Raw genomic sequence first — 56,389 nt, forward strand, 5'->3', positions numbered from 1 at the left:
TCCGAACTCCAACAGCACCGCTTCCCTTCCTCCCGCGCCGCGTTTCCGTTAGCGCGAAAGAGGCGTGATTCTATGCAGCCCACCCCGCAAGAGCAAGGGGTTTGAAGCAACTTTTTTACAGACGCCGCAATTCGGCCGTCCGGCCGTGCCCGGGCACGATGCCGCTTATGGTGCAAAGAACGGACTAGAATGTGAGGTTCTTCGCCTCTTTCTATATACGTCTTTAATATGCGCCAGCGAATCGCCAAACGCCTCCCCCCCGATGCCGACAAACTGGTCGGTCTGTCACTTGCGCTCTTCGCGTCGGGCAGCCGCATCGAGGATCGCTTCTGGGAAGCGAAGCTCGATGCGCTGCTCGCCAAGATTGTCCGCAACGGCAATCAGACCACGCTCGACGCCGCGCTCGACCATCTTCAGCAAAATCATCCCGACGCCTACGGCGCGCTCGCCGACATGGCCGAGACGCACAGCGAGTCGATGATGATCGAACACGACGGCCAACCCTACGATGCGCTGCTGGTCGCCGTCCCGGTTCTCGCCTGGACGCGCTACATGATTCCGTCAGGCCCGCTCAAAGGCGACGTTGCCGACGCGCTGCGAACGCACCTGCAGGCGCATGTGCTCGCGAACGGCACCCTCGTCGGGCTCGCACCGTTTCTCTACAGCATCGACCAGTTGCCGCGGCACCACGTGGAAACCTATCGGCTGGCCCAGCAACTCGCCCATGCGGCAATCGGCCAGCACAACCCGAAGCTGAGTTTCGGCGACCTGCCGGAAACCTCGCCGATCCTGGCCGATCCGCGCTTCCTGCTGGCCGTCGTCGCCGCGCCGGCCGGCTCGCCGCTGTTCCGCTGGCAGGAAGAAGAAAACGGCAGCCGGATCGAGCGCGGCCAGTGCCTCGAACAATGGACGGCCCAAGGCGGCCCGAACCTGTCGATCGCGCTGCCCGGCTGCGAGTTCGAATGCCTGCTTCCGGACGCGTACTACTCGGCCTGTCGCGATGCGGACGAACGCGTGCGTCCGCACACCGTCCGAACGGCCATTCGTTATCTATTCGACACACTTGGTGCGGCGCCGCAGGAATTGCGCGCGGTGGTCGCCGGCTTCGGCGAACGTCGTGTCGACGAGTATCGCGTCGGCTTCACGCGGCGTGCCAGCAACGACGTGATCTACGGCGTCGTGTGGCCGCTCTACGGCCGTGAAAACGGCGACGTATCGATCGACAACGCGACGCTCGAAGGCGAAGCGCCGATCGAAGGGCCGCTCGAGGAAATCGTGAGCCTGCTGAAAGAATGCGGCGTAACCGACGTCCGCCGGCACGCGGGCCGCTTCGAGCCCGAATACTGCGACGACTGCGGCGTGCCACTTTACGCCGATCCGCTCGGCGAAATCGTCCATGCGGAAATGCCGGAAGACGCGTCGCCCGCCCAGCCGCACTTCCACTGACCCGCCCCGCAGGCCTCGATGGCCTGCCCTGCCCGAAGCCGCTTCCGGTGCCCACCGAAGCGGCTTTTTTCTTATCCGATGCCCGTCGTCCAAATTTTCGAACTTTTCCTAAGCCTTTCAGCCAAGCAGACATCGTGTAAGGTCTTTGTCATTATCGGGGCCAGCTAATACCCGACAGCAGTCAATGACCCACTTCACGGAGGTTGAATATGCGGTTCTTGGTACTTAACTCAGACGCCGAGCGGCGTGACGGACTGAAGACCCTGTTGCGGCAGATCGACCGGCACGCCAGCATCAACGATGCGCCTGACGGTTTCCAGGCGCGCCGGCTGCTGCGCACCCAGCGTTTCGACCTCGTCGTGATCGACTGGCTGGACGTGGGCCGGGTGAGCGAGCTTCAGGCACTCGGCAACGCGTGCTCGCCGACACCGGTCGCCGTTCTGGTCGACGACATCTCCCCCGACGCCATCCAGCGCTTCTTCAATTACGGCGTCGCGGGCGTGATCCCGCACTCCACGCGGCCGCACCTGATCGTGCGCGCGCTCGAGATCGTCCTGCTGGGCGGATACTACATTCCGCCGATCGCCCTCAGCCTCCTGCCGTCCACGGCGACGGCGACGGCGCGCCACGATGCCCATTTCCAGACGCTCGCCGGCTCGTTGCCCCGGCGCCCGCCGAGCGGCCTCCTGTCGCCGCGCCAAGCGCAGATCATGCGGTTCGTCCACATGGGCAGCACGAACAAGATGATCGCGCGTACGCTCGGCATCAGCGAAGGCACCGTGAAAATCCACCTCGCGAGCATCTTCCAGCAACTCGGTGCCGCAAACCGCGCCGCCGCGGTCGCGATCTACAACGGCTGGCTGTCGCCCCATCTCGAGGTGCTGCTGGCGAACCGCAACCGCGCCCGCAAGCCGGCCATCGGCGAACACGGCCCGGCTCCGCTGCGTACGCAACGGCACGACCGTCCGTACCCGTTGCCCATCGCGAATGCCGGCACGCAAGACCTGCCGCTCGCCGCCGAGCCGCCGGCACGGTTCCGGCGCGGACGCTAGGCCAACAGTCTCGATATTGCGACGGTCGGACATGTGCAGGCTCCCACCTTTGATGCTCAACGAGTAATATGGACGCATGGGTTTTCTTTTCACACCGCTTCCGCTCTGGGTTGGCATCGGTGGCTGGATCGCCGCCGTGGCCCTGCTCGCGCTCGCGATCTGGAATCGCCCCTTCGTCCGTCTGCAAGACGCCACGCTTCAGCACGTGTGGCTTGCGCTCGTCACTGCGATCACGGTCCTGTGGGCCTCGAACGCATGGCTCGAAGATGGCATCGTCATGCATCTGCTTGGCGCAACGCTGCTCGTCACGCTGTTCGACTGGACACTCGCACTGGTCGCCATGGGCGCCGTCACGGCGGTTGCCGCGCTCATCTTCGACGCACCGTGGCAAGGCATCGGCCTGACCTATCTGATCTACGGTGCGCTGCCTGTCGGCGTGTCGGCGTTGCTGCAACGCGCCGCGCTCGCGTGGTTGCCGCACAACCTCGCGTCGTTCATCACCGGGCAGGGTTTCCTGTCGCCGGCCATCGCGATCGTCGCGGTCGCCGCCGCGGCGGCCGGCGTCCAGCTCGCGCTCGCGGACGGCGTGCCCGTCGTGATTCCGGCCGGCTATCTGCTGAACACCGCGCTGCTCGCGCTCGGCGAAGCATGGTTCACCGGCATGGCAACGGCACTCATCGCCGTCTATCGCCCTGCGTGGGTCACGACCTTCGACGTCCGGCGCTACCGCCTCGGCGGCCCGCGCGCCTGAATTCCTCCGGATCGGCTCGGCGCACACGCAGACCGACGGATTCCACGGCGTGCGCCGAATACGTCACCTACTGCCGCACGACTTTTTTACGCTAAGATTGAACTCCTGTTCTTCATCGGGCATCTATACGTGCCCGATGTCTCCTTCGCTCCTCACCAATAACCAGATGGACAGCTCACCTGCCTCGCTCCGGATTTTCCGGGCGCTCGGCAAGCTGGCAGCCTGTATCGCGGGCCTGTCGCTTGCGCTTCCCGCTCCGGTATTCGCCGACCTGCTCGACCAGCGCTCCGAACTGATCAACAAATTCGTCAACGAAATGCATGCCGATCCGCTCGCCGCCGATTGTGCGGCGCACGGCAGCTTCATCGCCAGCACCTCGACGGCCTTCGACCGAGTCGACTTCGCGCCGAATGCATTCGACAGCGGCAACGCAACGATCACGCCGTGGAACGACTCGTTCGACCAAGGCAAACAGCGTGTGAAAGTCGACAATATCGTCACCGTCGACGGGCTCGGCATCCACAGCGACGGCAGCGATCCGACGCCGCTGAAATTCCGTTGCGGCTATGTCGGCCAGCAAATGCTCGCGTTCAGCTGGAACGATCCGGTTCCGCCGCTGAAGCCGCGCGTCGAGCGCTCGTCGTCTTCGACGAAGAAGTTCAAGGGCAAGTCGCACCGCGGCAAAGCCAAGGCGAAGGCATCGAGCCGCACCGGCAGCAAGAAGGCCGTCGCAACGAAGAAATCGAGCGGCCCGCACAAAGCCGTGAAGAAAAAAACTGCGAAGAAGTCCTGATACGGCGGAGCGGCAACGGCAGCAGCAAAAAAGCCGGCGCATCTCGCGATGCGCCGGCTTTTTCATGCGACGACGGCTGCGCTTACGCGAACGTGTCGACGTGCACCAGGATCGCGGCCAGCATCGCCGCACCGAGCGCCGCGCTGCGCTCGCCGTTCCAGCCGACGCGCTCGTCGGGGAGGTTCGCGTTGTCCTTGAACGGCATTTCGAGCGTCAGCGACAGACAGCCGAACTGGTGACCAATGTACTTCGACGCGAGCTTCAACGCATCTTCCTTGTACTTGCTCGCCGCGTAGCCATGCTCGGTCTGGAAGTCGGGGCTTGCGACCTTGAACGCGTCGATGAACGCAGCCTGCTCCTTGCCCTGCTGCTCGGTAAAGCTCGGCAGCATCTCCGAGCCGGCGACGAACACGTACGGCAGATCCTCGTCGCCGTGAATATCGAAGAACATGTCGCAGCCGATTGCATGGATCGCGTCGCGCACGGCCAGCACCTCGGGGCTGCGCTCGGCATCGGGCGCCATCCACTCGCGGTTCAGGTTCGCGCCGGCCGCATTGGTGCGCAGGTTACCGTGCACGCTGCCGTCCGGGTTCATGTTCGGGACGATGTAGAAGGTCACGCGATCGTAGAGCTTGCGCGCCACCGGGTCGCCGGCCCAGTCGCCCCAGCCGGCCAGCCGCTTGACCAGGCCTTCGACGAACCACTCGGCCATCGACTCGCCCGGATGCTGGCGCGCGATGATCCACACCTTCTTCTTCGGCGCACCATCGGTTTCCGGCGTGCCGAGCGTCAGCAGCGACATCGGACGGCCTTCGACCGTGCGGCCGAGCTCGACGACGCTGGCCTGCGGCAACTGCTGGACCGCGCCGAGAAACGCCGCGTGACGCTCTTCCGAGTACGGTTCGAAATACGCGTAGTAGATGCTGTCGAACTCCGGCGTATGGTCGATGGTCATCGTCTTGCCGTCGAACGTCGTCGGCACGCGGAACCAGTCGACCCGGTCGTAGCTCGCGACCGCTTGGTAGTTGCGCCAGCCGGACGGATACGCGCATTCGGCTGCGTTCTCGAACGTCATCACGCACCGCTCGCCGCGCGCCCCCGTCAAGCGGTAGTAAAACCATTGCGCGAACTCCGAACGATTGTCGCCACGCACGCGCAGCCGGATTGCATCGGGGCTGTCGCACGACACGACGTCGATTGCGCCTGCGTCGAAATTACTGGTAATCGAAAGGGCCATCTATCTCTCCTTTGTCGACCGGTGTTAGCGCTTCAGCGCTTACTCCGGTCCCATGCAAAGCTGTCGACCGAAGCAGGCGGTGTACCGCCCGGCCGGCCTCGTGCATGCGCCTGCCGCCTCGCGAACGGCCGGCAGGGTCACTCGCCGACGCGCCGGCGATATACGTAAGTCGAATCGTTCGATGCGGCCGCATCGAACGCATAGCCCTCGGTCGAGAATGCCTTCAGCGCCTTCGGGTCGGCGATACGATTCTCGACGACAAAACGCGCCATCAGGCCGCGCGCGCGTTTCGCATGGAAGCTGATGATCTTGTAGCGGCCGCCCTTCCAGTCCTCGAATACCGGCGTGATGACCGGCGCGGCCAGCAGCTTCGGCTTGACCGACTTGAAGTATTCGGTCGACGCGCAGTTGATCAACACGCGCGCGGCGCCGCTGCGCGTCTCGAGCTGCTCGTTCAGCGCCCGCGTGATGCGGTCGCCCCAGAACGCATACAGATCCTTGCCGCGCGCATTCGCGAACCGCGTGCCCATCTCGAGCCGGTACGGCTGCAGCAGATCGAGCGGACGCAGCAGCCCGTACAGGCCCGACAACACGCGCACGTGCTGCTGCGCATAGTCGAGATCGGAGGACGACAGCGATTTCGCGTCGAAACCCTCGTAGACGTCGCCATTGAACGCCAGCACGGCCTGCTTCGCGTTGGCCGGCGTGAACGTCGGCGACCAGTCGGCATAGCGCTGGAAGTTCAGGCGCGCGAGCGGATCGGAGATATCCATCAGCGTCGCGATGTCCTGCGGCGACAGCTTGCGCAGGCCATCGATCAGCTCCGACGCGTCGTCGACGAATGCAGGCTTCGTGTAAGACTGGACGTGCGGGGGCGTATCGTAGTCGAGGGATTTGGCGGGAGAGAGAACGATTATCATAGAGGCTCGCTGGCACGCCGTGCCTTGCGGTCAGACGAAAACCTCCGATTGTAACGAATGGCCCGCTCTCTCGCCCCGCATGCCGCACACCGCGTCGTGCTCGACTCGAACGTCTGGATCGACATCCTCGTATTCGACGACCCCGCTACGCGCCCGATCCGTGCCGCGCTGGAGCACGGCATGCTTGCCGCCGTGATCGACGGCCGCTGCCTGACGGAACTCGAATACGTGCTCGACTATCCGCAGTTCCAGTCGCGGGCGATCGACAAGGCCGACGCGCTCGCCACGGTCGCCCGGCTCGCGAGCCTCGTCGAACCGCCGCCCGTCGACGCCGACGCGCCGCCGCTGCCGAAGTGCAAGGACCGCGACGATCAGAAATTTCTCGAACTCGCCCGCGCCGCGCGGGCCGAGTGGCTCGTGTCGAAAGACCGCGCGCTGCTGAAGCTCGCGAAGCGCACCGCACGCGACTTCGGTTTCCGGATCGCGCAACCCGCGCCGTTCGTGGAAGCCTGCGCGCTCGACGCCGCGCCGCCCGCCACGACGACGCCCGCCTGACGCAATCCATCCGAATCCGACCGTATCGATGAACGCTCCTTCAGATATGCCAACGACGCCCGTTTTCCCCTCGCGCCTGCCGAACGTCGGCACGACGATCTTCACGGTCATGAGCGCGCTTGCCGCCGAAAAAGGTGCGGTGAACCTCGGCCAGGGTTTTCCCGATTTCGATTGCGATCCGCGCATCGTCGATGCGGTCGCAACCGCGATGCGCAACGGGCACAACCAGTATCCGCCGATGGCCGGCGTCGCGCCGCTGCGCGACGCGATCGCCGACAAGATCGCGCAGGTGTACGGCCGGCGCTACGATCCGGCCACCGAAATCACCGTGACGGCCGGCGCGACGCAGGCGCTGCTGACGGCGATCCTGTGCGCTGTGCATCCGGGCGACGAAGTGATCGTCGTCGAGCCGACCTACGACAGCTACCTGCCTTCGATCGAGCTCGCCGGCGGCAAGCCCGTGTTCGTCACGCTGGAAGCGCCCGACTACGCGATCCCGTTCGACCGCCTCGCGGCAGCGATCACGCCGAAAACGCGGATGATCCTGATCAATACGCCGCACAACCCGACGGGCACCGTGTGGCGCGAGGCGGACATGCGCAAGCTCGAGGACATCGTGCGCGGCACCAACGTGCTGATCCTGTCCGACGAGGTCTACGAACACATGGTCTACGACGGTGCGCGCCACGAGAGCGTCGCGCGCTACCCGGAACTCGCCGCGCGCAGCTTCATCGTGTCGAGCTTCGGCAAGACCTACCACGTGACGGGCTGGAAGGTCGGTTACGTCGCGGCGCCAGCCGCGCTGACCGCGGAATTCCGCAAGGTCCACCAGTTCAACGTGTTCACGGTGAACACGCCGATGCAGATCGGGCTCGCCGACTACCTGCGCGACCCGGCGCCGTACCTGTCGCTCGCGGGCTTCTATCAACGGAAGCGCGACTTCTTCCGGGCCGGCCTCGAGCGCACGCGCTTCAAGCTGCTGCCGTGCACGGGCACGTACTTCCAGTGCGTCGATTACTCGGCGATCAGCGACCTGCCCGAAGCGGAATTCTCGAAGTGGCTCACGTCGGAGATCGGCGTGGCCGCCATTCCGGTATCGGCGTTCTATCACGAGCCGCACGAATCGGGCGTCGTCCGCTTCTGCTTCGCAAAGCAGGAAAGCACGCTCGCGTCCGCGCTCGATCGGCTGGCCCGCCTGTAAGCGCCGCACGGGCGGCCGCGCGCCGCCCTTCGGGAACCGCGCTTACGAACGTGCGACGTTCGCCGCTTCGACATACGCCTTGCGCTCGGCTGCCACGCGTTGCGCGGCCGGGCGTTCACCCACCGTCTTCGCGTGCGCCTTCCAGTCGATGCCTGCCTCGAGCAGGAAGTCGCGGTCGAATATGGCCTTCGTCGCCATCCCGATGACCGGCAGATGAACCCAGGCGGCAATGTCCGCGAGGCCGAACGACTCGCCGAGCACATACGGCGAAAACCGCGTCATCTGCCTGAATGCATCGATCGCGCGCGGCAGGCGCTTCTCGACGTGCGCCTTCATCCCGTCGCTCACCTTGCCGCCGAAAAACGCTTCCGTATACACCTCGCGCGCCATCCATTCGAGATACAGCTCGAGCGTCTCGACCAGTTCACGCACCTTCGCCGCCGCGAACGGGCTCGCGGGGAGAATGCCTTTCTCGGGATAGCGCGCCGCCAGGTATTCGACGATCACCTGCGACTCGAACAGCGCGCCCTCTTCGGTCTTCAGGAACGGAATCTTGCCGAGCGGCGAATCGGCAAGCCGAGCCGGGTCGCTGATCGGCAAACCACACACCACCTCCTCGAACGGAATGTCGTGCTCGAGCAGGACGAACTTCACCTTGTTGTAGTAGTTGGACAACGGAATACCGCACAGCTGTAGCATTGGCATCTCCTTCCTTGCTGAAGCGCGGCCGCATCGACGCGGGCCGCATCGGGATTCATCGCGCTGAAAAGCACGTTCGTGCTAGTCTAAAGCAAGTCGTGCGTCCGTCACGACGACATTACCTCCGCTGCGGCGTCGGCTCCGCCCGTCCGCGCGACACACGCGGCGCCGCCGCCGCGCCACCCGATGGAGACACGCTCGCATGAGTGCTGAACTGCTGGCCTCGCGTCCGCCCGAGAGCGAATCGACGCTCGTCCTCACGCTGTCCAATCCCGGCGCGCGCAACGCGCTGCATCCCGACATGTATGCGGCCGGCATCGAAGCGCTCGCCACCGCCGAACGCGATCCGGCGATTCGCGCCGTCGTGCTGACGGGCGCCGATCGCTTCTTCTGCGCAGGCGGCAACCTGAACCGGCTGCTCGAGAATCGCTCGAAGGATCCGTCCTTCCAGGCCGACAGCATCGACCAGCTCGCGGCATGGGTCACCGCGATCCGCGCGTCGACGAAGCCGGTGATCGCAGCCGTCGAAGGCGCGGCAGCCGGCGCGGGCTTCTCGTTGGCGCTCGCGTGCGACCTGATCGTCTCGGCACACGACGCGAAATTCGTGATGTCGTATGCGCGCGTCGGTCTGACGCCCGACGGCGGCGGCTCGTGGTTTCTCGCCCGCGCGCTGCCGCGTGCGATCGCGGCCGAACTCCTGTTCGAAGGCAAGCCGGTGGCCGCCGAACGCCTGCATGCGCTCGGCGTCGTCAACCGGCTCGCCGCGCCCGGCTCGGCACTGGGCGACGCACTGGCATGGGCCGACGCGCTCGCTGCCATTTCGCCGAATGCGCTCACGCGCATCAAGTCGTTGCTCGACGACGCGACCGCGCAACCGCTGGATGCGCAGCTCGGCACCGAGCGCAATCATTTCGTCGCGTCGCTGCATCATGCGGACGGCCTCGAAGGCATCACTGCCTTTCTCGAGAAGCGCCAGCCACGCTACAAGCGCTGATACGCCGCCACGCCGCCGCGCCCATCCGATGCGGCCCGTCGCCGCCGCGCGCGACGTCGCGGCGCTCTCCGGGCCGGCCGCGCATGCGCGTCGGCACGCGCGTTTGCATCGCCAGCAGCCCGTGTCGATCCATGCTCTAATGACCGCCTGTCGCGGCGCCGCCGGCGCCGTTTTCGCGCATGCCACACAGGAGTTGACGATGATCGACGTCTATAGCTGGGCGACCCCGAACGGCCACAAGGTGCACATCATGCTCGAGGAAACGGGCCTCGCGTATCGCGCGCATCCGGTCGATATCGGCGCGGGCGACCAGTTCGAGCCCGAGTTCCTGAAGATCAGCCCGAACAACAAGATCCCCGCGATCGTCGATCCGGACGGCCCCGGCGGCCAGCCGATCTCGCTGTTCGAATCGGGCGCGATCCTGATCTACCTCGCGGAGAAGACCGGCAAGTTCCTGCCGACCGATCCGGTCGCGCGCTATGCGACGCTCCAGTGGCTGATGTTCCAGATGGGCGGTGTCGGCCCGATGCTCGGGCAGGCGCACCACTTCCGCCTGTATGCGCCGGAGAAGATCGAGTATGCGGTCAACCGCTACACGAACGAAGCGAAGCGCCTGTACAACGTGATGGAAAAGCGCCTCGGCGAATCCGAATACCTCGCGGGCGACGCGTACACGATCGCGGACATTGCGACGTTCCCGTGGACGCGCTCGTGGCAGAACCAGGGCATCGTGCTCGACGCGTTGCCGAACGTGAAGCGCTGGTACGAGGCGATCGCCGCGCGACCGGCCGTGCAGCGCGGCGTCGAGGTGCTCGCGTCGATGCGCAAGGCGCTGCAGGACGACAAGGCGCGCGAAGTGCTGTTCGGCGCAACGCAATACGCGAAACACTGACGAGCGTATGACGAGCGGAGCGGCATCCGTGCATGCCGCTCCGTGTGTCAGAAGTAATGCAGCGTGATGAACTCCGCCGCGCATACCGGCAGCGGCGCGTCGGGGCGCTCGACCTGCATCGATACCGACCACGTCACCTGGATGCCGCCGCGCGCGGCGTCGGCGGTTTCCTTCACCGCGAACAGCGCACGCACGCGCGCCCCGACCGGCACCGGCTTCAAGAACCGCACGCGGTTCAGCCCGTAGTTCACGCCCATCTTTTGCTCGAAACGCATTGCGTCGGTCATCAACGCGGGAATCAGCGACAGCGTCAGGAACCCGTGCGCGATCGGCCCGCCGAACGGCGACTCGCGCCGCGCCCGCTCGGGGTCGACGTGAATCCATTGATGATCGCCGGTCGCGTCGGCGAAACCGTCGACGCGCGCCTGATCGATCTCGCTCCAGCCGCTCGCGAGCGGCTCCGCGCCGACCCGCTCCCGCAACGCCTGCGCCGATGCGATCAGCGGCAAGGTCACGTCGGTCATGGGTTCGCGCCCCCCGGATGGCGCAGCCCGAAAATCACTTTGGTCTGCACGGTGATCACCGTCTCGCCGGCTTCGTTCACGCCGACCCATTCGGTCGACACGATGCCGCGATCGGGCTTGCTCTCCGACACGCGCTTGTCGTGCACCTTCTGGTACATCGTGATCGTATCGCCGGCGCGGACCGGCTTCAGCCAGCGGATCGAATCGATGCCCGGCGAGCCCATGCTGGTCGAATCCGATCCGAGCTTGCGGACCAGCAGGCTCATGAACACCGAGCACGTATGCCAGCCGCTCGCGACGAGGCCGCCGAAATGCGATGCCTTCCCCGCTTCCTCGTCGACATGGAACGGCTGCGGATCGTAGCGCTTCGCGAACGCCTTGATGTCGTCGGGCTCGAACGTGTAGCGGCCCACTTCGGTCGTGCTGCCGACCACCAGGTCTTCGTAACTGATGCCCACGGATAAGTCTCCTTGTCTGGCGCGCTCGCGCGTCGCCGTCATGCTACGTCGGTTTGCGCGAAATCGGGCAGCGCCGCGATGCGGGCGAGATGATGATCGGTATCGCCGAGCGTCGTCTCGATGATCGACAGCCGCTTGAACAGGTGCGCGGCGGCCACCTCGTTGGTCACGCCCATGCCGCCGTGCAACTGGACGGCCTGCTGGCCGACGAAGCGCGCGGCCGCGCCGACCCGCGCCTTCGCGGCCGACACGGCCTTGCGCCGCGCATCGGCATCGCCGCTCGCGTAGCGCACCGCCGCGAGATAGGTCAGCGAACGCGCCTGCTCGGCATGAATCAGCATGTCGACCATCCGGTGCTGCAGCGCCTGAAAACGCGCGATCGGCACGCCGAACTGCTCGCGCGTCTTCGTGTATTCGACCGTCGCGTGATTCAGCTCGTCGAGCGCGCCGACCGCTTCCGCGCACAGCAGGAAGGTCGCGTAATCGGCGATCTGCTCGAGTGCCGCCGCGTCGCGCGCACCGCCCGTCAGCAGTCGGGCAGGCGTGTCGTCGAACGCGATCGTCGCGGCACGCTGGCCGTCGATGGTCCGGTAGTCGACCACCTTCGCGTTGGCCGCATCGCGTTCGACGACGAAGAGGCCGATACCGCCACTGTCGACCCGCGCCGGCACGATCCACGCATGCGCCTGGGCGCCGTGCTGAACCACCGACTTGGTGCCGGTCAGCCGATACGTGCCGCCCTGCTCGCGCGCGTGCGTGTCGAGTTCGTACAGGTCGTAGCGCGCCTGCGGTTCGTGGAACGCGACCGCCACGCGCTTTTGCCCCTGCGCGACCGCCTCCAGCAGCGCGGCGTCGGCGCCTGCGCCGGAGCCGGCGATCCGCAGTGCTTCGACGCCGACCGCCGTGGCCCAGTACGGTTCGATCACGAGCGCGCGGCCGAGCTCCTGCATCACGACCAGCATGTCGACCGGGCCGCCGCCGAAGCCGCCCTGTGCATCCGGCACGGGCAACGCGGTCAATCCCAGCTCGGTGAATGCGCTCCACTGCGCATCCGACACACCGGCATCGCTGCGCACGATCGCCTGGCGCGCTTCGAAGCCGTATTGCTCGCCGAGATACCGGCGCAGCGCGTCGGCGAACTGCTGCTGTTCATCGGTAAAGCTGAAATCCATGGTTGTCTCCGTTCCCTGATCACAGCCCCAGAATCATCTGCGCGATGATGTTCTTCTGGATCTCGTTCGAACCGCCGTAGATCGACGTCTTCCGGTAATTGAAGTAGTACGCGGCGAGCGGCGCCGCATCGTCGTCGCCCGCGATGCTGTGTTCGCGCTCGCCGTCGAGGAACGGCACGTCGAACGGGGCGGCCAGCGGGCCGATCGCTTCGACCATCAGCTCGGTGAGCGCCTGTTGCACCTCGGTGCCCTTGATCTTCAGCATCGATGCCTCGGGGCCGGGCCCCTTGCCGCTCGTCTCGCGGCTGACGACGCGCAGCACCGTCACTTCCAGCGCCATCAACTCGACTTCGAGCGCCGCGACCTTCGCGGCGAACACGGGATCGGCGAGCAACGGCTTGCCGTTCTTGCGCTGGTTCGATGCGACGCGCTTCAGGAACGCGAGCTCCCGCTTCGACGCGCCGACGCGCGCGATGCCGGTGCGCTCGTGGCCGAGCAGGTATTTCGCGTAGGTCCAGCCGCGGTTCTCGTCGCCGACGAGGTTCTCGACCGGCACCTTCACGTCCTCGAAGAACACCTCGTTGACCTCGTGATCCTCGTCGAGCATCACGATCGGGCGTACCGTGATGCCGGGCGTCTTCATGTCGATCAGCAGGAACGAGATGCCCTCCTGCTTCTTCGCGGCCGGATCGGTGCGCACGAGGCAGAACATCATGTCGGCGTACTGGCCGAGCGTGGTCCAGGTCTTCTGGCCGTTGACGACGTAGTGATCGCCGTGGCGCTCGGCGCGCGTGCGCAGCGATGCGAGATCGGACCCGGAACCCGGCTCCGAATAACCCTGGCACCACCAGTCCGAGCCGTCGAGAATACGCGGCAGGTAGTGGCGCTTCTGCGCTTCGCTGCCGTATTTCATCAGGACCGGCGCGACCATCGACACCCCGAACGGCAACACGGTCGGCGCACCAATCCGCGCGCACTCCTCGTCCCAGATGTGTCGCTGCGTCGCGTCCCAGCCCGGGCCGCCATATTCGACCGGCCAGGCGGGCGCGGACCAGCCGCGCTGGCCGAGGATCCGGTGCCAGCTCGCGAAGTCCTCGCGGTCGAGTCGTTTGTGATCGAGTACCTTGGTGCGCAGTGCGTGAGGCAAGTTGGCCTCGAGCCAGGCGCGGACGTCGGCGCGGAACGCGTCGTCGGCGGGGGAATAGTCCAGATCCATGCGCAGTGTCTCCTGTCGACCGGAGTTGGTGCTTCAGCACTTACTCCGGTCCCATGCTTCGCGGTCGATCAGCATCAGCGCTTCCGCGCTTGCTCTGATCCCATGCAAGGCTCGCCGCGACCGTCCGGCCCGGCAAGGACACACTGCGTACGTTATTGCAGCGGTTCTTTCAGCGCGGCTGGAATCGGCAGCGGCATCACGTCGATGCCTTCTTCGACCAAGGACTGCGCATCCTCCGGCGTCGTGACGCCGCGAATGCTGCGTGCCGGCGCCTCGTTGTAATGGATGCGCCGCGCTTCCTCGGCGAAGCGCTCGCCCACGTTCTCGGTCTTCTCCAGCACCTCGCGCAGCGCGCGCATCACCTGCGCCTGCAGCGCACGCGGATCGGCCGGCTGCGCCTGCGTCGCGCCCGACAGGTTCAGGCGCGGCGCCGACGGCATCCGGTTGATCTCCGTCGTTCCGCACACCGGGCATTCGACCAGCTTGCGGGACAACTGCGCTTCGAATTCATCGGCGGAAGCGAACCAGCCTTCGAACCGATGACCGTGCGGACACTGTAAATCGAGGACCTTCATGCTGAATCAGGGCGTGTGACGAGTGTAGCGCAAAAAGCGGTTTTGTGAACGGTCGTGCTAAATCCGGATCGCGCGGCACGAACGCGCCGCGTCACGGAATTGTAACGCGGCGCCCCGGCCGCCGCCGACGCCGTGCTCAGGGCGCGACGACCGGCCCGAGCGGCCACGTGCCGGACAGCACCTTGTCGAGCCACATCGCGCCGATGATCGTCTTCACGTCGGTGATCTGGCCCGTGCGCACCCATTCCTGCAGGTCGGCCGGCGTCGCCGTGAAGGTTTCGAGGAATTCGCCGTCGTCGAGCTTGCGTTCGCCGGCCGTCAGCCCGCGCGCGAGATACAGGTCGATGAACTCGGTCGAATAGGAAATGATCGGATGAATGCGGGCCAGGAACACGTATTCGCGCGCCGTGTAGCCCGTTTCCTCGCGCAGCTCGCGCACCGCGCACGCGAGCGCGCCTTCGTTCGGGTCGAGCTTGCCGGCCGGGAATTCGGCCATCACCTTGCCGATCGGGTAGCGATACTGGCTCTCCATCAGCACGCGACCGTCGTCGAACAGCGGGATCACCATCACCGCACCCGGGTGCTGCACGTATTCGCGCGTGGCCTTCTTGCCGTCCGGCAGACGGACGGTGTCGCGCTTGAGCTTGAGGAACGCGCCGTCGAAGATCGCCTCGCTCTCGAGGCAGGTTTCGGTCAGTGCGGCGTCGTGATTGGGTAGTTCGGCCATCGGCGGCTCCTGAATGAGCACGACGGACGGCCGAAGCCGTCAGCGTCGTTTGACGAGATACTGGAACGTGAAGCCGGGAAACGCGAACACGACGAAGAGACTGAACGTGATCGCGTAAAACTGCCAGCCCTGTTCGAAGCGGTTGCCGGCGCGCGACTCGAGCCAGAAGCCGAGCGCGCCGACGACGAAGTACAGCACGATCAGCTCGCCGATCCGCACCCACGCATTCTTCTTCGTCGCGCCGAACGGCACGACGGCGAAGAGGCGTTGGTTCAGGAACGGCAGGTTGGCGCAGACGAGCGCCAACAGCACGATGAACCAGCCGGCTGCCGACATTACAGCGGCAGCGTGTGACGGATTGCCTGCAGGCAGGCGGTCAGCAGCGGGCTCGGGATCAGGCCGAGCACGACGACCGCCACGCCGTTCAGCACGAGGATCGTGCGCTTGCAGAAATCGCCCGTGATCGGCGTCGAATCCTGCGGCGCATCGAAGTAAATCACCTTGACGATGCGCAGGTAGTAGAACGCGCCGAACAGCGACGTGATCACGGCCAGCACGGCCAGCCACGTGAGGCCCGCGTTGACGGTCGCCTCGAGCACGGCCAGCTTCGCGTAGAAGCCGACGGTCGGCGGAATGCCGGCCAGCGAGAACATCATGACCATCATCACGAACGCGAACACCGGGCTGCGCTTGTTGAGGCCCTTGAAGTCGTCGATCGTTTCGGCTTCGAAATCGCGGCGCGCGAGCAGCATCACCACGCCGAACGAGCCGAGCGTCGTGATCAGGTAGACGATCGCGTAGAACATCGCCGAGCTGTACGCGTTCGCCGGCGCCGCCGCGTCGCCCTTCACGATGCCCGCGAGCAGGCCGAGCAGCACGAAACCCATGTTCGAGATCGCCGAGTACGCGAGCATCCGCTTGATGTTTCGCTGGACGATACCGGTGATGTTGCCGACGATCAGCGACAGCGCGGCGAGGATCACGAGCGCGGTCTGCCAGTTCTGCGCGAGCGGCAGCAGGCCCATCACCAGGAAGCGCAGGCCCCACGCGAACGCGGCAACCTTCGGGCCGCCGCCGACGAACAGCGTCATCGCGGTCGGTGCGCCCTGGTAGACGTCCGGCACCCACATGTGGAACGGCACGGCGCCGAGCTTGAACGCGATACCGGCGACGATGAAGATCACGCCGAACATCAGCACGGCCGCGTCGGTATTGCCGCCGACCGCCTTGTACACTTCGCCGAGCTCGAGCGAGCCGGTCGCGCCGTAGAGCATCGAGATGCCGTACAGCACGAAGCCCGACGCGAGCGCGCCCAGCACGTAGTACTTCATCGCGGCTTCGCTCGACTGCGCCGCGTCGCGACGCAGCGCGATGACCGCGTACAGCGACAGCGACATCAGTTCGAGGCCGAGATACAGCGTCAGGAAGTTGTTGCCCGACACCATGACCAGCTGACCGAGCAGCGAGAACATGCCGAGCAGGAACACGTCGCCGCGGAACATGTCGCGGTCTTCGAGGTACTTGCGCGAATAGACGAGCGAGACCGCGAACCCGAACGACACGACAGCCTTCATCATGCTCGCGAACGAGTCGACGACGACCATCTTCGAGAAGAAGTAGTACTGCTGCGGGTCGAGCGCCTGGACCGCGAACCACACGCCGGCGACGACCGACGAGACGACCGCGATCAGATAGGTCAGGCGGCGGCCGGAAGCACCGGTGAAGGTGTCGTTCAGCCATGCGACGACGATGGCGGCCAGCACCAGCGCGTCAGGCAACAGGACATTCATAGAGGCGTTTTGCATGATCTTGAGTTCCTCCGCTCGCGATTACTGGGCCAGCGGCAGCTTCGACTGCGCGACGTGGGAGAGGAGGTTTTCCACGGAAACGTGCATCACGTCGGTGAAGGGCTTCGGATACAGGCCCATCAGCAGCGTGAACGCGGCGAGCACGGCCAGCATCAGGAATTCGCGACGGCCGATGTCCTTCAGCTTCGCAACATGATCGTTCGCCACCGCGCCGAAATACACGCGCTTGTACATCCACAGCGTGTAGGCCGCGCCGAGGATCAGCGTGAATGCCGCGCCGAATGCGATCCAGAAGTTGTACTGGACGGCCGCGAGAATCACCATGAATTCGCCGACGAAACCGGACGTACCCGGCAGCCCGCAGTTGGCCATCGAGAACAGCATCGCGAACGCCGCGAACTTCGGCATCACGTTGACGACGCCGCCGTAGTCGGCGATCTGGCGCGAGTGCACGCGGTCGTACAGCACGCCGATGCAGAGGAACATCGCGCCCGACACGAAGCCGTGCGAGATCATCTGGATGATCGCGCCTTCGACGCCGAGCTGGTTGAAGATGAAGAAGCCCAGCGTGACGAAGCCCATGTGCGCGATCGACGAATACGCGACCAGCTTCTTCATGTCGGCCTGCACCATCGCGACGAGGCCGATGTAGATCACCGCGATCAGCGACAGCGTGATCACGACGGGCGCCAGGAAATGGCTCGCGTCAGGCGTGATCGGCAGCGAGAAACGCAGGAAACCGTATGCGCCGAGCTTCAGCATGATCGCCGCCAGCACGACCGAGCCGCCCGTCGGCGCTTCCACGTGCGCGTCCGGCAACCACGTGTGCACCGGCCACATCGGCACCTTCACCGCGAACGCGAGGAAGAACGCAATGAACAGCAGGATCTGCGGCGTCATCGCGATCTTCGCGTTCTGCCACGTCGCGAGGTCGAACGAGTGCGTTTCCGTGTACAGGTAGATCAGCGCGACCAGCATCAGCAACGAACCGGCCAGCGTGTACAGGAAGAACTTGAACGCCGCATACACGCGGTTCGGGCCGCCCCACACGCCGATGATGATGTACATCGGGATCAGGGTCGCCTCGAAGAACACGTAGAACAGCAGGCCGTCGGCCGCCGAGAACACGCCGATCATGATCCCGGACAGGATCAGGAACGCCGCGAGGTACTGCGCGACGTTCTCGGTGATCACTTCCCATGCGGCGATCACGACGATCACCGTGATCAGCGCGGTCAGCACGACGAACCACATCGAGATGCCGTCGACGCCGAGGTGATACGCGATATCGAAGCGTTCGATCCAGGTCGACTTCTCGACGAACTGCAGCGCAGCCGTGCTCGAGTCGAAGCCGGTGATCAGCGGGATCGTGACCGCGAGGCCGAGCAGCGCACCGATCAGCGCGACCCAGCGGGCCGTCCCCGGATTTTTGTCGTTACCGACCGCAAGCACGAGGAGGCCGAAGACGATCGGCAGCCAGATCGCGGTACTGAGAATCGGAAAAGCGTGCATTAGTGTTGTCCCCCCGCCTTATTTGCCGCCGAGCGTTACAAACAGGGTCAGGAGCCCCAGCATGCCGATGATCATGGCGAACGCGTAGTGATAGATGTAACCGGATTGGAGGAAGCGGATCACGCCGGCGAACCAGCCGATGAACCGGGCGCTGCCGTTGACGAGGCCGTCGATCACCACGACGTCGCCCTCCTTCCACAGGCCGCGGCCGATCGCCACCGAACCGCGGGCGAACACCACTTCGTTGATCTTGTCCATGTAGTACTTGTTGTCCAGCAGCGTGTAGATCGGGCCGAATGCACGGCGGATCGACGCCGGCAGCTCCGGACGCTTCAGATACAGGAACCACGCGACGACGACACCGGCGAGCGCCAGCCACACCGGCAGGCCCGACACCGAGTGCAGGCCCATGCCGACCCAGCCGTGGAACTCTTCGGCCATCTCGGCCAGCGCCGGATGGTTTTCGCCGATGAAGATCACCTTGTCGAATGCAACGCCGTGCTGGAAGAAGTCGCCGAACAGCATCGGGCTGATCGCGATCGCGCCGATGATCACCGACGGGATCGCCAGCAGGACCAGCGGCACCCACACGACCCACGGGGTCTCGTGCGGCTCGTGCGCGTGGTCGTCATGGCCGTGGCCATGACCGTGATCGTCGTGGCCGTGCGCGGCCGCCATGCCCATCGGCGATTCCGGATGCTTCGGATTGCGGAAGCGCTCTTCGCCGTGGAACACCAGGAAGTACATGCGGAACGAGTACAGCGCCGTGACGAACACGCTCGCGACGACCGCGAAGTACGCGAAGCCCGAACCCGGCAGGTGCGACAGCTTCACCGCGTCGATGATCGAGTCCTTCGAGTAGAAGCCCGAGAAGAACGGCGTACCGATCAGCGCGAGCGACCCGATGAGCGACGTGATCCACGTGATCGGCATGTACTTGCGCAGGCCGCCCATGTTGCGCATGTCCTGGTCGTGGTGCATGCCCATGATGACCGAGCCGGCGCCGAGGAACAGCAGCGCCTTGAAGAACGCGTGCGTCATCAGGTGGAACACGGCGACCGGGTAAGCGGACACGCCGAGCGCGACGGTCATGTAGCCGAGCTGCGACAGCGTCGAGTACGCGACCACGCGCTTGATGTCGTTCTGGACGATGCCGAGGAAGCCCATGAAGAGCGCCGTGATCGCGCCGATCACCGTGATGAACGACAGCGCGGTATCCGACAGTTCGAACAGCGGCGACATGCGCGACACCATGAAGATGCCGGCCGTCACCATCGTCGCCGCGTGAATCAGCGCCGAGATCGGGGTCGGGCCTTCCATCGAGTCCGGCAGCCACACGTGCAGCGGGAATTGCGCCGACTTGCCCATCGCGCCGATGAACAGGCAGATACAGGCAACGGTCAGCAGGCCCCAGTCGGTGCCCGGGAAGTGCAGGCTCGCGAGTTCCGCGCGCTTCGCGAACACTTCGCCGTAGTTCATCGAGCCGGCGAACGCGAGCAGCAGGCCGATGCCGAGCAGGAAGCCGAAGTCGCCCACGCGGTTCACGAGGAACGCCTTCATGTTCGCGTAGATCGCGCTCTCACGCGTGAAGTAGAAGCCGATCAGCAGGTACGACACCAGACCCACCGCTTCCCAGCCGAAGAACAGCTGCAGGAAGTTGTTGCTCATCACGAGCATCAGCATCGAGAACGTGAACAGCGAGATGTACGAGAAGAAGCGCTGGTAGCCGTCTTCTTCCGCCATGTAGCCGATCGTGTACACGTGCACCATCAGCGAGACGAAGGTCACGACGACCATCATCATCGCGGTCAGCGAATCGACGAGGAAGCCGACTTCGAGCTTCAGCGAGCCGACGTTCATCCATTCGTAGACGGTCGCGTTGAAGCTCGCGCCGCCCATCACGTCGAAGAAGACTTTCGCCGACAGGAGGAACGCGATCAATACGCCGAGGATCGTGATCCGGTGTGCGCCCTTGCGCCCGACTGCGTTCCCGAACAGCCCCGCAATCAGCGAGCCGGCCAGCGGAGCGAGCGGAATCGCCAGCAGCAGGTTTTCATTGAGTGTCGTTGACATAACAGCGTTGCCTGAAATTAACCTTTGAGCTGATCGAGATCCTCGACATTGATCGTGTCGAGCTTACGGAACAGGGTCACCAGAATCGCGAGACCGATCGCGGCTTCCGCTGCGGCGACGGTCAGCACGAAGAACACGAAGATCTGGCCGTGCACGTCGCCGAGGTAATGCGAGAACGCGACGAAGTTGGTGTTCACCGCCAGCAGCATCAGTTCGATCGACATCAGGATGATGATGACGTTGCGGCGGTTCAGGAAGATCCCGACGATCGCGATCGCGAACAGGATCGCGCCGAGCACGAGGTAGTGAGCAAGGGTCAGCATGGTTTTTCTTTTCCTCCGCTTAGCCGTTGGTGCCCGAACCGGCTTCGCTTTGCGCCGTTTCCGGCTGCGGCTTGTCCGCTTCCATCTTCACGAGGCGCACGCGGTCGTTGCGGCGCACCTTGACCTGATCCGACACGCGCTGGCGCTTGCTGTCCTTGCCCTTGCGCTCGGTCAGGCCGATCGCGGCGATGATCGCGACCAGCAGCACGAGGCCGGCGATTTCGAACGCGAAGATGTAGTCGGTGTAGATCACCTTGCCGATCAGGCGCGTATTCGACCAGTTGGCCATCTCGCCCGTCGCCATCGCATGCACGGTGTGCGTGTCGCCGTAACCGCGCCACAGGATCAGCGCGGTTTCGATCACGATGATCGCGCCGACCACGGTTGCCATCGGCACGAAGCGCTTGAAGTCGCGGCGCAGGTAGTCGATGTTGATGTCCAGCATCATCACGACGAACAGGAACAGCACCATCACCGCGCCCACGTAGACCAGAACCAGCAGGATCGCGAGGAACTCCGCCTCCAGCAGCATCCAGATCGCGGCGGCGTTGAAGAACGCCAGCACAAGGAAAAGCGCAGACGCCACCGGGTTGCGCGAAGTGATCACCTTCAGCCCTGATACCACCAGGAGCAGCGCGAAGATGTAGAACAGTACGGTCGTGAATTCCATGATTACCGGTTCATCGTTAGGCCATAGTCAGGCGCGGCTTGCGGGACGCCCGCACCCGTCGCGGCGGCTCGGCCCGTCGATGCCGGGCCGGCACTGCAAACACAATCAACGATACGGCGCGTCGGCAGCCTTCGCCGCGGCGATGTCCTTCTCGTAGCGATCGCCCACCGCGAGCAGCATTTCCTTCGTGAAATACAGGTCGCCGCGCTTTTCGCCGTGGTACTCGAGAATCTGCGTCTCGACGATCGAATCGACCGGGCAGCTCTCTTCGCAGAAACCGCAGAAGATGCACTTCGTCAGGTCGATGTCGTAGCGCGTCGTGCGGCGCGTGTTGTCCGCACGCGTTTCCGACTCGATCGTGATCGCGAGCGCGGGGCACACGGCCTCGCACAGCTTGCACGCGATGCAGCGCTCTTCGCCGTTCTCGTAGCGGCGCAGTGCATGCAGCCCGCGAAAACGCGGCGAAATCGGGGTCTTCTCTTCCGGGAACTGCACGGTGAACTTGCGTTTGAACGTGTAACGACCGGTCAGCGCGAGCCCCTTCAGCAGCTCGGTCAGGAAGAAAGTCTTAAAGAAGTGTTGGATAGCCGTCATGATTTCGTCCGATCTTTACTTCACCCAGATGTTCAGCGGCGACATCATCCAGAAGCCGACCACGACCACCCAGATCACCGTGACGGGCAGGAACACCTTCCAGCCCAGACGCATGATCTGGTCGTAACGGAAGCGCGGGAACGTCGCGCGCACCCAGATGAACACCGACAGCAGCGCGAAGACCTTCAGCACCAGCCAGAAGATGCCCGGGATGAACGACAGGAATTCGAACGGCGCGTCCCAGCCGCCGAGGAACAGCGTCGCCGCCAGCGCCGAGATCACGATCATGTTGATGTACTCGGCGAGGAAGAACAGCGCGAACGCCATGCCCGAGTAGTCGATCATGTGACCCGCGACGATTTCCGACTCCCCTTCCACCACGTCGAACGGGTGACGGTTCGTTTCGGCGATGCCCGAGATGAAGTAGACGACGAACGCCGGCAAGAGCGGCAGCCAGTTCCACGACAGGAAGTTCACGCCGTGGCCGGCGAAGAAGCCATGCTGTTGCGAACCGACGATTTCCGACAGGTTCAGGCTGCCGGCGGTCATCAGCACGAGCACCAGCGCGAAGCCCATCGAGATTTCGTACGACACCATCTGCGCCGCGGCGCGCATCGCGCCGAGGAACGCGTACTTCGAGTTCGACGCCCAGCCGGCGAGAATCACCGCGTACACGCCGATCGACGAGATCGCCATCGCGTACAGCAGGCCCGCGTTCACGTTCGCGAGCACGGCTTCGGCCTGGAACGGAATCACGGCCCACACGGCGAATGCCGGCACGACGGTCATCACCGGCGCGATCAGGTACAGCCAGCGGCTGGCGGCGCTCGGCTGAATGACTTCCTTCAGCAGCAGCTTCAGCACGTCGGCGATCGGCTGCAGCAGGCCGCCGGGGCCGACGCGGTTCGGGCCGAGACGCACGTGCATCCAGCCGATCAGCTTGCGCTCCCACAGAATCAGGTACGCGACGCACAGCAGGATGACGACGGAGACGACGAGGATGCGCACGACTGCCCACACCGTCGGCCACGCGAAGCCGAGAAGCTCGGCCCCGCCCGCGTTGATCGTATCGAACAAGCTCATTTACGCCTTCTCCACCACCAGTTCACCGGACAGGCTGCCGAGCGCTGCGCCGGCAGGCGTCGCCGCCGACACGCGAACGACCGTCTCCGCAAGATTCGCGTCGCGCACGGCCGGCAACTGCACCGCACGCTCGCCCTGGCGCACGCGCACGGCGTCGCCTTCCTTCAAGCCCAGCTTGTCGAACAGCGCGGCCGGCAGGGCTGCGGCATTCGCCGCCTTCGCGGCGGCCGTCAGGTGCAACGCACCTGCGCGGCGCACGAGCGCGTCGGCGTGATAGATCGGCACGTCGGCCAGGCGCTCGAAACCGCCGTTCGCGGCATTCGCCGCGGCGCGAGCCGGCACGACCGACGTCCGGTTCGACAGGCGACCCGCGACGCCGGCGTCGCCGAGCGCGGCGACACGCACTTCTTCCGCGGTCTCGTATTCGAAGTTCGGCAGGCCGAGCAGGCTGCCGAGCACGCGCAGCACCTTCCAAGCCGGGCGCGTATCGCCGAGCGGACGCACGACGCCGTTGAAGCTCTGCACGGTGCCTTCCGCGTTGACGAACGTACCGGCCGTTTCAGTGAACGGTGCGATCGGCAGCAGCACGTCGGCGTAGTCGAGGCCGTGCTTGAACGGCGACATCACGACGACCATCTCCGCCTGGTTCAGCGCGGTCAGCGCCTGTGCCGGATCGGCGGTGTCGAATTCCGGCTCGACGTTCAGCAGCACGTAGCCCTTGCGCGGCTGCGCGAACGCTTCGCGTGCGTTCAGGCCGCCTTCGCCCGGCAGTGCGCCGACGACGTGCGCGCCGACCGTGTTCGCCGCTTCCGTCAGGAAGCCGAACGTGGCGCCGGTGTTGTCGGCGATCCACTGGGCGACGGCGTGCAGCTGCGCGAATTGCGGATGACGGACCGCGACGTTGCCGAGCAGCACCGCGCGGCGTTCGCCGTTCGCGAGCGACTGCGCGACAGCTTGCGCGGCCGGCGATGCGGTAACGCCTGCAAGCGCGTCGGGCAGCGCGACGCCGCGCAGTTGCGCGACGGCCGCGGCGATGCCGGCCAGCTCGTCGAGCCACGCGGACGGCGCGGCGACGATGCGTTGCGCGGTCGGGATCAGCGAATCGTCACCGGTCGCGTGCAGGAAGTGCAGCTTCGCGCCGTTCTTCGCGGCCTGACGCAGGCGCGATGCGAACAGCGGGTGGTCGCGGCGCAGGAACGAACCGACGACGAACGCGGCGTCCACGTTCGACAGATCGGCGATCGGCATGCCGAGCCACGGTGCGCCCTGGACCGGCGCCGAGAAATCCTGCTGACGCAGACGGAAGTCGACGTTCGGCGTCTTCAGTTCGGTGGCGAGCTGCTTCACGAGGAACAGCTCTTCCGCGGTGCTGTGCGCGCTCGCGAGCATCGCCAGCGCGTTCGCGCCGTGATCCGCGGCGATGCCCTTCAGGCCCTTCGCGACGTACTCGAGCGCGGTCTGCCAGTCGGTTTCGATCCACTGGCCGCCCTGCTTCAGCATCGGCTTCGTCAGACGCTCTTCGCTGTTGAGGCCTTCATACGAGAAGCGGTCCTTGTCCGAGATCCAGCATTCGTTGATGGCTTCGTTCTCGAACGGCAGCACGCGCATCACGCGGTTGTTCTTCACCTGCACGACGAGGTTCGCGCCGACGGAATCGTGCGGGCTCACCGACTTGCGGCGCGACAGCTCCCACGTACGGGCGCTGTAGCGGAACGGCTTGCTGGTCAGCGCGCCGACCGGGCACAGATCGATCATGTTGCCCGACATTTCGGAGTCGACCGTCTTGCCGACGAACGTCGTGATTTCCGAATGCTCGCCGCGGCCCAGCATGCCGAACTCCATCACGCCGGCGATTTCCTGGCCGAAGCGGACGCAGCGCGTGCAGTGGATGCAGCGCGACATTTCTTCCATCGAGATCAGCGGGCCCACGTTCTTGTGGAACACCACGCGCTTTTCTTCCGAGTAGCGCGACGACGACTTGCCGTAGCCGACCGCCAGATCCTGCAGCTGACATTCGCCGCCCTGATCGCAGATCGGGCAATCGAGCGGGTGATTGATGAGGAGGAATTCCATCACCGACTGCTGCGCCTTCACAGCCTTGTCGGACTGCGTGCGGACGATCATGCCGGCCGACACGGGGGTCGCGCAGGCAGGCACGGCCTTCGGCATCTTCTCGACTTCGACGAGACACATCCGGCAGTTGGCCGCGACCGACAGTTTCTTGTGATAGCAGAAGTGAGGAATGTACGTATCCGCCTTGTGCGCAGCCTGGATCACCATGCTGCCTTCGGGCACCTCGACCTTCTTGCCGTCTATTTCAAGTTCAACCATGATGGTGAATGGTCCTTAACCTATTTCCGCCCGTTCGCGCGTTCGCCCGACCGTGCGCTCAAATTCCGCAACCGGTGCGCTTCAGGCTGCCGCCGCGTGCGCGTGGCCGCCGACCATGCAGTGCTTGTGCTCGACGTGGTACGCGAATTCGTCCCAGTAGTGCTTGAGCATCCCGCGTACCGGCATCGCCGCCGCATCGCCGAGCGCACAGATCGTGCGGCCCATGATGTTCTCGGCCACCGAATTCAGCAGGTCCAGATCTTCCTGGCGCCCTTCGCCGTGCTCGATACGGTTCACGACGCGATACAGCCAGCCGGTGCCTTCACGGCACGGCGTGCACTGGCCGCACGATTCCTCGTAGTAGAAGTACGACAGGCGCAGCAGCGAGCGCACCATGCAGCGCGTCTCGTCCATCACGATCACCGCGCCGGACCCGAGCATCGAGCCCGCCTTCGCGATCGAATCGTAGTCGAGATCCGTCTGCATCATGATGTCGCCCGGGATCACCGGCGCCGACGACCCGCCCGGAATCACGGCCTTGATCTTCTTGCCGCCGCGCATCCCGCCGGCGAGCTCCATCAGCGTCGCGAACGGCGTGCCGAGCGGCACTTCGTAGTTGCCCGGACGCTCGACGTCGCCCGACACCGAGAAAATCTTCGTGCCGCCGTTGTTCGGCTTGCCGATCTCGAGGTAATTCTGCGGCCCGATGGACAGCAGGAACGGGACCGCCGCGAACGTCTCGGTGTTGTTGATCGTGGTGGGCTTGCCGTACACGCCGAAGCTCGCCGGGAACGGCGGCTTGAAGCGCGGCTGGCCCTTCTTGCCTTCGAGCGACTCGAGCAGCGCCGTTTCCTCGCCGCAGATGTACGCGCCGTAACCGTGGTGCGCGTGCAGCTGGAACGAGAATTCCGAGCCCATGATGTTGTCGCCGAGGAATCCGGCCGCGCGCGCTTCGTCGAGCGCGGCTTCGAAGCGTCGATACACTTCGAAGATTTCGCCGTGGATATAGTTGTAGCCGACGGTGATGCCCATCGCGTACGCGCCGATGGCCATGCCTTCGATCAGCGCGTGCGGGTTCCAGCGCAGGATGTCGCGATCCTTGAACGTGCCCGGCTCGCCTTCGTCCGAGTTGCAGACGAGGTACTTCTGCCCCGGGAACTGGCGCGGCATGAAGCTCCACTTCAGGCCGGTCGGAAAGCCCGCACCGCCGCGGCCGCGCAGGCCCGACGCCTTTACGTCGGCGATCACCTGCTCGGGCGGGATCTTTTCTTCGAGAATGCGGCGCAGCTGCTTGTAGCCGCCGCGCGCAACGTAGTCTTCGAGATGCCAGTTCTCGCCGTTCAGACCAGCGAGGATCAGCGGTTTGATGTGACGGTCGTGGAGGGACGTCATTTCGAGAGCTCCTCAAGCAGCTGGTCGATCTTCTCGCGGCTCATGAAGCTGCACATTCTGTGATTGTTCACCAGCAGCACCGGCGCATCGCCGCACGAGCCCATGCATTCGCCTTCCTTCAGCGTGAACTTGCCGTCGGGCGTGGTCTCGCCGAAGTCGATGCCCAGCTTCTGTTTCAGGTAGTCGGCAGTCGCTTCCGCGCCGCCGTGCGGGCCGAGCTGGCACGGCAGGTTCGTGCAGAGCGTGATCTTGTGCTTGCCGACCGGTTTGAGCTCGTACATCGTGTAGAACGTCGCGACTTCCTGCACGGCAACGGCCGGCATGCCGAGATAGTCCGCGACGAACTGCATCAGTTCGGGCGACAGCCAGCCATGCTCTTCCTGAGCAACGGCCAACGCCGACATCACGGCGGACTGTTTCTGATCGGCGGGATACTTCGTCAACGCGCGATCGATTTCCTTCAGGCCTTCAGCTGAGATCATTTTCAGACACGACTCTTTCAATTCCTACCGAACGAACAACCTGCCGCACATCGGGGTGCATGGACGGCAGACCTGGCGCTCACTCTGTTGACAGCTTGCGAAGCCGCGCCGGTTCGGCGCATACCGCATGTGACTTCGCGTGCGACTGACTGCTCGCCGCCCGCGCTTGCGGGCGGCGCAACCATTAGCGATCGATTTCGCCGAACACGATGTCCTGCGTACCGATGATCGTGACGGCGTCGGCGATCATGTGACCGCGCGCCATTTCGTCGAGCGACGCCAGGTGCGCGAAACCCGGCGCGCGAATCTTGAGGCGATACGGCTTGTTGGCGCCGTCGGACACGAGATAGATGCCGAACTCCCCCTTCGGATGCTCGACCGCCGCGTACGCTTCACCTTCCGGCACATGGAAACCTTCGGTGAAGAGCTTGAAGTGGTGAATCAAGTCTTCCATGTTGGTCTTCATGCCGACGCGCGACGGCGGGGCAACCTTGTGATTGTCCGTCATCACCGGGCCCGGATTCTTGCGGAGCCAATCAATACACTGTTTCGCGATGCGGACCGACTGGCGCATTTCTTCGACGCGCACCAGATAGCGGTCGTAGCAATCGCCGTTCACGCCGACCGGCACGTCGAAATCTATCCGATCGTACACTTCGTAGGGCTGCTTCTTGCGCAGGTCCCACGCGATGCCCGAGCCGCGCAGCATCGGGCCCGTCAGGCCCATCTGCAGCGCACGCTCGGGGCTGACCACGCCGATCCCGACCAGACGCTGTTTCCAGATCCGGTTGTCGGTCAGCAGCGTTTCGTATTCGTCGACGCACTTCGGGAAGCGCGTGAAGAAATCGTCGATGAAATCGAGCACCGAGCCGCTGCGCGCTTCGTTCATCTTCGCGAGCGCCTTCTCGTTGCGAATCTTCGACGCCTTGTATTGCGGCATTGCGTCAGGCAAATCGCGATAGACGCCGCCCGGACGATAGTAGGCCGCGTGCATCCGGGCGCCGGACACCGCTTCGTACACGTCCATCAGATCTTCGCGTTCGCGGAACGCGTACAGGAACACGGCCATCGCGCCGACGTCGAGCGCGTGCGCGCCGATCCACATCAGGTGGTTCAGCACGCGCGTGATTTCGTCGAACAGCACGCGGATGTACTGCGCGCGCTCCGGCACGTCGATGCCGAGCAGCTTTTCGATCGCGAGCACGTAGCCGTGCTCGTTGACCATCATCGACACATAGTCGAGACGGTCCATGTACGGCACGGACTGGATGAAGGTCTTGGATTCCGCGAGCTTTTCCGTCGCGCGGTGCAGCAGGCCGATGTGCGGATCGGCACGCTGAATGACTTCGCCGTCGAGCTCGAGCACGAGGCGCAGCACGCCGTGCGCTGCCGGGTGCTGCGGGCCGAAGTTGAGCGTGTAGTTCTTGATTTCTGCCATGACGCCCCCTTAATGTTTCAGACCGCCATAGCGATCCTCGCGGATCACGCGCGGCGTGATTTCGCGCGGCTCGATCGTCACCGGCTGGTACACGACCCGCTTCTCTTCCGGGTCGTAACGCATTTCGACGTAGCCCGACACCGGGAAGTCCTTGCGGAACGGGTGACCGATGAAGCCGTAGTCGGTGAGGATGCGGCGCAGGTCGGGGTGGCCTTCGAACACGATGCCATACAGGTCGAACGCTTCTCGCTCGTACCAGTTCGCCGAGGTCCAGATGTCGACCAGCGACGCCACGATCGGCAGATCGTCGTCCGGTGCGAATACGCGCAGGCGCAGGCGCCAGTTGTTCGTGACCGACAGCAGGTGCGACACGGCCGCGAAGCGCGGGCCGTCGTAGGCGCCGTCGCCGAAGGTCTGGTAGTCGACGCCGCAGAGGTCGATCAGTTGCTCGAAACGGAGCTTCGGATCGTCGCGCAGCGTCTTTGCGACTTCGAGGTAATCGCTCGCCTTCACGACGAGCGTCAGTTCACCGATCGCTTCGGTGAGGCTCACCACGCGCGCGCCGAGCGCGGCTTCGAGGTTGGCCTTGAGGGTCTCGATTTTGCTTGCCATATTGAGGGGACGCTCGGGGCTTTATTGACGGGCGATGGTATTGGTGCGGCGGATCTTCGCCTGAAGCTGGATCACGCCGTAGACCAGCGCCTCGGCCGTGGGCGGACAGCCCGGCACGTAGACGTCGACCGGCACGATCCGGTCGCAGCCGCGGACCACCGAGTACGAGTAGTGGTAGTAACCACCGCCGTTCGCACACGACCCCATCGAGATCACCCAGCGCGGCTCGGCCATCTGGTCGTACACGCGGCGCAGCGCGGGCGCCATCTTGTTGCACAGCGTGCCGGCGACGATCATCACGTCCGACTGACGCGGACTCGGACGGAACACGACGCCGAACCGGTCCAGATCGTAACGGGCCGCGCCCGCATGCATCATCTCGACGGCGCAACACGCGAGCCCGAACGTCATCGGCCACAGCGAGCCGGTACGCGTCCAGTTGATCAGCTTGTCAGCCGTCGTGGTGACAAACCCTTCCTTCAAGACCCCTTCGATACTCATTTGCTTTCCACTCCAGACGAGCGACCGAGCGTGGCCGCCCATGCAAACCGGCGATTAACCCATCACTCCCAGTCGAGGCCGCCTTTCTTCCAGATATAGGCAAAGCCCAGCAGGAATTCGAGCAGAAAAATCATCATTGCGATGAAACCCGGCCAGCCGATGTCCCGGAGCGCGACGCCCCACGGAAACAGGAATGCGGTTTCGAGATCGAAGATGATGAACAGGATGGCGACGAGGTAATACCGTACGTCGAATTTCATCCGGGCGTCTTCAAAGGCTTCGAAGCCGCACTCGTACGGTGCGTTCTTCTCGACGTCCGGCTTGTTGGGACCAAGGAGCTTGCCGATGCTGACCAGCGCTATACCTAAACCAGTGCCCACGAGGAGGAACAACAAGACGGGGTAATAGGCTGCGAGGTTCAAGGCAATCCTCTATCGGTTGGTTCTGAGCGTCCGGAGAATACCACTTCCGGCGGAAGGAATCATTTCGGAGTGCAGGCGATCGCAAGACAACCGCAAGCACACCCCACAAATGAAAAATGCCAGCCACTAGAAGCGGCTGGCATTGAGTAACTTTGGTGCCGACGGCGAGACTCGAACTCGCACAGCTTTCGCCACTACCCCCTCAAGATAGCGTGTCTACCAATTTCACCACGTCGGCACTGCATGCAACTCGGGTTGTGCTGCTTGTTCCCGCGAATCGCTTCAAGAATTAAATTCTAACCCGAGTTCAGGATTTGTTCAACGCACAACCGCAAAAAATTAACTTTTTATTTCGGGACGTCCTGGCCCGGCGCGCTTGCGGCCGAACCGGCGGCGGCAGACGCCGCGACGGCCGGCGCCGATGCCGCGGGAGCCGATGCCGGTGCGGTCACCGCCGCGCCGAGCACGCCTGCCGACGGCGTCGACTTGTACGAACCGAGGTACGTCAGCGCGAGCGTCGCGACGAAGAAAATCGCCGCGAGAATAGCCGTCGTGCGCGACAGGAAGTTCGCCGAGCCCGTCGCACCGAACAGGCTGCCCGACGCGCCGCTGCCGAATGCGGCGCCCATGTCGGCACCCTTGCCGTGCTGCAGCAGCACGAGCCCAATCACACCGAGTGCAGACAGCACCTGCACCACAATAATCAGCGTCTTGAATAACAGCATCACACCCACCCGATTGGATCGGGCGACCGGACCGACCGGCCGCCGTCATGGTTCAATTCGATCTCGGACCGCTCAACGCGCGGCCCGGCAGATCGCCAGAAAATCTTCCGCCTTCAGCGACGCGCCGCCGATCAGGCCGCCGTCGATGTCCGGTTGCGCGAACAGCTCTTCCGCGTTGTCCGGCTTCACGCTGCCGCCGTACAGCACGGACACGTCCGCCGCACCCTTTGCCGCGAGACGCGTACGCAGGAACGCGTGCACGTCCTGCGCCTGCGCCGAGCTCGCGCTCTTGCCCGTGCCGATCGCCCACACCGGCTCGTACGCGACGACGATGCGGGCGGCTTCGTCGGCCGTCAGCACGGCCAGCACCGCGTCGAGCTGCGCACCGACGACCCGCTCGGTCGCACCCGACTCGCGCTCGTCGAGCGTCTCGCCGACACACACGACGGGCGTGAGGCCGGCCGCGAGCGCGCGTTGCGTCTTCGCCGCGACCGTCTCGCTGCTTTCGCCGTGATACGCGCGGCGCTCCGAATGGCCGACGATCGCATATTGCGCGCCGAACTCCGCCACCATCGCAGCCGCGACCTCGCCGGTGAACGCGCCTTGCTCGTGCGCGGACACGTCCTGCGCACCGAACGCGACACGGCCGCCGCCGAGCTGCGCCTGAACCTGCGCGAGATACGGGAACGGCACGCACACGCCGATCGACGTTTCAGCCGCCACCGCGCCCGCACCCTGCACCACTTCGTTCAGCAGCGCCTGGTTGCCGGCCAGCCGGCCGTGCATCTTCCAGTTGCCGATCACTCGCTTTGTTCGTTGTTTCGACATCGTGTCTGTCTCGTCACTATCTTGTCATTAACGTGCCGGAACCCGGCCGTCAGGTTGGATCTGGCGAAGCAAACCCGCGATTTTACTGCGCGCGGCTTGAACCGGTCAAACCGCGTATGTCAAGCCCGCCGCGCGGGCCGTCATGCGTTCGCACCCCAATCGAGCACGATCTTGCCGATGTGCTCGCCGCTCTCCATCAGCGCATGCGCCTGCGCGGCCTCGCCGGCCGGCAGCACACGATAGATCACGGGCTTGATGCGGCCGTCGGCCAGCAGCGGCCACACGCGCGCCTTCAGCTGCGCGGCGATGCGCGCCTTGAACTCGACCGGGCGCGGGCGCAACGTCGAGCCCGTCACCGTCAGCCGGCGCCGCAGGATCTCGTTCAGGTTGACCTCGGCCTTCGCGCCGCCGAGCAGCGCGATCAGCACGAGACGGCCGCCGTCCGCGAGCGCGGACAGCTCGCGCGGCACGTACGAGCCCGCCACCATGTCGAGGATCACGTCGACGCCGCGATCGTGCGTCAGCGACTTCACGACTTCGACGAAGTCTTCCGTCTTGTAGTCGATCGCGCGCTCGGCGCCGAGCGCCTCGCAGGCACGGCACTTGTCGGCGGTGCCTGCCGTCGCGAACACGCGAAAGCCGAGCGCATGCGCGATCTGGATCGCCGTGACGCCGATGCCGCTCGAACCGCCCTGCACGAGCAGCGTCTCCTGTTCGCCGCCCTCGCCCGCGCCGAGCTGCGCACGGTCGAACACGTTGCTCCACACGGTGAAGAACGTTTCGGGCAACGATGCGGCCTCGATATCGGTGAGGCCGTCGGGCACCGGCAGGCACTGCGGCAGCGGCGCGACCGCATATTCGGCATAGCCGCCACCCGCGAGCAGCGCGCACACGCGATCGCCGAGCTTCAGGCCGAACGGATTCAGCGCCGCATCGGACAAATCGCCGCAGACGATCTCGCCCGCGACCTCGAGGCCCGGCAGATCCGACGCCCCCGGCGGCGGCGCATAGGCGCCCTTGCGCTGGAACACGTCGGGCCGGTTCACGCCGGAAGCCGCCACCTTGATCAACACCTCGCCGCGCTTCGGTTCGGGCCGCGGACGCTCCGCGAGCTTCAGCACGTCGGGGACGCCGAATTCGGTGATTTCGATGGCTTTCATGGTGAGAGTCGCTCCAGGATCGGAATCGGATGGCACGCCCGTGCGCACGGCGCGGGCGCCTGGCCGGCGCTGCTGCGCCGCACAACGATGCTACAGAAAAAACGGCCGGCACGCTTTCGCACTGCCGGCCGTTGGTCCGCCTGTCCGCTTACTGCTGCGGCGGCGTATCCGACTGCGCTGCCGCCGCTGCTTCATTCAGCAGCGCCTTGGCCGACAGACGCACGCGACCCTTCTCGTCCGTCTGGATCACCTTGACCTTCACCTGCTGGCCTTCCTTCAGGTAGTCGTTGATGTCCTTCACGCGCTCGTTGACGATTTCCGAGATGTGCAGCAAGCCGTCCTTGCCCGGCAGCAGGTTCACGATCGCGCCGAAATCGAGCAGCTTGAGCACCGTGCCTTCGTACACCTGGCCGACTTCGATTTCAGCCGTGATTTGCTCGATGCGCTTCTTCGCTTCGGCCATGCCGTCGCTGTTCGTGCTCGCGATCGTCACGACGCCGTCGTCCGAGATGTCGATGGTCGTGCCCGTTTCTTCCGTCAGCGCGCGGATCACCGAACCGCCCTTGCCGATCACGTCGCGAATCTTTTCCGGGTTGATCTTGATCGTGATCATGCGCGGCGCGAATTCCGACAGTTGCGTGTTCGCACCCGACACCGCCGAGGTCATCTTGCCGAGGATGTGCATGCGGCCTTCCTTCGCCTGCGCGAGCGCGACCTGCATGATTTCCTTCGTGATGCCCTGGATCTTGATGTCCATCTGCAGCGCCGTCACGCCCTGCTCCGTGCCGGCCACCTTGAAGTCCATGTCGCCGAGGTGATCTTCGTCGCCGAGGATGTCGGTCAGCACCGCGAACTTGTTGCCTTCGAGGATCAGGCCCATCGCGATACCCGCGACGTGCGCCTTCATCGGCACGCCGGCGTCCATCAGCGCGAGGCAGCCGCCGCACACCGACGCCATCGACGACGAACCGTTCGACTCGGTGATTTCCGACACGACGCGGATCGAGTAGCCGAATTCGTCGGCGCTCGGCAGGCACTTGACCAGCGCGCGCTTAGCCAGCCGGCCGTGGCCGATTTCGCGGCGCTTCGGCGAGCCGACGCGGCCCGTTTCGCCGGTCGCGAACGGGGGCATGTTGTAGTGGAGCATGAAGCGCTCGCGGTATTCGCCTTCGAGCGCGTCGATGATCTGCTCGTCACCCTTGGTGCCGAGCGTCGCGACGACCAGCGCCTGCGTCTCGCCGCGCGTGAACAGCGCCGAGCCGTGGGTGCGCGGCAGCACGCCGGTGCGGATCTCGATCGGGCGCACGGTGCGCGTGTCGCGACCGTCGATGCGCGGCTCGCCGTTCAGGATCTGCGAACGGACGATCTTCGCTTCGATGTCGAACAGGATGTTGCCGACGGTGGCCTTGTCGGCCGCGACCGTACCGGCCGCCAGCGCCTCTTCCTCGAGCTTCGCCGACGTCGCCGCGTAGACTTCCTTCAACTTCGCCGAACGCGCCTGCTTGTCGCGGAGTTGGTAAGCGGCGAGCAGATCGTTCTGCGCCAGCTCGGTCACGCGTGCGATCAGCGCCTCGTTCTTCGGCGCCGGCTGCCAGTCCCACTCGGGCTTGCCGCCGTCGCGGACCAGATCGTGGATCGCGTCGATCGCGACCTGCATCTGCTCGTGGCCGAACACCACGGCGCCCAGCATCACGTCTTCCGACAGCTGATCGGCTTCCGACTCGACCATCAGCACGGCGCGCTCCGTACCCGCGACGACGAGGTCGAGGCGCGATGCCTTGAGCTGCTCACGCGTCGGGTTCAGCACGTACGCGTTGTCGATGTACGCCACGCGCGCGGCGCCGACCGGGCCGTTGAACGGCAGGCCCGACACGGCGAGCGCAGCCGATGCGCCGATCAGCGCGGGGATGTCCGCCGGGATTTCCGGGTTCACGGACAGCACGTGGATCACGACCTGGACTTCGTTGTAGAAGCCTTCCGGGAACAGCGGGCGCAGCGGACGGTCGATCAGGCGCGACGTCAGCGTCTCGTGCTCCGACGGACGGCCTTCGCGGCGGAAGAAGCCGCCCGGGATCTTGCCGGCCGAGTAGGTCTTCTCGAGGTAGTCGACGGTCAACGGGAAGAAATCCTGGCCCGGCTTCGCCGACTTCGCGCCGACGACGGTTGCCAGCACGACGGTGTCTTCGACGTCGACGATCACGGCACCGCTCGCCTGGCGGGCGACTTCACCGGTTTCGAGGCGCACCTTGTGCTGGCCCCATTGGAATTCCTTCACGACCTTGTTGAACATGGACATGGTTGCTCCTTTGTATTCATGCATTTCGTTCGCCGCGCCGGCAATCCTGCGCGGCGGCGTCCCGACCGAATCACCCGGAGCAAGGTGTGTTTTTTATGCCATTCCAGCGCGGCGCTCATGCAGCGACGCGCTGGAATGACACAAATCCCGCCCCGGTATCGGTCGTGGCGGCGGCCCCGCACGAACGTGCCGGACAGCCTGCGATGCGCGTGACGCTACGCACCGCGCAAAAACAAAATGCCTGTATCAGCGGACTGACACAGGCATCTTGCTGGCGGCAATCGCCTCGATTACTTACGCAGACCCAGCTTCTCGATCAGTGCGCGGTAACGGTCGGCATCCTTGCCCTTGAGGTAGTCGAGCAGCTTGCGGCGGCGGCTCACCATGCGCAGCAGGCCGCGGCGGCTGTGGTGATCCTTCGCGTGGGTCTTGAAGTGACCCGTCAGTTCGACGATACGTGCGGTCAGCAGTGCGACCTGGACTTCGGGCGACCCCGTGTCGTTGGTACCGCGGGCGAACTGAGCAACGACTTCCGACTTCTTGATATCTGCAACAGACATGTGATTTCCTTTCTAACTGAACAGGCGGACACGGAAGAATGGCCGTGCCGTGATTTACAACCGGCGCGCATTGTAGCACAACTCGGTGCCGTTCTTACCGCTTCCCGTCACGGGCGCGTCATCGAGCACGTCGACGGCATCTCCGTACGCGGCGCCGGCACCGCGAGCACCGTCCGGAAGCCGTAGCCCGACCCTTCGTTGTCGAAGCGCACGCCCGGCGTACCGGCCTTGTCCATTTCCATCACGTAAAGGGGTTGGATCAATTGGTGATCCTGCGCGCGCATCCGCGACGCGTGGAAGCCGTCGTCGAACGACAGGCCCTCGAGCGCACGCGCGACCGCGACCGGGTCGGCCGACCCCGCGCGGGTCATCGCGGCGGCCAGCATGTCGATCATCTGGCTCATCCGCCGCACCGGATAGTCGTCCTGCGCGACCGGAAAACGGGCCCGGAACGCGCGGTAGAACGCGTCGGATCGGGCGCCGCCCGCGTTCGGGTGCCAGTCGGCGACCGCCACGACACGGCCTACGCCCGCGTCGCCCAAGGCCGCCGGCGCGCCGAGGCTGTTGCCGTAGAACGTGTAGAACTTCGCGTCGAGCCCCTGTTCGCGCGCCGCCTTCACGAGCAACGTGAGGTCGTTGCCCCAGTTGCCGGTCACGACGGCGTCCGCACCGCTCGCGCGGATCTTCGCGATATACGGCGAGAAATCCTTGATCCGGCCGATCGGGTGGAATTCGTCGCCGGCGATCGCCACGTCCGGACGCCGTGCGGCCAGCGCCTGCCGCGCGAGGGCGCTGACGTCGTGGCCGAAGCTGTAGTCCTGGTTCAACAGATAGACCTTGCGCAGCGCGCGATCGCGCGCCATCACGTCCGCGAGCGCGGCCATCCGCATGCCGGCATGCGCGTCGAAGCGGAAATGCCAGAAGCTGCAGCGCGCACCGGTCAGCGCCGGATCGTCGGCCGAATAGTTCAGGAACAGCATCCGGCGGTCCGGATCGCGCGCGTTCAGCTTGTCGAGCGCCGCGACGAGCGCGGCCGCGACGGCCGAGCTGTTGCCCTGCGCGACGAAGCCGATATGGCGGTCGGCGGCCGCGCGCAACTGCACGAGCGCCTCCTCCGGGCTGCCCTTGCTGTCGAGCACCACGAGTTCGAGCGGATGTGCGCCGTCGCGCAGCTTCACGCCGCCCGCCGCATTGACCTGCTCGACGCCGAAGCGCAAGTTGCGCTCGACTGCCGCGCCCGCGTTCGCGAACGGGCCCGACATCCCTTCGATCAGCGCGATCCGCACCGGCTCGCCGCCGGCGAATGCGGACGACACCAGCATCCACCCCGCGCTCCACGCGAGCGCGCATCGCTTCCACCCCTGCATCGGCCACCTGCCCTTCAATCTGCCCGAGAAGCGCGGATCATAGGCCCCCACACCCGCCGCCCGCAAGCGCGGCGGTGCGCGATCCGCACCGATTTTTTCCGCGCGATATGCGCGATCGCGCGCCGTCCGTGATAAAACGGGGCTTGTTTCCGTGTTCTGGAGAATCCGATGCGCATTCGCATTCCCGCGCGCCTGCCGGTGTTGGCCGCCTGCGCCGCCGCGCTGCTGGCCGGTTGCGCGCAACCGTGGCAGCAATATCAGGCCGGCCAGGACGAGTCGGCGATCGTCGCGCGCATGGGGCCGCCGCGCGAGATCTACGACCTGCCCGGCGGCGGCAAGCGCCTGATGTGGCCGACCCAGCCGATGGGCGAGATCACGATCGCGGCCGACGTCGATGCAGCCCACCGGATCGTCAACGTGCGCCAGGTGCTGCAGCCGAGCGAGTTCTATCGCGCGGAGATCGGCAAGTGGACGAAAACCGACGTCCTCGTCAATTTCGGACGCCCGGTCGAGACCTCCTACTTCCCGTTGATGAAGCGCGAGGTCTGGACGTACCGGTATCTGGAGGACAACGTCTGGTACATGATGTACAGCTTTTATTTCGATCCGCAGGGCATCCTGCGCACCACGCAGAAAACGCCGGACCCGCTGCACGATCCCGATCGCCGCAACCTGTTCTGACCGATTGCGCATTTACGCGCAATTATCGCAATGGCCATTCGCGAATTATTGCTGAATGGCCATTTCATTTTTTCCGTCGCCTTATTTGATTCAACGAATAGGACGGAAAACTTTTCCGAATCAATGACATTGCGATGACGATCCGCTGAACGCCCCGTCATGCGGGCCGTTGCGCGCAAACAGGCATGGGCAGTGCATCTCATGCGTCGCGTTGGTGCATGCAATGCACTACGCCCAATCAATTTGAAACAATTTGTTTCAACCCACCCGGACTGCTAGGGCACACCCCTAATATCAGCGAAACCAAACCTTTCAATTTAGAAAGAATGCCATTGCGTCATTTCGTTCGGTATTTATTTGCCTTTATCGGAAAGGAGTCCTCATGAACCGCCCCAAGAGCATGCTGGTTGCCAACATTGCCTGGGCCCGCGAGACGCGCGAACACACGCCCGGCTTCTTCGACGCGCTCGCGCGCGGCCAGAACCCGCGCGTCCTGTGGATCGGCTGCGCCGACAGCCGCGTGCCGGCCGAAACCATCACGCACTGCGCACCGGGCGAGCTGTTCGTCCATCGCAACATCGCGAACCTGTTCCACCCCGACGACGACAATTCCGCCAGCGTGCTCGAGTACGCGGTGCGGGTGCTGAAGGTCGATCACGTGATCGTGTGCGGCCACTACGGATGCGGCGGGGTCCGCGCGTCGCTGCTGCCGCCGCCCGCCGACCTGCCGCACGTCGCGCGCCGCATCGCGCCGCTCTGCGCGCTCGCGCGGCGTCATCGCGACACGCTCGACGGGCTCGACGACCTGACCGCCGCCGACCGCCTCGCCGAGTTGAACGTGCTCGAACAGGTGCGGCTGCTGCGCGCGTCGCCGATCGTACGCGGCCGCGAACGGCCGCCGCTCGTGCACGGCTGGATCTTTTCGCTCGCCGACGGGCTTCTGAAGGAGCTCGATTCCGGCTACACGGCGTCGCCAGCCGTTGCCGAGCCCGAGCCCGCCGCGGCCGCCGCGCTCGGCTGATCCGCGCCCCGCCCTCCACGCCAACGAAACCATCCCCAACCATGAAACTGAACGAGCGTCTGTCCACCCTGCCGCGCGACATCGTCGCCGGCATCGTCGTTTTCCTCGTCGCGCTGCCGCTCTGTCTCGGCATCGCCAACGCCTCCGGCGTCGAGCCGTTCGCCGGGCTCGTGTCGGGCATCGTCGGCGGCATCGTCGTCGCGCTGCTGAGCGGCTCGTCGCTGTCCGTCAGCGGGCCGGCCGCCGGCCTCGTCGTGATCGTCGTCGAAGGGATCGCGCAACTCGGCAGCTTCTCCGCGTTCCTGCTCGCGGTGCTGCTGTCCGGCGTGCTCCAGTTCGGCTTCGGCATGCTGCGCGCGGGCCGCTTCGCCGCCTATGTGCCGTCGCCCGTCATCAAGGGCATGCTCGCCGCGATCGGCCTGCTGCTGATCGTGAAGCAGATTCCGTTCGCATTCGGCATTGGCGGCTCGGCCGCGCAATCGTTTGCTGCGTGGCCGGATCTGCCGGCCGCATGGGCCGCCACGGCGATCGCTCTGGTCTCGCTCGCGCTGCTGATCGCGTGGGACACGCCCGCACTCAAGCGCTTCGCGTGGGTGCGCTCGGTGCCCGCGCCGCTCGCGGTCGTCGTGCTCGGCATCGGTGCGACGCTCGTGCTCGGCGTGCTCGCACCGGCGGCCGCACCGGGCGCCGCGCATCGCGTCACGCTGCCCGAGTTCGACTCGTTCGCAGCCCTCGCGGCATCGCTCAAGCATGCGGAACTCGGCCCGAACTTTGCGCAACTGGCCAATCCGGACGTATGGCGCGTGGCGATCACGCTGGCGGTCGTCGCGAGCCTCGAGACGCTGCTGTGCCTCGAAGCGGTCGAACAGATCGATCCGAAGCGCCGGCCGACGCAACCCGATCGCGAGCTGAAGGCACAGGGTGTCGGCAACCTCGTCGCGGGCGCCGTCGGCGGCCTGCCGATCACGTCGGTGATCGTGCGCAGCTCGGCCAACGTCAACGCCGGCGCGCAAAGCCGGATGTCGGCGATCGTGCACGGGATCCTGCTGCTCGCGAGCGTGTTCGCGCTCACCGGCCTGATCAACCTGATCCCGCTCGCGAGCCTCGCCGCGATCCTGATCCATACCGGTCTGAAGCTGGCGAAACCCGCGCTGTTCCGCTCGGTGATGAAGCAAGGCCCGGCCGCGTTCGTGCCGTTCGCGGCGACGATCGCGGGCGTGCTCGCGGTCGACCTGCTGTTCGGCATCGCAATGGGCCTCGCATGCAGCGTGCTCGCGGTCGCCGTCGCGAACCTGAAGAGCCCCGTCACGCTCGCGCAGCACGACGATCACTTCCTGCTGTCGTTCCGCAAGGACGTGTCGTTTCTCGGCAAGGTGCAGGTCAAGCACCATCTGCGGCACATTCCGGACCGGGCGGCGGTGATCATCGACGCGACGCGCGCCGACTACATCGATCACGACGTGCTCGAACTGCTCGATGCGTTCGTCGCCGATGCGCCGCGGCGCGGGATCGCGGTCGAGTTCCGCCGGCGCCATCCGGCGCCACGCGCGGCCGCGCGCCGCTGGCTGTTCCGTGCGCCGGCCGCCGAATGAGCGGCCGATGAAAAAACACCCCGGCGGCGCAGGGCCGCACGGGGCGTTTCGGGGTCGCGTCGCGCGCGGCGCTTACGAGCGCTGCGGGTTGACCTTGTCGTCCTTCGAATGCAGCTTGTTCAGCGCGGAAATGTATGCCTTCGCGGACGCGGCGACGATATCCGGATCGGTCCCGACGCCGTTGACGATCCGCCCGCTCTTCGACAACCGGACGGTCACTTCGCCCTGCGCCTGCGTGCCGGTCGTGATCGCGTTCACCGAGTACAGCAGCAACTCGGACCCGCTACCGACTTCGCCCTCGATCGCATTGAACGTCGCATCGACCGGACCGTTGCCGCGCGCCTCGCCGGTCACTTCCTTGCCTTCGACCGCGAATACGACCTTCGCCTGCGGCTGCTCGCCCGTTTCCGAACGCTGCGACAGCGACACGAACTTGAAGTGCTCCTGCTCCTGCGCGAGCGCCGATTCCTCGGACACGATCGCGATGATGTCCTCGTCGAAGATCTCCGCCTTGCGGTCGGCCAGATCCTTGAAGCGCATGAACGCGGCATTCAATTCGGCTTCGCTGTCGAGCGATACGCCGAGCTCCTGCAGGCGCTGCTTGAACGCGTTGCGGCCCGACAGCTTGCCGAGCACGATCTTGTTCGCGGTCCAGCCCACGTCTTCCGCGCGCATGATCTCGTAGGTATCGCGCGCCTTGAGCACGCCGTCCTGATGAATGCCCGACGCGTGCGCGAATGCATTCGCGCCGACCACCGCCTTGTTCGGCTGCACGACGAAGCCGGTGATCTGCGACACGAGCTTCGACGTCGGCACGATCTGCGACGTGTCGATGCCGACGTCGAGACCGAAGTAGTCCTTGCGCGTCTTCACCGCCATCACGATTTCTTCGAGCGACGTGTTGCCCGCGCGCTCGCCGAGACCGTTGATCGTGCACTCGACCTGACGCGCGCCGCCGATCTTCACGCCGGCGAGCGAGTTCGCGACCGCCATCCCGAGGTCGTTATGGCAGTGCACCGAGAAGATCGCCTTGTCCGAGTTCGGAATGCGCTCGCGCAGCGTCTTCACGAGGTTGCCGTAGAGTTCCGGCACGCCGTAGCCGACCGTGTCGGCGATGTTGATCGTCGTCGCGCCTTCGGCGATCACGGCTTCCAGCACGCGGCACAGGAAATCCATGTCCGAACGGCTGCCGTCTTCCGGCGAGAACTCGACGTTGTCGGTGAACTTGCGCGCGAAACGCACCGCGAGGCGCGCCTGCTCGAACACCTGATCGGGCGTCATCCGCAGCTTCTTTTCCATGTGCAGCGGCGACGTCGCGATGAACGTGTGGATCCGGAAGCTGTTGGCCGGCTTCAGTGCGTCGGCCGCACGCTGGATGTCCTTGTCGTTGGCCCGCGCCAGCGAGCAGATCGTGCTGTCCTTCACGAGACCGGCGATCGTGTGGATCGCGTCGAAATCGCCGTTCGAGCTGGCCGCGAAGCCTGCCTCGATCACGTCGACCTTCATCCGCTCGAGGTGCTTCGCGATGCGGATTTTCTCTTCCTTCGTCATCGACGCGCCGGGCGATTGCTCGCCGTCACGCAACGTCGTATCGAAAATGATCAGCTTGTCTGTCATGGGGGGCTCCAGGCTCTTTTATACGGAAGTCAAACGTAACGAGATCGCGCCACCGCTGGCGACGTTCAACAACAGACGAGGCTTGAGACGGAGGGCGAGAACGGTCAGCGCGGCAGGCGCGCCAAAGCTAGCGCGCGTAGCGGCGCACCGGCTAGAAGGAGGGAGAGGTGGGGAAATGCAGTCATGCCGAAGACTATAGCGACATTCCGTTGGCCGCGCAATCGGACGGCACCCGGGAATCGACGCGGCCCGGCTCGAAAAAGGGCCAAATGAAAACGGCGGCCCCGAGGCCGCCGCTTCCGGCACGCGCAGCGTCGGCGTCAGTGATCGCGCTGCGACGAACGCGCCGGATTCGCGCGCCCGCGCACGGCCGTGTAGGCCCAGAACACGTAGCCGGACAACCCGTACAGCACGAACAGGCAGAACAGCATCAGCGGCGGATCGGACGACACGAGCACGAACGCGACGACGACGAGCAGGATGGCCGCGAACGGCACGCGGTGCCGCACGTCGAGCGCCTTGCCGCTGTAGAACGGCGCGTTCGACACCATCGTCACGCCCGCGTAGATCGTCAGCACGAAGGCGACCCACGGCAGCCAGCCGAGCTTCATCGGCACGCGGTTGTCGGTCGCGAGCCACACGAAGCCCGCGATCAGCGCGGCCGCGGCCGGGCTCGGCAGCCCCTGGAAAAAGCGCTTGTCGACCACGCCGATGTTCGTGTTGAAGCGCGCGAGACGCAGCGCGGCGCCCGAGCAATAGACGAACGCGGCGAGCCAGCCCCAGCGACCGAGATCCTTCAGCACCCACTCGTACATCACGAGCGCGGGCGCCACGCCGAACGACACCATGTCCGACAGGCTGTCGAACTGCTCGCCGAACGCGCTCTGCGTATGCGTCATGCGCGCCACGCGCCCGTCCATTCCGTCGAGCACCATCGCGACGAAAATCGCGATCGCGGCGATCTCGAAGCGCACGTTCATCGCCTGCACGACCGCGAAGAAGCCGCAGAACAGCGCGGCGGTCGTGAATGCGTTCGGCAGCAGATAGATGCCGCGCGTCTTCAGGAACCGCTGGCGCGCGGCGCGGCGGCTTTCGAGCGGCGCCTGATCGGGCGCCATCACCTTGTTGCGGCGGAACGGGCGTGGCGTCTGGCTGGAGCCGTTGCGCGGCCGACGCGGTTTGAATGCGGCCATCGTGCGCCCCGCCCCTTACTGCTCGAGCTCGGCGAGGATCGTCGACGACGCGTAGACTTTCTCGCCGATCGACACCTTCGCGCGGCTGCCGAGCGGCAGGTACACGTCGACGCGCGAACCGAAGCGGATGAAACCGTAGCGCTGGCCGCGCGACAGCGGCTCGCCGGCGCGGACGTAGCAGAGGATCCGGCGCGCGATCAGGCCGGCGATCTGCACGGACGTGACGGTCTTGCCGCTCGCCGTCTGGATCACGACCGCGTTGCGCTCGTTCTCGGTCGACGCCTTGTCGATCGCCGCGTTCAGGAACGCGCCCGGGAAATACTCGACCTTGCTGATCGCGCCATCGACCGGCGAACGCTGCGAATGGACATTGAAGACATTCATGAACACGCTGATCTTCAGCGCTTCGCGGTTCGCGTACGGATCCTGCGCGGTCTCGACCGCGACGATGCGGCCGTCTGCCGGGCAGAGCACCGCGTTCGGCTGCGCCGGGATCGGGCGCTGCGGATCGCGGAAGAACTGGACGACGAAGACGAGCAGCAGCCAGAACGGCCACGCGAAGCCGAAGCCCCCGACGGCATGGATCAACAGCGCGATGACGGCTGCAATCGCGATGAACGGCCAGCCTTCGCGCGCGATGATCGGATGAGGATAGTTCATGGATTCGTTCTGTGTTCGGTGAATTGCAAAGCCCGTAGCATAACAAAAGCCGCCCGGGGCACTGCTGCCTTCGGACGGCTTTTTGATGCCGGCCCTTCGCTCGAAGGGCCGGAACAGCACGAGGTGCTTAGTTCTTCGTCTGGTCGACGAGCTTGTTCTTCGCGATCCACGGCATCATCGCACGCAGCTTCGCGCCGACCTGCTCGATCTGGTGCTCGGCCGTCAGGCGGCGGCGCGACTGCAGCGTCGGGGCGCCCGCCTTGTTCTCGAGAATGAAGCTCTTCGCGTACTCGCCCGTCTGGATGTCGGTCAGGCACTGCTTCATCGCCTTCTTCGTCTCTTCCGTGACGACGCGCGGGCCGGTCACGTACTCGCCGTACTCGGCGTTGTTCGAGATCGAGTAGTTCATGTTCGCGATGCCGCCTTCGTAGATCAGGTCGACGATCAGCTTCAGTTCGTGCAGGCACTCGAAGTACGCCATTTCCGGCGCGTAGCCGGCTTCGACCAGCGTCTCGAAACCCGCCTTGATCAGCTCGACGGTACCGCCGCACAGCACGGCCTGCTCGCCGAACAGGTCGGTTTCGGTTTCTTCGCGGAAGTTCGTCTCGATGATGCCGGCACGGCCGCCGCCGTTCGCCGCCGCGTACGACAGCGCGATGTCGCGTGCCGCGCCCGACTTGTTCTGCGCAACCGCGATCAGGTGCGGCACGCCGCCACCTTGCGAGTACGTGCCGCGCACGGTGTGGCCCGGGGCCTTCGGCGCGATCATGATCACGTCGAGATCGGCGCGCGGGATCACCTGCCCGTAGTGGACGTTGAAGCCGTGCGCGAATGCCAGCGCCGCGCCCTGCTTGATGTTCGCGTGCACTTCCTTCGCGTACACGTCGGCGATCTGCTCGTCCGGCAGCAGCATCATGACGACGTCCGCGCCCTTCACCGCTTCCGCGACTTCCTTGACCGACAGGCCGGCGTTCTCGGCCTTGCTCCACGACGCGCCGCCCTTGCGAAGGCCGACCGTCACGTTCACGCCGCTGTCCTTCAGGTTCAGTGCGTGCGCATGGCCTTGCGAGCCGTAGCCGATGATCGTGACTTGCTTGCCCTTGATGAGGGAGAGGTCGGCGTCTTTGTCGTAGAAAACGTTCATGATGGTTCCTTCGCTAATTCAAAAATTCAACAATTCGTTCGGATGGGGTACTGCGAGCCGGGACATGACGGCGCACCCGGCGTGCCTTCTTGCAATATCGGCATCACACCTTCAGGATGCGCTCTCCGCGTCCGATGCCGGAGCTGCCGGTCCGCACGGTCTCGAGGATCGCGGTGGCGTCCAGCCCCTGGATGAATGCGTCGAGCTTGTCGCTCGCGCCCGTCAATTCGATCGTGTAGGTCTTCTCGGTCACGTCGATGATGCGGCCGCGGAAAATGTCCGACATCCGCTTCATTTCTTCGCGCTCCTTGCCCACTGCACGGACCTTGATCAGCATCAGCTCGCGTTCGATGTGTGCACCGTCGGTCAGGTCCACCACTTTCACCACCTCGATCAGGCGGTTCAGATGCTTCGTGATCTGTTCGATCACGTCGTCCGAGCCAATGGAAACGATGGTCAGCCGCGACAGCGATTGGTCTTCGGTCGGCGCCACCGTCAAGGTTTCGATGTTGTAGCCGCGTGCGGAAAAGAGACCGACCACGCGCGACAGCGCGCCCGGTTCGTTTTCCAGCAGGACGGAAATGATGTGTCTCATGTTCGCTTCTTCCAGAATGTGTCCGTGTCGATTCGCTCGCGCCGCGCGCCGCCGCGTGCCGCGCCGCCCTTCGTGAAGGCGGCCGCATCGCGCGCTGCGCGCGTCGCGCCGTTACAGATCTTCCGATCCGAGCAGCATCTCGGTGATGCCCTTGCCGGCCTGAACCATCGGCCAGACGTTTTCGGTCGGATCGGTCTGGAAGTCGAGAAACACGGTGCGGTCCTTCAGGCGCAGCGCTTCCTTCAGCGCCGGCTCCACATCCGAAGTCTTTTCGATCCGCATGCCGACATGGCCGTACGCTTCGGCGAGCTTCACGAAATCGGGCAGCGCATCCATGTACGAATGCGAATAGCGCTTGCTGTATTCGATCTGCTGCCACTGGCGGACCATGCCGAGGTAGCGGTTGTTCAGCGAAATGATCTTCACGGGCGTGTCGTACTGCAGGCAGGTCGACAGTTCCTGGATGCACATCTGGATCGAGCCTTCGCCCGTGATGCACAGCACGTCGTCGTCCGGATGGGCCATCTTGACGCCCATCGCCGCCGGCAGGCCGAAGCCCATCGTGCCGAGACCGCCGGAGTTGATCCAGCGACGCGGCTTGTTGAAACGGTAGAACTGCGCGGCCCACATCTGGTGCTGGCCGACGTCCGAGCACACGAATGCGTTGCCGTCCGTCAGCTCCCACGCCTTCTCGACCACGTACTGCGGCTTGATGATCTCGCTTTCGCGGTCGTACTTCAGGCAGTCCTTCGCACGCCAGCTCTCGATGTCCTTCCACCATTGCGCGAGCGCCTCGGTGTCGGGGCCATGCTCGGCCGTCTGCAGTTGTTCGATCAGCTCCTTCAGCACTTCCTTCACGTCGCCGACGATCGGGATGTCGACCTTCACGCGCTTCGAGATCGACGACGGGTCGATGTCGATATGGATGATCTTGCGCGGACGCGACGCGAAGTGGGCAGGATCGCCGATCACGCGGTCGTCGAAGCGCGCGCCGATCGCGATCAGCACGTCGCAGTGCTGCATCGCCATGTTCGCTTCGTAGGTGCCGTGCATGCCGAGCATGCCAAGGAACTTCTTGTCCGACGCGCGATAGCCGCCGAGGCCCATCAGCGTGTTCGTGACCGGGTAGCCGAGCAGGTCCGCGAACTGGTTCAGTTCGCGCGACGCGTCGGCGAGGATGATGCCGCCGCCCGTGTAGATGTACGGGCGCTTCGCCGTCAGCAGCAGCGACACGGCCTTGCGGATCTGGCCCGAATGACCTTTCGTGACGGGATTGTACGAACGCAGCGACACGCTCTTGATCGGCTCGTACTGGCACGGCGTCTTCGAGATGTCCTTCGGGATGTCGATCAGCACCGGGCCCGGACGGCCCGTGCGGGCGATGTAGAACGCCTTCTTGACGGTTTCCGCGAGGTCGCGCACGTCCTTCACGAGGAAGTTGTGCTTCACGCAGGGACGCGTGATGCCGACGGTGTCGCATTCCTGGAAGGCGTCCTGACCGATCGCGGCCGTCGGCACCTGGCCGCTGATCACGACCATCGGGATCGAATCCATGTACGCCGTTGCGATGCCGGTCACCGCGTTGGTGACACCGGGGCCCGACGTCACGAGGCAGACGCCGACATTGCCGGTGGAGCGCGCATACGCATCGGCGGCGTGCACGGCCGCCTGTTCATGGCGCACCAGCACGTGCTGAATCTTGTCCTGCTTGTACAGCTCGTCGTAAATGTAGAGAACCGAGCCGCCGGGATAGCCCCAGATGAATTCGACGTTTTCGTCGGCCAGTGCCTTCATGAGCACGGTGCCGCCGATGGAGTCGCTATCGGGAGGGGAAAGGGGTTCCGACGTGGAGAATTCCGCGCTGGGCATGTTCATGTTGACCTTTCGAATTTTCGGCAAAAAATTGATCGGGTGCTCTCTGCCGGGCTTGTGGCTCGGGTTCAAGCGGCGCGTCTAGTTTGAAGGGCGGGCTTCTTGGGCCAGCCTCAAATGAGACCATCACTTCATGTTGCGAATCGCCGACGATAGCGGGTAGCGATTGAGCCGTCAAGCAAAATATCCCGCAGCGCATCATGCGCGCCGCCCGGCGCCCCGCCGGCGCGGTTCGCGCGCAACGTGCGGCGCCCGACCCGGTGCCAAGCCGCGCGAAAATTTGATAGCATCCGCGGGTTTTACGAAATTTTTCGACCTTTTACACCACGCAGCGGGCCGCAGCGCATACCTTCACGGAATGGCATCAGACAAGGAACTCGCCGACTTTCTGGCGGGCGTCGAAAGGCGCGCGTTCAAGCAGGCCGCGTACGCCGTGCGTGACGACGATGCATCGCTCGACATCGTGCAGGACGCGATGATCAAGCTCGCTGAAAAGTACGGCGACCGGCCGGCGGCCGAGCTGCCGCTGCTTTTTCAGCGGATCCTGCAGAACGCGATCCACGACTGGTTCCGCCGGCAGAAGGTCCGCAACACGTGGGTGACGCTGTTCTCGTCGCTGAACAGCACCGACGACGACGACTTCGACCCGCTCGAAACGCTCGAATCCGCAGACGACAACTCGGGCGTCGAGAGCAGCGAGCACCGCCTCGAAAGAGAGCAGGTTCTGGCCCTGATCGACGAGGAAATCCAGAAACTTCCGGCGCGTCAACGGGAAGCGTTCCTGATGCGTTATTGGGAAGATATGGATGTCGCCGAGACTGCCGCCGCGATGGGGTGCTCCGAGGGCAGCGTCAAGACGCACTGCTCGCGAGCCACTCACACGCTGGCGCAAGCGCTCAAGGCCAAAGGAATCACGCTATGAGCTCCGCTCCCGCAAACCGAGAACTCGAATTCGCGCTGAAGGTGCGCCGCGCGCTGGATGAGCGCGCAGCCGCCCTGCCTGCCGCGACCACCGATCGGCTGGCCGTCGCCCGCCGGGCCGCGCTCGCGCGCAAGAAGCCCGAAGCCGCGAGCGCGCCGGTGTTCGTGCCGGCCTTCGCCGGCGCGGCCGGCGCCTATGGCCCGACGCCCGCGAACCGCCCGCCGGCCGGCCGCCCGTCGTTCGCGCGCCGGCTGCTGCGCGCATGGCCGCTCGCGTTGCTGCTCGCGGGGCTCGTCGGCATCGCGTACTGGGAAGACATGCAGCGCACCGCCGAACTCGCCGATATCGACGCGGCGATGCTCAGCGACGACCTGCCGCTCAATGCGTATCTCGACCACGGGTTCAACGCGTATCTTTCGCGCGCTCACTAACAGACAATAACGAGGGGATCGCACGGGTGAGTCAGAAGCGCGGCCTGGCCGTATTTTTCGGATGCGTGATCGCGATCGCCGTTTCCTACGTCGCCACGTATCCCCGATTCCACCCGGCCCCCGCGACGGCGCCCGTCGCGACCACCAGCCCCGCCGCGCCCGCGTCGACCGCGACCGGCCTGACCGCCGAACTCCCCCCGCTGCCCCTGCCGCTGCCGGCCACCGCCGGCCCGCTGTCGTGGGCGCGCCTCACGCCGGCGCAGCACGCGGCCCTCGCCCCGTTCGCCGATCAGTGGGACGGCTTCAGCGACGCCCGCAAGCGCAAATGGCTGAAGATCGCATCGCGTTTCGCGAAGTTGTCGCCAGATGATCAGAAGCGCCTGCAGGAGCGGATGACCGAATGGGCGAAGATGACGCCCGAGCAGCGCCGCGTCGCGCGCGAGAACTACCAGAGTGCGAAGGAGCTGTCCGCCCAGGCGCGCGAGCGCGCGTGGAAGGCCTACCAGCAACTGCCCGAGGAGCAGAAGGAACGGCTTGCCGCCGCCGAGCGCCGTCGCAAGCCGAGTGTCGTCAGCGCGCCGCCGACCGTCGCCGACCGTGACGTCCGCCGCCTCGTCAACGCGCACGAACACCCGGCGAGCGGCGCGGCGGCGGCCGCGGCGCCCGCGTCGGCCGGTGCCGCCGCGCAGCCGGCACCCGCGTCGTCGACCTCCGGCACCGCATCCGCGCCGGCCGCCGTGGCGCCGGTGTCGCCCGCCGACGCGCCTTCGCTGTTCAAGGGCTCCTGAGCGGCCGTGGCGAGCGCCCGCGCACCCGAAGCCCCGGCCGTCGCGCCGTCCGTACGGCGGCGCCTCGCCGCCCTGCTCTACGAAGGCGTGCTGCTGTTCGGCGTCGTGTTCTTCGCCGGGCTCGCGTTCAGCCTCGCGACACAGCAACGCAACGGCCTCGTCCATCACAACCTGCTCGCCGCATGGATCGCGCTCGTCGTCGGCGCGTATTTCGTGTGGTTCTGGACGCACGGCGGCCAGACGCTGCCGATGAAAACCTGGCGGCTACGGCTCGAATCGTCGAGCGGCCGGCCGCTGAGCGCCGGCCACGCGCTCGTCCGCTACGTGCTCGGCTGGCTGTGGTTCCTGCCGCCGCTCGCGCTGCACCCGCTCCTCGGCCTGTCGATACCCGTCACGCTCGCGCTCGCCGCCGCATGGATCGTCGTGTGGGCCGGCGCGGCCCGACTGCACGCCGGCCGCCAGTTCCCGCACGACCGGATCGCGCGCACGCGCGTCGTCGCGATCCCGCGCTGACGCGCCGCATTCGCCAGACGAAAGCCGCTCGTCCGGCGCGCTCGCCGAGCCGGACGCCCATACCGAACAAGCGACGATCGTTCGGTGCGGCAGGTTACGCAACGCCCATCCGTTCACTGCTAAACATCCTTCGACGGCCGTAATAAGAACGTCTCGTGACTGTCACGGCACAGTCACGCCCGCATGGCGGAATGCCGGTAATGTCAACCGGCGCGAGTCATGCATGGGCCAGAAAACGTCCGCGACCTCACTGTTTCGTCACCCCATCGGCGCTCGCGCCGCCACTGCGTTCCTGTCCGGCTCGGGGGCAACCGACGGCGTGGTGTCGCACAAGCCGCCCGTCGCGCACACCACGCAGCACGAGGACCCCGAGCCGTCCGCCCATCGCTACCGCACCATCTGGCTGTCCGACATCCACCTCGGCTCGAGCGGCTGTCAGGCGCCCTACCTGCTGGACTTCCTGCGTCACAACGATTCGGAATACCTGTACCTCGTCGGCGACATCATCGACGGCTGGCAGTTGAAGAAAGGCTGGTACTGGCCGCAGGCGCACAACGACGTCGTGCAGAAGATCCTGCGCAAGGCGCGCAAGGGCACGCAGGTGGTCTACATCCCCGGCAACCACGACGAAGGCGCGCGGCAGTTCTGCGATCTCGCGTTCGGCGACATCCAGGTGCGCGGCGAGGCATTCCACACGACGCTCGCAGGCAAACGTTTGTGGATCGTGCACGGCGACCTGTTCGACGGCGTGATCCAGCACGCGAAATGGCTCGCGTACCTCGGCGACACGCTCTACACGCTGATCCTCGTGCTGAACCGCTGGTTCAACCGGATCCGCAGCCGGCTGGGCTTCCAGTACTGGTCGCTGTCGCAGTACCTGAAGCACCAGGTGAAGAACGCGGTCAACTTCATCTCGCAGTTCGAGACCGTGATGACCGACGAGGCGCGCCGCCGCGGCTGCGACGGCGTCGTGTGCGGCCATATCCACAAGGCCGAGATCCGCGACATCGACGGCGTGCTGTACTGCAACGACGGCGACTGGGTCGAAAGCCTGTCCGCGCTCGTCGAAACGATGGAAGGCGAACTGAAGATCGTCTACTGGACGGTGATGCGCGCCGCGCCGTCGGAGACCACGTCGCGCAAGGCCAAGGCCACTGCCTGACACCCCCTTACTTACAGGACAGATGCCGCGATGAAGATCATGATCGTCACCGACGCGTGGGAACCGCAGGTCAACGGCGTCGTGCGCACGCTGAAGAGCACGTCGCGCGAACTCACGGCGCTCGGCCACCGCGTCGAACTGCTGACGCCGCTGGAATTCCGCACGGTACCGTGCCCGACCTACCCCGAGATCCGCCTGTCGATCCTGCCGTACCGCAAGCTGCGCGCGCGGATCGATGCGTTCGCGCCCGACGCGCTGCACATCGCGACCGAAGGCCCGCTCGGGTTGGCCGCCCGGCGCTATGCGCGCACCCGCAAGCTGCCGTACACGACCGCCTACCACACGCGCTTTCCGGAATACGTGCAGGCGCGCTTCGGCATTCCGCTCGCCGCGACCTACCGCTTCCTGCACTGGTTCCACGGCCCGTCGCTCGCGGTGATGGCGCCGACGCCGGTCGTCAAGCAGGATCTCGAGAAATACGGCTTCACGAACGTGGTGCTGTGGACGCGCGGCGTCGATCTCGACATCTTCCATCCGATGGAGTCGAAGGTGCTCAATACCGCGCGGCCGATCTTCCTGTATGTGGGGCGCGTCGCGATCGAGAAGAACGTCGAGGCGTTCCTGCGCCTCGATCTGCCCGGCTCGAAATGGGTCGCGGGCGAAGGCCCCGCGCTCGCGGAACTGAAGTCGCGCTACCCGGAGGCGAACTATCTCGGCGTGCTGTCGCAGGCCGAGCTCGCGAAGGTGTATGCTGCGGCCGACGTGTTCGTGTTCCCGAGTCGCACCGACACGTTCGGCCTCGTCCTGCTCGAGGCGCTCGCCTGCGGCACGCCGGTGGCCGCGTATCCCGTCACGGGCCCGATCGACGTGCTCAGCGGGGGCGACGCCGGCGCGATGCACGAGGACCTGCAGGAAGCCTGCCTCGAGGCGCTGAAGATCGAACGCACGACCGCGCGCGCGTGGGCGGAACGCTTCTCGTGGCGCGCGGCATCCGAGCAGTTCGCGTCGCATCTGAAGCCACTGCCGAAGACCGCGTACTCGCCCGCCGAAGGTGCCGCCGTTTGAAACGAGACCTGAACGACAAGACCCCGCCCTTTAACGCAACGCCGCAACGGCACCGGCCGTTCGACGAGGAAGAGCCGCACGCCGAAACGGACGCGCATCCGCACGAGCCGCTCGGCCCGGACGATCAACTGACGCCGCTGCCGCCGAACCCGTACAAGCGCCACCGCGGCATCACGCGTGCGTGGTTCGCGCTCAAGCATTCGCTGAACGGCTTTCGCGTCGCGATCCGCGAGGAAAGCGCGTTTCGCCAGGAACTCACGCTCGCCGCGCTGATGCTGCCGATCGGCGCGTTCGCGCCGGTGCCGGCCGCGTCGCGCGCGCTGCTGATCGCCTCGGTGCTGCTGGTGCTGATCGTCGAGCTGCTGAACTCGAGCGTCGAAGCCGCGATCGACCGCATCTCGCTCGAGCGCCACGAACTCTCGAAGCGCGCGAAGGACCTCGGCAGCGCGGCCGTGACGGTCGCGCTGTTCGCGTGCGTGACGACCTGGGGCTTCGTGCTCGGCCCGGTCGTCGCACGCTGGCTCGGCTTCTAGGGCGCTTGCCCCGCCCCCCGCGTGCGGCGCTGCACCATGCGCCGCGCGGGGCCGCGATCACGAAATGCCCCGATGTGGCGAAACCCCGGTTTATAATCGTCCGCTAGACATAGAACAGCAACCCGCGCCGGACGAATCACGCAGCATCGATTGCAGCGCCCGCCAGTCCGGCATACACAGGGCCGGACGACATGGAAGCGAAACCTCCCCGCCGCACCCGCGAACGGATTCTCGAGTTGTCGTTGAAACTCTTCAACGAGATCGGCGAGCCGAACGTCACCACCACGACGATCGCCGAGGAAATGGAAATCAGTCCAGGCAACCTGTACTACCATTTCCGCAACAAGGACGACATCATCAACAGCATCTTCGCGCAGTTCGAGCAGCAGATCGAACGGCGGCTGCGCTTCCCCGAGGATCATCGTCCGACGATCGACGAAACCTGGTCGTACCTGCAGTACATGGCCGATTTCATGTGGACCTACCGGTTCCTGTATCGCGACCTCAACGACCTGCTCGCACGCAACCGCACGCTCGAGACGCACTTCAAGCAGATCATCAGCCACAAGGTGCGCTTCGCGCACGACATGTGCGAGCTGCTCGTCTCCGACGCCGAAATGGTCGCGACGCCCGCCGAGATCGAAGTCATCGCGACCAACATGGCGGTGATCTCGACGTACTGGTTGTCGTATCAGTACGTGATGCATCCGCGCAAATACAACGACCAGGACGCGATCCGCGAAGAGCTGCACCAGGTGAGCATGCACGTGATCTCGATCATGGCCCCGTACCTGCGCGGCCGCTCGCGCCAGCTGTTCGACGATCTGGTCTCCGGCAAGCTGCCCAAGCGCCAGTTCTCCGACTACCTGCCGCCGCGCGACGGTTCGCCGCGCCCGGCCGGCGGGCCCGTCGCCACCGGTCAAGCCGCCGCCAAGGACGCCAAGCAATGAAGGCAGTCTGCGTTTACTGCGGCTCGTCGTCCGGCGTGCGGCCCGTCTATGCCGATGCCGCGCGCGCATTCGGCCGCGCGCTGGTCGACGCGGGCCTCACGCTCGTGTACGGCGGCGGCCGCGTCGGACTGATGGGTGTGATCGCCGACGAAGTGATGGCGGCAGGCGGCCGTGCGGTCGGCGTGATCCCCGAGTTGCTCGTCGACAAGGAAGTCGGCCATACGGGGCTGTCGGAACTGCACGTGGTGCCCGACATGCACCATCGCAAGAAGATGATGGCCGACCTCTCCGATGCGTTCGTCGCGATGCCCGGCGGCGCCGGCACGCTCGAGGAGCTCTTCGAGGTCTACACGTGGGCGCAGCTCGGCTATCACCGCAAGCCCGTCGCGCTCTACAACATCGATGCGTTCTACGATCCGCTGATCGCGCTGTTGCGCCATACGGTCGACGAAGGCTTCATGCGGCCGGCCTATTTCGACGCGCTGTGCGTCGAATCGGAACCCGCCGCGCTGATCGAGCGGCTGCGCCGCTACCAGCCGCCCGCCCGCGACAAGTGGGCGCCCGACGCAGCGAAGTAACCCTCACCGGAGCCCGCACGCGATGACCGCACCGTCCGACCGCAAGGCCGTCCTCATCACCGGCGCGAGCCGCGGCATCGGCCGCGCGACCGCCGTGCTCGCGGCCGAGCGCGGCTGGAACGTGGGCATCAACTACGCGCGCGACGCGGCGGCGGCCGAACGGACCGCACAGGCGGTGCGCGACGCGGGCGGCCGCGCGTGCATCGTCGCGGGCGATGTCGCGAACGAGGCGGACGTCGTCGCGATGTTCGACACCGTTGCCGCCGAATTCGGGCGGCTCGACGCGCTGGTCAACAACGCCGGCATCGTCGCGCCGTCGATGCCGCTCGCCGACATGCCGGTCGACCGGCTGCGGAGGATGTTCGACACCAACGTGCTCGGCGCCTACCTGTGTGCGCGCGAAGCCGCGCGCCGGCTGTCCACCGACCGCGGCGGCCGCGGCGGCGCGATCGTCAACGTGTCGTCGATCGCGTCGCGGCTCGGCTCGCCGAACGAGTACGTCGACTACGCGGGCTCGAAAGGCGCGGTCGATTCGCTGACGATCGGCCTGGCAAAGGAACTCGGCCCGCACGGCGTGCGCGTGAACGCGGTGCGCCCCGGCCTGATCGAGACCGACATTCATGCAAGCGGCGGCCAGCCGGACCGTGCGGCCCGTCTCGGCGCGCAGACACCGCTCGGCCGCGCGGGCGAAGCGCAGGAGATCGCCGAGGCGATCGTCTGGCTGCTCGGCGATACGGCGTCCTACACGACGGGCGCCCTGCTCGACGTCGGCGGCGGCCGCTAAGCTGACGCGCGGCGCAACAATACGGCGGTCGAAACCGCGCCGTGGTCACGGCGCCACAAATCTCCACAATTCCGTGACAGTTTCAGTAAACGTCCGTAACAATTTCGTGTTCTACTAGCGGACATTCAGACAGGTGTCTTGAACACGCTGTCCGTTACCCGGATATAGCCCCTTATCGGTCCTGCCCATGTCGCCGGACCGGCTCGCTCGACCCGAGATCTTTTCCATGCCTGGAACCGCAGCGCCCAGCCGGCGACGCACGCCCGTGCCCGCCCCGGCCGCGCACACCCGCTCGACCGCCGATACCGACGTCATCGCGACGCTGGACGTCGCCGGCACGCCCGTCGCCGCCTCGATCGCCGTCACCAGCCCCCCACGCGAGCGCTCGCTGCTGTTCGGCTGGCGCGCATGGCTGTTCGTCGCCGCACTGGTGTGTGCGTACACGCTGCCCGGCGTGCTCGGGCACGATCCGTGGAAACAGGACGAAACCTACACGTTCGGCATCATCCAGCACATGCTCGAGACCGGCGACTTCGTCGTGCCGACCAATGCCGGCCTGCCGTTCATGGAAAAGCCGCCGCTTTACGCGTGGGTCGCGACCAGCCTCGCGTGGCTGCTGCAGCGCGTGATGCCGCTGCACGACGCGGCGCGCCTGGCGAGCGCGCTGTTCGCCGCGCTCGCGTTCGGCTTCATCGCGCGCGCGGCCCGCGTGGCCAGTCGGGCGGACGACTGGTTCGACCTGCGCGTGCTCGGCCCGGTCGTACTGAGCGCGGGCACGCTCGTCGTCATCAAGCACGTGCACGACATGATGACGGACGTCGCGCTGTTTGCCGGCACGGCAATGGGGTTCTGCGGGCTGCTCGAACTCGTGATGCAGCACGTCGCGCGTGCGCAGCCGA

The 56,389-nt window shown here is 65.4% G+C and carries 58 protein-coding genes and 1 tRNA gene (1 of these 59 cut by a window edge); 22 read left to right on the forward strand and 37 right to left on the reverse strand.

Going from position 1 to position 56,389, the window contains the following annotated elements; genetic code table 11:
- Positions 1-228 precede the first annotated feature (228 nt).
- The 4 genes from WT53_RS09870 (at position 229) to WT53_RS09885 (ending at position 4,042) form a co-directional block, all read left to right on the forward strand.
- On the forward strand, positions 229-1,446 hold the full coding sequence (locus tag WT53_RS09870; protein ID WP_034207946.1) for a DUF2863 family protein: 1,218 nt from the start codon (positions 229-231) through the stop codon (positions 1,444-1,446).
- Positions 1,447-1,655: 209 nt separating this feature from the next.
- On the forward strand, positions 1,656-2,498 hold the full coding sequence (locus WT53_RS09875) for a response regulator transcription factor (protein ID WP_034207947.1): 843 nt from the start codon (positions 1,656-1,658) through the stop codon (positions 2,496-2,498).
- A gap of 76 nt (positions 2,499-2,574) precedes the next feature.
- Positions 2,575-3,249: an energy-coupling factor ABC transporter permease gene (locus tag WT53_RS09880; protein ID WP_034207948.1), complete on the forward strand. Its 675-nt coding sequence runs from the start codon at positions 2,575-2,577 to the stop codon at positions 3,247-3,249.
- Between the two features lie 136 nt (positions 3,250-3,385).
- Complete coding sequence (locus tag WT53_RS09885; RefSeq protein WP_034207949.1) at positions 3,386-4,042, forward strand: BspC domain-containing protein; 657 nt, start codon at positions 3,386-3,388, stop codon at positions 4,040-4,042.
- An 82-nt stretch (positions 4,043-4,124) separates the two neighbouring features.
- Here WT53_RS09885 and WT53_RS09890 read toward each other — a convergent pair whose 3' ends face one another.
- The gene (locus WT53_RS09890; protein WP_034207950.1) at positions 4,125-5,279 is read right to left on the reverse strand and encodes a M14-type cytosolic carboxypeptidase; all 1,155 of its coding nucleotides are present in this window, start codon (positions 5,277-5,279) and stop codon (positions 4,125-4,127) included.
- 137 nt (positions 5,280-5,416) lie between these two features.
- Positions 5,417-6,199 carry a peroxide stress protein YaaA gene (yaaA, locus tag WT53_RS09895; protein ID WP_034207951.1) on the reverse strand — a complete coding sequence of 261 codons (783 nt, stop codon included), beginning with the start codon at positions 6,197-6,199 and terminating at the stop codon, positions 5,417-5,419.
- A gap of 57 nt (positions 6,200-6,256) precedes the next feature.
- Between yaaA and WT53_RS09900 the strand changes: the two genes are divergently transcribed.
- Positions 6,257-6,754: a putative toxin-antitoxin system toxin component, PIN family gene (locus tag WT53_RS09900; protein WP_034207952.1), complete on the forward strand. Its 498-nt coding sequence runs from the start codon at positions 6,257-6,259 to the stop codon at positions 6,752-6,754.
- 28 nt (positions 6,755-6,782) lie between these two features.
- Positions 6,783-7,955, forward strand: a complete 1,173-nt coding sequence (locus WT53_RS09905; RefSeq protein WP_034207953.1) for a pyridoxal phosphate-dependent aminotransferase — start codon at positions 6,783-6,785, stop codon at positions 7,953-7,955.
- A gap of 42 nt (positions 7,956-7,997) precedes the next feature.
- Here the strand turns inward: WT53_RS09905 and WT53_RS09910 are convergent, their stop codons facing one another.
- Positions 7,998-8,654, reverse strand: a complete 657-nt coding sequence (locus WT53_RS09910; protein WP_034207954.1) for a glutathione S-transferase — start codon at positions 8,652-8,654, stop codon at positions 7,998-8,000.
- A gap of 202 nt (positions 8,655-8,856) precedes the next feature.
- On the opposite strand from WT53_RS09910, the gene WT53_RS09915 reads away from it, so the two are divergent.
- Positions 8,857-9,648 carry an oxepin-CoA hydrolase, alternative type gene (locus WT53_RS09915; RefSeq protein ID WP_034207955.1) on the forward strand — a complete coding sequence of 264 codons (792 nt, stop codon included), beginning with the start codon at positions 8,857-8,859 and terminating at the stop codon, positions 9,646-9,648.
- A 199-nt stretch (positions 9,649-9,847) separates the two neighbouring features.
- Positions 9,848-10,540: a glutathione binding-like protein gene (locus WT53_RS09920; RefSeq protein ID WP_034208736.1), complete on the forward strand. Its 693-nt coding sequence runs from the start codon at positions 9,848-9,850 to the stop codon at positions 10,538-10,540.
- Positions 10,541-10,587: 47 nt separating this feature from the next.
- Here WT53_RS09920 and WT53_RS09925 read toward each other — a convergent pair whose 3' ends face one another.
- From WT53_RS09925 to WT53_RS10060, 28 genes are all read right to left on the reverse strand, one after another.
- Positions 10,588-11,064: a MaoC family dehydratase gene (locus tag WT53_RS09925; protein ID WP_034207956.1), complete on the reverse strand. Its 477-nt coding sequence runs from the start codon at positions 11,062-11,064 to the stop codon at positions 10,588-10,590.
- Complete coding sequence (locus tag WT53_RS09930; protein WP_034207957.1) at positions 11,061-11,522, reverse strand: MaoC family dehydratase; 462 nt, start codon at positions 11,520-11,522, stop codon at positions 11,061-11,063. Before WT53_RS09930 ends, WT53_RS09925 begins: the two co-directional genes overlap by 4 nt.
- Positions 11,523-11,560: 38 nt before the next feature.
- Positions 11,561-12,694, reverse strand: a complete 1,134-nt coding sequence (locus WT53_RS09935) for an acyl-CoA dehydrogenase family protein (protein WP_034207958.1) — start codon at positions 12,692-12,694, stop codon at positions 11,561-11,563.
- A gap of 19 nt (positions 12,695-12,713) precedes the next feature.
- Positions 12,714-13,910, reverse strand: a complete 1,197-nt coding sequence (locus WT53_RS09940; protein ID WP_034207959.1) for an acyl-CoA dehydrogenase family protein — start codon at positions 13,908-13,910, stop codon at positions 12,714-12,716.
- 152 nt (positions 13,911-14,062) lie between these two features.
- The gene (locus tag WT53_RS09945) at positions 14,063-14,485 is read right to left on the reverse strand and encodes a DUF1178 family protein (protein ID WP_006750470.1); all 423 of its coding nucleotides are present in this window, start codon (positions 14,483-14,485) and stop codon (positions 14,063-14,065) included.
- Between the two features lie 136 nt (positions 14,486-14,621).
- On the reverse strand, positions 14,622-15,212 hold the full coding sequence (locus tag WT53_RS09950) for an NUDIX domain-containing protein (RefSeq protein ID WP_034207960.1): 591 nt from the start codon (positions 15,210-15,212) through the stop codon (positions 14,622-14,624).
- 39 nt (positions 15,213-15,251) lie between these two features.
- On the reverse strand, positions 15,252-15,548 hold the full coding sequence (locus tag WT53_RS09955; protein WP_006478276.1) for a DUF2818 family protein: 297 nt from the start codon (positions 15,546-15,548) through the stop codon (positions 15,252-15,254).
- Positions 15,548-17,002: an NADH-quinone oxidoreductase subunit NuoN gene (nuoN, locus tag WT53_RS09960; RefSeq protein ID WP_034207961.1), complete on the reverse strand. Its 1,455-nt coding sequence runs from the start codon at positions 17,000-17,002 to the stop codon at positions 15,548-15,550. The genes WT53_RS09955 and nuoN overlap by 1 nt, the downstream gene beginning before the upstream one ends.
- 39 nt (positions 17,003-17,041) lie before the next feature.
- Positions 17,042-18,532, reverse strand: a complete 1,491-nt coding sequence (locus tag WT53_RS09965) for an NADH-quinone oxidoreductase subunit M (RefSeq protein WP_006484881.1) — start codon at positions 18,530-18,532, stop codon at positions 17,042-17,044.
- Between the two features lie 18 nt (positions 18,533-18,550).
- On the reverse strand, positions 18,551-20,605 hold the full coding sequence (gene nuoL, locus WT53_RS09970) for an NADH-quinone oxidoreductase subunit L (protein WP_034207962.1): 2,055 nt from the start codon (positions 20,603-20,605) through the stop codon (positions 18,551-18,553).
- Positions 20,606-20,622: 17 nt separating this feature from the next.
- A complete protein-coding gene (gene nuoK / locus WT53_RS09975; RefSeq protein ID WP_006478272.1) occupies positions 20,623-20,928 on the reverse strand; it encodes an NADH-quinone oxidoreductase subunit NuoK in 306 nt (101 codons plus the stop codon).
- A gap of 19 nt (positions 20,929-20,947) precedes the next feature.
- Positions 20,948-21,598, reverse strand: a complete 651-nt coding sequence (locus WT53_RS09980) for an NADH-quinone oxidoreductase subunit J (RefSeq protein WP_011545812.1) — start codon at positions 21,596-21,598, stop codon at positions 20,948-20,950.
- A 105-nt stretch (positions 21,599-21,703) separates the two neighbouring features.
- Positions 21,704-22,192: an NADH-quinone oxidoreductase subunit NuoI gene (gene nuoI, locus WT53_RS09985; protein WP_006478270.1), complete on the reverse strand. Its 489-nt coding sequence runs from the start codon at positions 22,190-22,192 to the stop codon at positions 21,704-21,706.
- 15 nt (positions 22,193-22,207) lie between these two features.
- Entirely contained in the window at positions 22,208-23,275 is a 1,068-nt protein-coding gene (nuoH, locus tag WT53_RS09990; protein WP_034207963.1) for an NADH-quinone oxidoreductase subunit NuoH, read from the reverse strand.
- On the reverse strand, positions 23,276-25,606 hold the full coding sequence (gene nuoG, locus WT53_RS09995; RefSeq protein WP_034207964.1) for an NADH-quinone oxidoreductase subunit NuoG: 2,331 nt from the start codon (positions 25,604-25,606) through the stop codon (positions 23,276-23,278).
- Between the two features lie 81 nt (positions 25,607-25,687).
- Positions 25,688-26,998 carry an NADH-quinone oxidoreductase subunit NuoF gene (gene nuoF / locus WT53_RS10000; RefSeq protein WP_006478267.1) on the reverse strand — a complete coding sequence of 437 codons (1,311 nt, stop codon included), beginning with the start codon at positions 26,996-26,998 and terminating at the stop codon, positions 25,688-25,690.
- Positions 26,995-27,480 carry an NADH-quinone oxidoreductase subunit NuoE gene (gene nuoE, locus WT53_RS10005; protein WP_009694121.1) on the reverse strand — a complete coding sequence of 162 codons (486 nt, stop codon included), beginning with the start codon at positions 27,478-27,480 and terminating at the stop codon, positions 26,995-26,997. The genes nuoF and nuoE overlap by 4 nt, the downstream gene beginning before the upstream one ends.
- Before the next feature lie 184 nt (positions 27,481-27,664).
- The gene (locus WT53_RS10010) at positions 27,665-28,918 is read right to left on the reverse strand and encodes an NADH-quinone oxidoreductase subunit D (protein WP_034207965.1); all 1,254 of its coding nucleotides are present in this window, start codon (positions 28,916-28,918) and stop codon (positions 27,665-27,667) included.
- 9 nt (positions 28,919-28,927) lie between these two features.
- Complete coding sequence (locus tag WT53_RS10015; protein ID WP_034207966.1) at positions 28,928-29,530, reverse strand: NADH-quinone oxidoreductase subunit C; 603 nt, start codon at positions 29,528-29,530, stop codon at positions 28,928-28,930.
- Between the two features lie 21 nt (positions 29,531-29,551).
- On the reverse strand, positions 29,552-30,031 hold the full coding sequence (locus WT53_RS10020) for an NADH-quinone oxidoreductase subunit B family protein (RefSeq protein WP_006398799.1): 480 nt from the start codon (positions 30,029-30,031) through the stop codon (positions 29,552-29,554).
- Positions 30,032-30,093: 62 nt separating this feature from the next.
- On the reverse strand, positions 30,094-30,453 hold the full coding sequence (locus WT53_RS10025; protein ID WP_006398798.1) for an NADH-quinone oxidoreductase subunit A: 360 nt from the start codon (positions 30,451-30,453) through the stop codon (positions 30,094-30,096).
- Positions 30,454-30,606: 153 nt separating this feature from the next.
- Positions 30,607-30,691 (reverse strand) — tRNA-Leu (locus WT53_RS10030).
- A gap of 109 nt (positions 30,692-30,800) precedes the next feature.
- Positions 30,801-31,178, reverse strand: a complete 378-nt coding sequence (gene secG, locus WT53_RS10035; RefSeq protein ID WP_034207967.1) for a preprotein translocase subunit SecG — start codon at positions 31,176-31,178, stop codon at positions 30,801-30,803.
- A 72-nt stretch (positions 31,179-31,250) separates the two neighbouring features.
- Complete coding sequence (gene tpiA, locus WT53_RS10040) at positions 31,251-32,006, reverse strand: triose-phosphate isomerase (RefSeq protein WP_034207968.1); 756 nt, start codon at positions 32,004-32,006, stop codon at positions 31,251-31,253.
- A gap of 140 nt (positions 32,007-32,146) precedes the next feature.
- Complete coding sequence (locus WT53_RS10045) at positions 32,147-33,166, reverse strand: NAD(P)H-quinone oxidoreductase (RefSeq protein WP_034207969.1); 1,020 nt, start codon at positions 33,164-33,166, stop codon at positions 32,147-32,149.
- 148 nt (positions 33,167-33,314) lie between these two features.
- Positions 33,315-35,462, reverse strand: a complete 2,148-nt coding sequence (pnp, locus tag WT53_RS10050; protein ID WP_034207970.1) for a polyribonucleotide nucleotidyltransferase — start codon at positions 35,460-35,462, stop codon at positions 33,315-33,317.
- Positions 35,463-35,752: 290 nt separating this feature from the next.
- Positions 35,753-36,022, reverse strand: coding sequence for a 30S ribosomal protein S15 (gene rpsO, locus WT53_RS10055; protein WP_006398792.1), 270 nt, complete (start codon positions 36,020-36,022; stop codon positions 35,753-35,755).
- A gap of 107 nt (positions 36,023-36,129) precedes the next feature.
- Positions 36,130-37,389 carry a branched-chain amino acid ABC transporter substrate-binding protein gene (locus tag WT53_RS10060; RefSeq protein WP_034207971.1) on the reverse strand — a complete coding sequence of 420 codons (1,260 nt, stop codon included), beginning with the start codon at positions 37,387-37,389 and terminating at the stop codon, positions 36,130-36,132.
- A 168-nt stretch (positions 37,390-37,557) separates the two neighbouring features.
- Between WT53_RS10060 and WT53_RS10065 the strand changes: the two genes are divergently transcribed.
- The 3 genes from WT53_RS10065 to WT53_RS10075 all read left to right on the forward strand — a co-directional run bounded on the left by WT53_RS10065 (position 37,558) and on the right by WT53_RS10075 (position 40,683).
- On the forward strand, positions 37,558-38,070 hold the full coding sequence (locus WT53_RS10065) for a hypothetical protein (protein WP_034207972.1): 513 nt from the start codon (positions 37,558-37,560) through the stop codon (positions 38,068-38,070).
- Positions 38,071-38,452: 382 nt separating this feature from the next.
- Entirely contained in the window at positions 38,453-39,091 is a 639-nt protein-coding gene (locus WT53_RS34410) for a carbonic anhydrase (RefSeq protein ID WP_034207973.1), read from the forward strand.
- A 41-nt stretch (positions 39,092-39,132) separates the two neighbouring features.
- A complete protein-coding gene (locus tag WT53_RS10075) occupies positions 39,133-40,683 on the forward strand; it encodes a SulP family inorganic anion transporter (protein ID WP_034207974.1) in 1,551 nt (516 codons plus the stop codon).
- Positions 40,684-40,755: 72 nt separating this feature from the next.
- Here WT53_RS10075 and WT53_RS10080 read toward each other — a convergent pair whose 3' ends face one another.
- From WT53_RS10080 to WT53_RS10105, 6 genes are all read right to left on the reverse strand, one after another.
- Positions 40,756-42,300 (reverse strand): 2-isopropylmalate synthase, encoded by a 1,545-nt coding sequence (locus tag WT53_RS10080; protein ID WP_034207975.1) that lies wholly within the window; start codon positions 42,298-42,300, stop codon positions 40,756-40,758.
- A 320-nt stretch (positions 42,301-42,620) separates the two neighbouring features.
- On the reverse strand, positions 42,621-43,493 hold the full coding sequence (gene pssA / locus WT53_RS10085) for a CDP-diacylglycerol--serine O-phosphatidyltransferase (protein WP_059499235.1): 873 nt from the start codon (positions 43,491-43,493) through the stop codon (positions 42,621-42,623).
- Positions 43,494-43,508: 15 nt separating this feature from the next.
- Positions 43,509-44,153: a phosphatidylserine decarboxylase gene (locus tag WT53_RS10090; protein WP_006491035.1), complete on the reverse strand. Its 645-nt coding sequence runs from the start codon at positions 44,151-44,153 to the stop codon at positions 43,509-43,511.
- 127 nt (positions 44,154-44,280) lie between these two features.
- A complete protein-coding gene (ilvC, locus tag WT53_RS10095; protein ID WP_006478252.1) occupies positions 44,281-45,297 on the reverse strand; it encodes a ketol-acid reductoisomerase in 1,017 nt (338 codons plus the stop codon).
- Positions 45,298-45,400: 103 nt separating this feature from the next.
- The gene (ilvN, locus tag WT53_RS10100; protein ID WP_034207977.1) at positions 45,401-45,892 is read right to left on the reverse strand and encodes an acetolactate synthase small subunit; all 492 of its coding nucleotides are present in this window, start codon (positions 45,890-45,892) and stop codon (positions 45,401-45,403) included.
- A 111-nt stretch (positions 45,893-46,003) separates the two neighbouring features.
- Positions 46,004-47,767: an acetolactate synthase 3 catalytic subunit gene (locus WT53_RS10105; protein WP_034207978.1), complete on the reverse strand. Its 1,764-nt coding sequence runs from the start codon at positions 47,765-47,767 to the stop codon at positions 46,004-46,006.
- 355 nt (positions 47,768-48,122) lie between these two features.
- Between WT53_RS10105 and WT53_RS10110 the strand changes: the two genes are divergently transcribed.
- The 11 genes from WT53_RS10110 to WT53_RS10160 all read left to right on the forward strand — a co-directional run.
- The gene (locus tag WT53_RS10110; RefSeq protein ID WP_034207979.1) at positions 48,123-48,686 is read left to right on the forward strand and encodes an RNA polymerase sigma factor; all 564 of its coding nucleotides are present in this window, start codon (positions 48,123-48,125) and stop codon (positions 48,684-48,686) included.
- A complete protein-coding gene (locus tag WT53_RS10115) occupies positions 48,683-49,117 on the forward strand; it encodes a DUF3619 family protein (RefSeq protein WP_034207980.1) in 435 nt (144 codons plus the stop codon). The genes WT53_RS10110 and WT53_RS10115 overlap by 4 nt, the downstream gene beginning before the upstream one ends.
- A gap of 26 nt (positions 49,118-49,143) precedes the next feature.
- Positions 49,144-49,905, forward strand: coding sequence for a DUF3106 domain-containing protein (locus tag WT53_RS10120; protein ID WP_034207981.1), 762 nt, complete (start codon positions 49,144-49,146; stop codon positions 49,903-49,905).
- Between the two features lie 6 nt (positions 49,906-49,911).
- Entirely contained in the window at positions 49,912-50,418 is a 507-nt protein-coding gene (locus tag WT53_RS10125) for an RDD family protein (RefSeq protein WP_034207982.1), read from the forward strand.
- A 223-nt stretch (positions 50,419-50,641) separates the two neighbouring features.
- On the forward strand, positions 50,642-51,580 hold the full coding sequence (locus WT53_RS10130; RefSeq protein WP_034207983.1) for a UDP-2,3-diacylglucosamine diphosphatase: 939 nt from the start codon (positions 50,642-50,644) through the stop codon (positions 51,578-51,580).
- Between the two features lie 30 nt (positions 51,581-51,610).
- Entirely contained in the window at positions 51,611-52,645 is a 1,035-nt protein-coding gene (locus WT53_RS10135) for a glycosyltransferase family 1 protein (RefSeq protein WP_034207984.1), read from the forward strand.
- Positions 52,642-53,178: a diacylglycerol kinase gene (locus tag WT53_RS10140; RefSeq protein WP_034207985.1), complete on the forward strand. Its 537-nt coding sequence runs from the start codon at positions 52,642-52,644 to the stop codon at positions 53,176-53,178. The genes WT53_RS10135 and WT53_RS10140 overlap by 4 nt, the downstream gene beginning before the upstream one ends.
- Before the next feature lie 191 nt (positions 53,179-53,369).
- Positions 53,370-54,128 (forward strand): TetR/AcrR family transcriptional regulator, encoded by a 759-nt coding sequence (locus WT53_RS10145; protein ID WP_034207986.1) that lies wholly within the window; start codon positions 53,370-53,372, stop codon positions 54,126-54,128.
- Positions 54,125-54,706: a TIGR00730 family Rossman fold protein gene (locus tag WT53_RS10150; RefSeq protein WP_059781331.1), complete on the forward strand. Its 582-nt coding sequence runs from the start codon at positions 54,125-54,127 to the stop codon at positions 54,704-54,706. The genes WT53_RS10145 and WT53_RS10150 overlap by 4 nt, the downstream gene beginning before the upstream one ends.
- Positions 54,707-54,728: 22 nt before the next feature.
- Positions 54,729-55,490, forward strand: a complete 762-nt coding sequence (locus WT53_RS10155; protein ID WP_034207988.1) for an SDR family oxidoreductase — start codon at positions 54,729-54,731, stop codon at positions 55,488-55,490.
- Between the two features lie 226 nt (positions 55,491-55,716).
- On the forward strand, positions 55,717-56,389 hold the beginning of the coding sequence (locus WT53_RS10160; protein ID WP_034207989.1) for a glycosyltransferase family 39 protein. Its footprint extends 1,220 nt past the window's final position; 673 of the gene's 1,893 nt are visible here — the first part of the coding sequence; it begins with the start codon at positions 55,717-55,719; its stop codon lies off the right edge, out of view.

The sequence above is a fragment of the Burkholderia sp. MSMB2157WGS genome (assembly GCF_001532755.1).
Taxonomy (GTDB): domain Bacteria; phylum Pseudomonadota; class Gammaproteobacteria; order Burkholderiales; family Burkholderiaceae; genus Burkholderia.

Coding starts and splice junctions, on each gene's coding strand:
- WT53_RS09870 (WP_034207946.1), top strand. CDS start 229: ATGCGCCAGCGAATCGCCAAACGCCTCCCCCCCGATGCCGACAAACTG.
- WT53_RS09875 (WP_034207947.1), top strand. CDS start 1,656: ATGCGGTTCTTGGTACTTAACTCAGACGCCGAGCGGCGTGACGGACTG.
- WT53_RS09880 (WP_034207948.1), top strand. CDS start 2,575: ATGGGTTTTCTTTTCACACCGCTTCCGCTCTGGGTTGGCATCGGTGGC.
- WT53_RS09885 (WP_034207949.1), top strand. CDS start 3,386: ATGTCTCCTTCGCTCCTCACCAATAACCAGATGGACAGCTCACCTGCC.
- WT53_RS09890 (WP_034207950.1), bottom strand. CDS start 5,279: ATGGCCCTTTCGATTACCAGTAATTTCGACGCAGGCGCAATCGACGTC.
- yaaA (WP_034207951.1), bottom strand. CDS start 6,199: ATGATAATCGTTCTCTCTCCCGCCAAATCCCTCGACTACGATACGCCC.
- WT53_RS09900 (WP_034207952.1), top strand. CDS start 6,257: ATGGCCCGCTCTCTCGCCCCGCATGCCGCACACCGCGTCGTGCTCGAC.
- WT53_RS09905 (WP_034207953.1), top strand. CDS start 6,783: ATGAACGCTCCTTCAGATATGCCAACGACGCCCGTTTTCCCCTCGCGC.
- WT53_RS09910 (WP_034207954.1), bottom strand. CDS start 8,654: ATGCTACAGCTGTGCGGTATTCCGTTGTCCAACTACTACAACAAGGTG.
- WT53_RS09915 (WP_034207955.1), top strand. CDS start 8,857: ATGAGTGCTGAACTGCTGGCCTCGCGTCCGCCCGAGAGCGAATCGACG.
- WT53_RS09920 (WP_034208736.1), top strand. CDS start 9,848: ATGATCGACGTCTATAGCTGGGCGACCCCGAACGGCCACAAGGTGCAC.
- WT53_RS09925 (WP_034207956.1), bottom strand. CDS start 11,064: ATGACCGACGTGACCTTGCCGCTGATCGCATCGGCGCAGGCGTTGCGG.
- WT53_RS09935 (WP_034207958.1), bottom strand. CDS start 12,694: ATGGATTTCAGCTTTACCGATGAACAGCAGCAGTTCGCCGACGCGCTG.
- WT53_RS09940 (WP_034207959.1), bottom strand. CDS start 13,910: ATGGATCTGGACTATTCCCCCGCCGACGACGCGTTCCGCGCCGACGTC.
- WT53_RS09945 (WP_006750470.1), bottom strand. CDS start 14,485: ATGAAGGTCCTCGATTTACAGTGTCCGCACGGTCATCGGTTCGAAGGC.
- WT53_RS09950 (WP_034207960.1), bottom strand. CDS start 15,212: ATGGCCGAACTACCCAATCACGACGCCGCACTGACCGAAACCTGCCTC.
- WT53_RS09955 (WP_006478276.1), bottom strand. CDS start 15,548: ATGTCGGCAGCCGGCTGGTTCATCGTGCTGTTGGCGCTCGTCTGCGCC.
- nuoN (WP_034207961.1), bottom strand. CDS start 17,002: ATGAATGTCCTGTTGCCTGACGCGCTGGTGCTGGCCGCCATCGTCGTC.
- WT53_RS09965 (WP_006484881.1), bottom strand. CDS start 18,532: ATGCACGCTTTTCCGATTCTCAGTACCGCGATCTGGCTGCCGATCGTC.
- nuoL (WP_034207962.1), bottom strand. CDS start 20,605: ATGTCAACGACACTCAATGAAAACCTGCTGCTGGCGATTCCGCTCGCT.
- nuoK (WP_006478272.1), bottom strand. CDS start 20,928: ATGCTGACCCTTGCTCACTACCTCGTGCTCGGCGCGATCCTGTTCGCG.
- WT53_RS09980 (WP_011545812.1), bottom strand. CDS start 21,598: ATGGAATTCACGACCGTACTGTTCTACATCTTCGCGCTGCTCCTGGTG.
- nuoI (WP_006478270.1), bottom strand. CDS start 22,192: ATGACGGCTATCCAACACTTCTTTAAGACTTTCTTCCTGACCGAGCTG.
- nuoH (WP_034207963.1), bottom strand. CDS start 23,275: ATGAGCTTGTTCGATACGATCAACGCGGGCGGGGCCGAGCTTCTCGGC.
- nuoG (WP_034207964.1), bottom strand. CDS start 25,606: ATGGTTGAACTTGAAATAGACGGCAAGAAGGTCGAGGTGCCCGAAGGC.
- nuoF (WP_006478267.1), bottom strand. CDS start 26,998: ATGACGTCCCTCCACGACCGTCACATCAAACCGCTGATCCTCGCTGGT.
- nuoE (WP_009694121.1), bottom strand. CDS start 27,480: ATGATCTCAGCTGAAGGCCTGAAGGAAATCGATCGCGCGTTGACGAAG.
- WT53_RS10010 (WP_034207965.1), bottom strand. CDS start 28,918: ATGGCAGAAATCAAGAACTACACGCTCAACTTCGGCCCGCAGCACCCG.
- WT53_RS10015 (WP_034207966.1), bottom strand. CDS start 29,530: ATGGCAAGCAAAATCGAGACCCTCAAGGCCAACCTCGAAGCCGCGCTC.
- WT53_RS10020 (WP_006398799.1), bottom strand. CDS start 30,031: ATGAGTATCGAAGGGGTCTTGAAGGAAGGGTTTGTCACCACGACGGCT.
- secG (WP_034207967.1), bottom strand. CDS start 31,178: ATGCTGTTATTCAAGACGCTGATTATTGTGGTGCAGGTGCTGTCTGCA.
- tpiA (WP_034207968.1), bottom strand. CDS start 32,006: ATGTCGAAACAACGAACAAAGCGAGTGATCGGCAACTGGAAGATGCAC.
- WT53_RS10045 (WP_034207969.1), bottom strand. CDS start 33,166: ATGAAAGCCATCGAAATCACCGAATTCGGCGTCCCCGACGTGCTGAAG.
- pnp (WP_034207970.1), bottom strand. CDS start 35,462: ATGTCCATGTTCAACAAGGTCGTGAAGGAATTCCAATGGGGCCAGCAC.
- rpsO (WP_006398792.1), bottom strand. CDS start 36,022: ATGTCTGTTGCAGATATCAAGAAGTCGGAAGTCGTTGCTCAGTTCGCC.
- WT53_RS10060 (WP_034207971.1), bottom strand. CDS start 37,389: ATGCAGGGGTGGAAGCGATGCGCGCTCGCGTGGAGCGCGGGGTGGATG.
- WT53_RS10065 (WP_034207972.1), top strand. CDS start 37,558: ATGCGCATTCGCATTCCCGCGCGCCTGCCGGTGTTGGCCGCCTGCGCC.
- WT53_RS34410 (WP_034207973.1), top strand. CDS start 38,453: ATGAACCGCCCCAAGAGCATGCTGGTTGCCAACATTGCCTGGGCCCGC.
- WT53_RS10075 (WP_034207974.1), top strand. CDS start 39,133: ATGAAACTGAACGAGCGTCTGTCCACCCTGCCGCGCGACATCGTCGCC.
- WT53_RS10080 (WP_034207975.1), bottom strand. CDS start 42,300: ATGACAGACAAGCTGATCATTTTCGATACGACGTTGCGTGACGGCGAG.
- pssA (WP_059499235.1), bottom strand. CDS start 43,493: ATGGCCGCATTCAAACCGCGTCGGCCGCGCAACGGCTCCAGCCAGACG.
- WT53_RS10090 (WP_006491035.1), bottom strand. CDS start 44,153: ATGAACTATCCTCATCCGATCATCGCGCGCGAAGGCTGGCCGTTCATC.
- ilvC (WP_006478252.1), bottom strand. CDS start 45,297: ATGAACGTTTTCTACGACAAAGACGCCGACCTCTCCCTCATCAAGGGC.
- ilvN (WP_034207977.1), bottom strand. CDS start 45,892: ATGAGACACATCATTTCCGTCCTGCTGGAAAACGAACCGGGCGCGCTG.
- WT53_RS10105 (WP_034207978.1), bottom strand. CDS start 47,767: ATGAACATGCCCAGCGCGGAATTCTCCACGTCGGAACCCCTTTCCCCT.
- WT53_RS10110 (WP_034207979.1), top strand. CDS start 48,123: ATGGCATCAGACAAGGAACTCGCCGACTTTCTGGCGGGCGTCGAAAGG.
- WT53_RS10115 (WP_034207980.1), top strand. CDS start 48,683: ATGAGCTCCGCTCCCGCAAACCGAGAACTCGAATTCGCGCTGAAGGTG.
- WT53_RS10130 (WP_034207983.1), top strand. CDS start 50,642: ATGGGCCAGAAAACGTCCGCGACCTCACTGTTTCGTCACCCCATCGGC.
- WT53_RS10135 (WP_034207984.1), top strand. CDS start 51,611: ATGAAGATCATGATCGTCACCGACGCGTGGGAACCGCAGGTCAACGGC.
- WT53_RS10145 (WP_034207986.1), top strand. CDS start 53,370: ATGGAAGCGAAACCTCCCCGCCGCACCCGCGAACGGATTCTCGAGTTG.
- WT53_RS10150 (WP_059781331.1), top strand. CDS start 54,125: ATGAAGGCAGTCTGCGTTTACTGCGGCTCGTCGTCCGGCGTGCGGCCC.
- WT53_RS10155 (WP_034207988.1), top strand. CDS start 54,729: ATGACCGCACCGTCCGACCGCAAGGCCGTCCTCATCACCGGCGCGAGC.